Origin of the sequence: Bariatricus sp. HCP28S3_F11 (assembly GCF_052065395.1) — a bacterium.
Classification (GTDB): domain Bacteria; phylum Bacillota; class Clostridia; order Lachnospirales; family Lachnospiraceae; genus Allocoprococcus.
The window spans coordinates 57,672-115,342 of the sequence record NZ_JBQHUC010000005.1; the positions used below are offsets into that span (position 1 = coordinate 57,672).

Annotated in this window: 47 protein-coding genes (2 of these 47 cut by a window edge); 4 read left to right on the forward strand and 43 right to left on the reverse strand. The window is 42.5% G+C overall.

Translation table 11 applies throughout. The annotated features are described in order from the left end of the window. From ACTNBR_RS03890 to ACTNBR_RS03910, 5 genes are all read right to left on the reverse strand, one after another. A protein-coding gene (locus tag ACTNBR_RS03890) for a COG2426 family protein (RefSeq protein ID WP_441016089.1) crosses the window boundary here: on the reverse strand, window positions 1-378 show its 5' portion. The gene continues 132 nt to the left of window position 1, outside the view; 378 of the gene's 510 nt are visible here — the first part of the coding sequence; the start codon lies at window positions 376-378; its stop codon lies off the left edge, out of view. 10 nt (window positions 379-388) lie between these two features. Then, window positions 389-1,453: a histidinol-phosphate transaminase gene (gene hisC / locus ACTNBR_RS03895; protein WP_441016186.1), complete on the reverse strand. Its 1,065-nt coding sequence runs from the start codon at window positions 1,451-1,453 to the stop codon at window positions 389-391. Then, on the reverse strand, window positions 1,453-2,382 hold the full coding sequence (locus tag ACTNBR_RS03900; RefSeq protein ID WP_427819713.1) for a DUF2156 domain-containing protein: 930 nt from the start codon (window positions 2,380-2,382) through the stop codon (window positions 1,453-1,455). Before ACTNBR_RS03900 ends, hisC begins: the two co-directional genes overlap by 1 nt. A 120-nt stretch (window positions 2,383-2,502) precedes the next feature. Next, window positions 2,503-3,069 (reverse strand): tRNA (mnm(5)s(2)U34)-methyltransferase, encoded by a 567-nt coding sequence (locus ACTNBR_RS03905; RefSeq protein WP_427805633.1) that lies wholly within the window; start codon window positions 3,067-3,069, stop codon window positions 2,503-2,505. A gap of 64 nt (window positions 3,070-3,133) precedes the next feature. Continuing rightward, the gene (locus ACTNBR_RS03910) at window positions 3,134-4,870 is read right to left on the reverse strand and encodes an ABC transporter ATP-binding protein (protein ID WP_427805632.1); all 1,737 of its coding nucleotides are present in this window, start codon (window positions 4,868-4,870) and stop codon (window positions 3,134-3,136) included. Between the two features lie 244 nt (window positions 4,871-5,114). On the opposite strand from ACTNBR_RS03910, the gene ACTNBR_RS03915 reads away from it, so the two are divergent. Genes ACTNBR_RS03915 through ACTNBR_RS03930 form a run of 4 tightly spaced genes read left to right on the forward strand, consistent with a single transcriptional unit; the run spans window position 5,115 to window position 6,729 of the window. Continuing rightward, entirely contained in the window at window positions 5,115-5,333 is a 219-nt protein-coding gene (locus tag ACTNBR_RS03915; protein ID WP_427805681.1) for a spore coat associated protein CotJA, read from the forward strand. Between the two features lie 5 nt (window positions 5,334-5,338). Then, window positions 5,339-5,611 (forward strand): spore coat protein CotJB, encoded by a 273-nt coding sequence (locus ACTNBR_RS03920; protein ID WP_427805680.1) that lies wholly within the window; start codon window positions 5,339-5,341, stop codon window positions 5,609-5,611. A gap of 3 nt (window positions 5,612-5,614) precedes the next feature. Beyond that, window positions 5,615-6,238, forward strand: a complete 624-nt coding sequence (locus tag ACTNBR_RS03925; protein WP_441016091.1) for a manganese catalase family protein — start codon at window positions 5,615-5,617, stop codon at window positions 6,236-6,238. After that, window positions 6,235-6,729, forward strand: coding sequence for a superoxide dismutase family protein (locus ACTNBR_RS03930; protein WP_441016094.1), 495 nt, complete (start codon window positions 6,235-6,237; stop codon window positions 6,727-6,729). The genes ACTNBR_RS03925 and ACTNBR_RS03930 overlap by 4 nt, the downstream gene beginning before the upstream one ends. A gap of 77 nt (window positions 6,730-6,806) precedes the next feature. On the opposite strand, the gene ACTNBR_RS03935 is transcribed toward ACTNBR_RS03930, so the two are convergent. The 38 genes from ACTNBR_RS03935 to uvrA all read right to left on the reverse strand — a co-directional run. Beyond that, entirely contained in the window at window positions 6,807-8,069 is a 1,263-nt protein-coding gene (locus ACTNBR_RS03935; protein WP_441016097.1) for a S1C family serine protease, read from the reverse strand. 147 nt (window positions 8,070-8,216) lie between these two features. Continuing rightward, window positions 8,217-9,752: an LTA synthase family protein gene (locus ACTNBR_RS03940; RefSeq protein WP_441016100.1), complete on the reverse strand. Its 1,536-nt coding sequence runs from the start codon at window positions 9,750-9,752 to the stop codon at window positions 8,217-8,219. A gap of 78 nt (window positions 9,753-9,830) precedes the next feature. Beyond that, complete coding sequence (gene glmS, locus ACTNBR_RS03945) at window positions 9,831-11,657, reverse strand: glutamine--fructose-6-phosphate transaminase (isomerizing) (RefSeq protein WP_441016103.1); 1,827 nt, start codon at window positions 11,655-11,657, stop codon at window positions 9,831-9,833. Window positions 11,658-11,783: 126 nt separating this feature from the next. Then, window positions 11,784-13,250 (reverse strand): hypothetical protein, encoded by a 1,467-nt coding sequence (locus tag ACTNBR_RS03950; protein ID WP_441016106.1) that lies wholly within the window; start codon window positions 13,248-13,250, stop codon window positions 11,784-11,786. Window positions 13,251-13,333: 83 nt separating this feature from the next. Continuing rightward, on the reverse strand, window positions 13,334-15,352 hold the full coding sequence (locus tag ACTNBR_RS03955; protein ID WP_441016109.1) for a C39 family peptidase: 2,019 nt from the start codon (window positions 15,350-15,352) through the stop codon (window positions 13,334-13,336). 21 nt (window positions 15,353-15,373) lie between these two features. Then, window positions 15,374-17,341, reverse strand: coding sequence for an NlpC/P60 family protein (locus ACTNBR_RS03960; RefSeq protein ID WP_441016112.1), 1,968 nt, complete (start codon window positions 17,339-17,341; stop codon window positions 15,374-15,376). A 12-nt stretch (window positions 17,342-17,353) separates the two neighbouring features. Beyond that, the gene (locus ACTNBR_RS03965; protein WP_441016115.1) at window positions 17,354-21,559 is read right to left on the reverse strand and encodes a glycoside hydrolase family 2 TIM barrel-domain containing protein; all 4,206 of its coding nucleotides are present in this window, start codon (window positions 21,557-21,559) and stop codon (window positions 17,354-17,356) included. 127 nt (window positions 21,560-21,686) lie between these two features. Further along, window positions 21,687-25,211, reverse strand: a complete 3,525-nt coding sequence (locus ACTNBR_RS03970) for a glucosaminidase domain-containing protein (RefSeq protein ID WP_441016122.1) — start codon at window positions 25,209-25,211, stop codon at window positions 21,687-21,689. Window positions 25,212-25,383: 172 nt separating this feature from the next. Then, complete coding sequence (locus tag ACTNBR_RS03975; protein WP_441016124.1) at window positions 25,384-26,415, reverse strand: acyltransferase; 1,032 nt, start codon at window positions 26,413-26,415, stop codon at window positions 25,384-25,386. A gap of 28 nt (window positions 26,416-26,443) precedes the next feature. Further along, window positions 26,444-26,602: a hypothetical protein gene (locus tag ACTNBR_RS03980; RefSeq protein WP_427805621.1), complete on the reverse strand. Its 159-nt coding sequence runs from the start codon at window positions 26,600-26,602 to the stop codon at window positions 26,444-26,446. Window positions 26,603-27,130: 528 nt separating this feature from the next. Further along, the gene (locus tag ACTNBR_RS03985; protein ID WP_441016127.1) at window positions 27,131-28,150 is read right to left on the reverse strand and encodes an NAD-dependent epimerase/dehydratase family protein; all 1,020 of its coding nucleotides are present in this window, start codon (window positions 28,148-28,150) and stop codon (window positions 27,131-27,133) included. Then, on the reverse strand, window positions 28,134-28,862 hold the full coding sequence (locus ACTNBR_RS03990) for an IspD/TarI family cytidylyltransferase (RefSeq protein WP_320856432.1): 729 nt from the start codon (window positions 28,860-28,862) through the stop codon (window positions 28,134-28,136). The genes ACTNBR_RS03985 and ACTNBR_RS03990 overlap by 17 nt, the downstream gene beginning before the upstream one ends. A 2-nt stretch (window positions 28,863-28,864) precedes the next feature. After that, window positions 28,865-29,410, reverse strand: a complete 546-nt coding sequence (locus ACTNBR_RS03995) for a helix-turn-helix domain-containing protein (protein ID WP_320856433.1) — start codon at window positions 29,408-29,410, stop codon at window positions 28,865-28,867. Between the two features lie 500 nt (window positions 29,411-29,910). After that, on the reverse strand, window positions 29,911-31,320 hold the full coding sequence (locus tag ACTNBR_RS04000; protein WP_441016130.1) for a lipopolysaccharide biosynthesis protein: 1,410 nt from the start codon (window positions 31,318-31,320) through the stop codon (window positions 29,911-29,913). A gap of 19 nt (window positions 31,321-31,339) precedes the next feature. After that, window positions 31,340-32,431, reverse strand: coding sequence for an EpsG family protein (locus ACTNBR_RS04005; RefSeq protein ID WP_441042671.1), 1,092 nt, complete (start codon window positions 32,429-32,431; stop codon window positions 31,340-31,342). 3 nt (window positions 32,432-32,434) lie between these two features. Continuing rightward, window positions 32,435-33,706: a hypothetical protein gene (locus tag ACTNBR_RS04010; RefSeq protein WP_427805616.1), complete on the reverse strand. Its 1,272-nt coding sequence runs from the start codon at window positions 33,704-33,706 to the stop codon at window positions 32,435-32,437. Between the two features lie 42 nt (window positions 33,707-33,748). After that, window positions 33,749-34,807 carry a glycosyltransferase family 2 protein gene (locus ACTNBR_RS04015; RefSeq protein WP_427805615.1) on the reverse strand — a complete coding sequence of 353 codons (1,059 nt, stop codon included), beginning with the start codon at window positions 34,805-34,807 and terminating at the stop codon, window positions 33,749-33,751. A gap of 30 nt (window positions 34,808-34,837) precedes the next feature. Further along, on the reverse strand, window positions 34,838-35,971 hold the full coding sequence (locus ACTNBR_RS04020; protein WP_441042672.1) for a CDP-glycerol glycerophosphotransferase family protein: 1,134 nt from the start codon (window positions 35,969-35,971) through the stop codon (window positions 34,838-34,840). A gap of 49 nt (window positions 35,972-36,020) precedes the next feature. Then, entirely contained in the window at window positions 36,021-37,094 is a 1,074-nt protein-coding gene (locus ACTNBR_RS04025) for a glycosyltransferase family 2 protein (RefSeq protein ID WP_441016139.1), read from the reverse strand. After that, complete coding sequence (locus tag ACTNBR_RS04030; protein ID WP_427805612.1) at window positions 37,094-38,158, reverse strand: glycosyltransferase family 2 protein; 1,065 nt, start codon at window positions 38,156-38,158, stop codon at window positions 37,094-37,096. The genes ACTNBR_RS04025 and ACTNBR_RS04030 overlap by 1 nt, the downstream gene beginning before the upstream one ends. 2 nt (window positions 38,159-38,160) lie before the next feature. Then, a complete protein-coding gene (locus ACTNBR_RS04035; protein ID WP_441016142.1) occupies window positions 38,161-39,564 on the reverse strand; it encodes a sugar transferase in 1,404 nt (467 codons plus the stop codon). A 119-nt stretch (window positions 39,565-39,683) separates the two neighbouring features. Continuing rightward, window positions 39,684-40,535: a dTDP-4-dehydrorhamnose reductase gene (gene rfbD, locus ACTNBR_RS04040; protein ID WP_441016145.1), complete on the reverse strand. Its 852-nt coding sequence runs from the start codon at window positions 40,533-40,535 to the stop codon at window positions 39,684-39,686. Between the two features lie 2 nt (window positions 40,536-40,537). Continuing rightward, window positions 40,538-41,101, reverse strand: coding sequence for a dTDP-4-dehydrorhamnose 3,5-epimerase (gene rfbC / locus ACTNBR_RS04045; protein WP_427819741.1), 564 nt, complete (start codon window positions 41,099-41,101; stop codon window positions 40,538-40,540). 14 nt (window positions 41,102-41,115) lie between these two features. Next, window positions 41,116-41,985 (reverse strand): glucose-1-phosphate thymidylyltransferase RfbA, encoded by an 870-nt coding sequence (gene rfbA / locus ACTNBR_RS04050; protein WP_427805608.1) that lies wholly within the window; start codon window positions 41,983-41,985, stop codon window positions 41,116-41,118. A gap of 63 nt (window positions 41,986-42,048) precedes the next feature. Continuing rightward, a complete protein-coding gene (rfbB, locus tag ACTNBR_RS04055; RefSeq protein ID WP_441016148.1) occupies window positions 42,049-43,125 on the reverse strand; it encodes a dTDP-glucose 4,6-dehydratase in 1,077 nt (358 codons plus the stop codon). Between the two features lie 21 nt (window positions 43,126-43,146). Further along, the gene (locus tag ACTNBR_RS04060; protein WP_441016151.1) at window positions 43,147-44,961 is read right to left on the reverse strand and encodes a L,D-transpeptidase family protein; all 1,815 of its coding nucleotides are present in this window, start codon (window positions 44,959-44,961) and stop codon (window positions 43,147-43,149) included. Next, on the reverse strand, window positions 44,962-45,864 hold the full coding sequence (locus ACTNBR_RS04065) for a nucleotidyltransferase family protein (RefSeq protein ID WP_427805605.1): 903 nt from the start codon (window positions 45,862-45,864) through the stop codon (window positions 44,962-44,964). A 147-nt stretch (window positions 45,865-46,011) separates the two neighbouring features. Then, window positions 46,012-47,124, reverse strand: coding sequence for a UDP-galactopyranose mutase (gene glf / locus ACTNBR_RS04070; protein WP_427805679.1), 1,113 nt, complete (start codon window positions 47,122-47,124; stop codon window positions 46,012-46,014). Window positions 47,125-47,437: 313 nt separating this feature from the next. Continuing rightward, the gene (locus ACTNBR_RS04075) at window positions 47,438-47,788 is read right to left on the reverse strand and encodes a sporulation initiation factor Spo0A C-terminal domain-containing protein (protein ID WP_427805604.1); all 351 of its coding nucleotides are present in this window, start codon (window positions 47,786-47,788) and stop codon (window positions 47,438-47,440) included. Then, window positions 47,788-48,051, reverse strand: coding sequence for an HPr family phosphocarrier protein (locus ACTNBR_RS04080; protein WP_427805678.1), 264 nt, complete (start codon window positions 48,049-48,051; stop codon window positions 47,788-47,790). Before ACTNBR_RS04080 ends, ACTNBR_RS04075 begins: the two co-directional genes overlap by 1 nt. Continuing rightward, complete coding sequence (locus tag ACTNBR_RS04085) at window positions 48,044-49,321, reverse strand: CdaR family protein (RefSeq protein WP_427819746.1); 1,278 nt, start codon at window positions 49,319-49,321, stop codon at window positions 48,044-48,046. The genes ACTNBR_RS04080 and ACTNBR_RS04085 overlap by 8 nt, the downstream gene beginning before the upstream one ends. After that, the gene (cdaA, locus tag ACTNBR_RS04090; protein ID WP_427805602.1) at window positions 49,302-50,189 is read right to left on the reverse strand and encodes a diadenylate cyclase CdaA; all 888 of its coding nucleotides are present in this window, start codon (window positions 50,187-50,189) and stop codon (window positions 49,302-49,304) included. The genes ACTNBR_RS04085 and cdaA overlap by 20 nt, the downstream gene beginning before the upstream one ends. 45 nt (window positions 50,190-50,234) lie before the next feature. After that, on the reverse strand, window positions 50,235-51,383 hold the full coding sequence (locus tag ACTNBR_RS04095) for a hypothetical protein (protein ID WP_441016153.1): 1,149 nt from the start codon (window positions 51,381-51,383) through the stop codon (window positions 50,235-50,237). Continuing rightward, the gene (locus tag ACTNBR_RS04100; RefSeq protein ID WP_427819749.1) at window positions 51,383-51,778 is read right to left on the reverse strand and encodes a hypothetical protein; all 396 of its coding nucleotides are present in this window, start codon (window positions 51,776-51,778) and stop codon (window positions 51,383-51,385) included. Before ACTNBR_RS04100 ends, ACTNBR_RS04095 begins: the two co-directional genes overlap by 1 nt. 57 nt (window positions 51,779-51,835) lie before the next feature. After that, complete coding sequence (locus ACTNBR_RS04105) at window positions 51,836-52,507, reverse strand: double zinc ribbon domain-containing protein (protein WP_441016155.1); 672 nt, start codon at window positions 52,505-52,507, stop codon at window positions 51,836-51,838. An 87-nt stretch (window positions 52,508-52,594) separates the two neighbouring features. After that, window positions 52,595-54,826 (reverse strand): SF1B family DNA helicase RecD2, encoded by a 2,232-nt coding sequence (gene recD2 / locus ACTNBR_RS04110; RefSeq protein WP_441016157.1) that lies wholly within the window; start codon window positions 54,824-54,826, stop codon window positions 52,595-52,597. A gap of 111 nt (window positions 54,827-54,937) precedes the next feature. Then, window positions 54,938-55,927: a rod shape-determining protein gene (locus ACTNBR_RS04115; protein WP_427805597.1), complete on the reverse strand. Its 990-nt coding sequence runs from the start codon at window positions 55,925-55,927 to the stop codon at window positions 54,938-54,940. 148 nt (window positions 55,928-56,075) lie between these two features. Beyond that, window positions 56,076-57,671, reverse strand: the 3' portion of a protein-coding gene (gene uvrA / locus ACTNBR_RS04120) for an excinuclease ABC subunit UvrA (protein ID WP_441016160.1). It continues 1,242 nt past the right edge of the window; only the last 1,596 of its 2,838 coding nucleotides appear in the window; the start codon falls outside the window, past its right edge; its stop codon occupies window positions 56,076-56,078.

A 57,671-nucleotide genomic window follows, 5' to 3' on the forward strand; every position in this document is an offset into this window, starting at 1 on the left:
CGTCCACGCTCCGGTTCCCGGAAGCGGAATTCCCACAAAGAGCACCAGTCCCCAGAATTCATACTTTTCGATCTGACTGCTTTTACTCATCGCTTTTGCTTCCAGCTTCTCGACCAACGGCCGAAACAGTTTTGTCCGGCGCAGCCACGCAAAGATTGGCCTGATGAGCAGCAGAATGAACGGTATCGGAATCAGGTTTCCGATAATACAGATTGGAATCGCCCTCCAGGTCGGGATATCCAGGAATGCCGGTCCCGCTGCCAGAAGACCACCCCTGAGTTCCAGAATCGGCACCATGGAAATAATAAATACAATCAGTTCCTTTGCCGCCTTGCCCCCCAGCTTCGTCACAAACCACTGTACTAAAGATTCTACCATATATTCTCTCCTAACACTTCTTCATATATTTTTTCAGGAAAGCGAATAATGCCTCCATCTCTTCCCTTGTTCCTATCGTTACACGCAGATACTGTTCAATCCTTTCGCTTCCCCAGTAACGCACATAAATATCATTTGCCTTGAGCGCCTCAAAAAGTTCCTTTGCATCATAATCCGGATGAGAAACAAAAATAAAGTTTGCAGCCGGCTCCGGGAACACGAATCCCAATTTACGAAACTCCTCTGCCGCCCATGTTCTTGTCGCCACGATTTTCTGTATCGTCTCCTCAAAATACACTTTGTCCCGGACTGCCTCCACACCATATACAAGCGATGTTTTATTCATCGTATAGGAATTGAAGGAGTACTTTGCATCGTTCAGATATTTGATCAAAAGCGGACTTCCGATGGCATATCCAATTCGCATCCCCGCCATGGAGCGCGCCTTGGAAAATGTCTGTACAATGAGCAGATTCTCATATTTGTCCAACAGCTTCAGCGCGGACTCCCCTGCAAAATCAATATATGCTTCATCCACGATCACAATGACATCCTGATTGTGTTTGAGGATATCTTCCACAAAATCCAGATTCTCGTAGAGCGAGGTCGGCGCATTCGGATTCGGGAAGATCACACCGCCGTTCTCTTCGTAATAATCTTCTTTCACAATCCGGAACTCTTCATCGAGCGGCTTGCATTCATAAGGAATGCGGTACAGATCCGCCCACACTTTATAGAAAGAATATGTAATATCCGGGAAAAAGATCGGTTTCTCCGAATTAAAAAATGTCAGAAAACACATGGCAAGTACATCATCCGATCCGACTCCCACAAAAACCTGATCTTTTCCCACATGATAATAATCAGCCAGTGCGCTTACCAAGAGATCCGCTGTCGGATCCGGGTAAAGGCGAAGCGTCTCCATATTCTGTTCCAGTTCCTTCATCGCCGCAAGCACTCCCGGTGCCGGCGGATACGGATTCTCATTGGTATTTAATTTAATCACCTTTCTCTGCGGCTGCTCACCGGGTACATAAGGTTCTACTTTTCTGATATTTTTTTCAAATGCTTTCATCATTCATGCCTTTCTGTATTTTGTTCGTTCGCAAGTGTCACATATCCTTTTTCTACCAGAAAGACCGGCTTATAAGAAAGCTTTGCCTTTCTGAGTCCCTCAAGACCGACATCATCTTCCCTGTTGACATATCGATATTTCCCCAACAGCTCGTGCTCCACAAACTGCTGATTGATCATCGTGTACGAACCTTCCACTTCTGCATATGCCTTCTCGATATGAACAACAAACGTATCATCATTCACTGCTTCTCCGATCGTAAAAGCAACGATCTCACCGTCCACTCTTAATACTCCGCCTGTCAGGCCAAGTTCTTCAAACAACCTGAGGGAGTTGAGCGTCACGCACATCTCTGCATTCTTCTCTTCATCTTCTTCACAGCCATTCTCATTTCGCCATCTGAGAGCCATCTGGAAACACTCCTCCAGATTTTTTCCGGACAGTGTCTCATAACTCCAGTTGCCCGCATGGACTTGACGGAATTTATTGATATGATTCCTCTTACTGTGAAGCTTCTTTCCGGAAAGAGTCGCCAGTTTTTCCGTCTCATAGACGTAATCCGCTTCGTCCCGGTTGTATTCACATACAAATTCTTTCGGGAACCACATTTCCAGCTTTTCCATATGTTCTTTTGTAATACCGTAAAGACAGAATCTTTCTCCATCCTCTTTTGCCTGGTTTACCAGCTCCGGTATCACATTTCTCACATCTTCATCCTCGCCTGCCGGAAAAGCGAATCCATACCCCGCACTGTTGTCCCTGAACAAAAGGGTGCGCTTATACTCTGCAAACTCCACATTATAATGTTTTGCCCACAAAAACACATTTGCAAACGTCCGGTCACAACTTCTGCTCGGATACTGACGAAAATACCAGGAAATCAACTCCTGATCCCTTAATTCCGGTCTTCTGAATTCTGCTTCTATCATAAAATCACTTCAAATACTCCTTTTTTTTCAATAACTCCGTACCAGTATAACACAAAATCTGTCTTTTTTTGACATGAAATTGCAATTTAAAATAAATAAAACCGTTACTGTATCGTTTATCTATTTTAGCCGGATCACAAATACCGGCAGAGGCGGATCATTTTTCCGGTTATAATAACTGTTCACAAGTACGAGCCACTTTTTCGAATCCAGTTCTTTCAAATACGAAAGCAGCGCTTCCTTTTCCTCATACCCGGTGTCTCCCCCGCTGTAAATACAGAGGCTCATCACACCGCCTTTTTTCAAAAGCCCAAGTCCCTGCTCCACTGCGATCAGACTGGTCTCCGGTCTCGTTGCCACCTTGTGATCTCCTCCTGGAAGATACCCGAAATTAAACACCACCGCAGAGGCCTCTTCCTGAACATACTTCGCCATGTTCTCGTGACCATCCAGTATCAGACTCGCACGCGCGGTCAATCCGGCGTTCTCAAGACGCAGCCGGGTCTGGCGGATAGCCTCTTCCTGCACGTCGAATGCATAGACCTTTCCGCCTTCCCCGACCATCCGGCATAAAAACTCGGTATCATTCCCATTTCCCGCTGTCGCATCGATACAACAGTCATTTTCCCTCACATATTCTTCCAGAAAATGATGGCAATATTCTGTAATCTGAAATCTGCCCGGCATCGTTTCACCTTCTCTTATCCTGTCAGCCTTGTTCTGACATATTTTCTGTCATAGTTTTCCCATGTTAACTCTGAAAATGCATATGATACAAGGATTCATATACACCCTTCTTTGCCAGAAGTTCCTCATGCGTTCCCTGTTCTGCGATTCCGTTCTCCGTAAGCACCAGAATCCTCTGGGCATTGCGGATCGTCGTAAGTCTGTGCGCGATCACAAACGTGGTCCGGTTCTTCGCAAGCTCTTCGAGGGATTGCTGAACCACTTTCTCACTCTCATTATCCAGTGCCGATGTCGCCTCATCGAAGATCAGAATCGGCGGGTTCTTTAAGAAAACTCTGGCGATGGATAATCTCTGCTTCTGCCCTCCGGAAAGCTTCACTCCCCGCTGTCCGATATCCGTATCATATCCGTCCGGGAATGCCATGATAAATTCATGCGCATTTGCACGCTTCGCCGCAAGTATGACCTCTGCGTCCGTCGCCCCCGGTTTTCCATAACGGATATTGTCCATGATCGTACCCGCAAACAGGTAGACATCCTGCTGAACAATACCGATATTATTTCTCAGATTGGCAAGCTTCATATCTCGAACGTCCATACCATCAATCTGAATAGCTCCCTCCGACACTTCATAGAATCGTGGAATCAGACTGCAAAGTGTTGTCTTACCCACACCGGAAGGGCCGACAAGCGCCATATACTCTCCGGCATGCACCTTCAGATTAATATGGTTCAGCACCTTCTCCTTATTATCCTCATAATGGAACGAAACATTCTTGAATTCGATGTCGCCCTGCAAATTCCCCACCTCGACTGCGTCCGGCTTATCTGTAATATCCGGCGCGATTGAAAGGATCTCCAGAAAACGCTCAAACCCGGTATATCCATTCTGGAACTGTTCCGCTGAATTCACCAGCTTCTTCACCGGCTCCGTAAAATTACTGATATAGAGAAGAAACGTAATCAGATCCGTCACCTCTACCGTACCGGTCGTCAGGAAGCTTCCTCCTGCCACCAGAACACCGACCGTCACCAGTGTCGTCATCGCATTCAGACCGGAATGGTAAATCCCCATATACTTGTAGCTTGTCCGCTTTGATTCCACAAATCGGTCATTTCCCACATTGAATTTTTTCAACTCTTCGCCTTCATTTGCGAACGATTTTACCACACGGATTCCCGACAGACTGTCCTCGATCTGACTGTTGATATCCGCAATCCTCGCCCTGTTCTGAGAAAATGCCCGCTTCATTTTCTTATTATAATGTACAGCAAACACCACCATAAACGGAAGAAACGCAAACGCAACCAGTGTCAGCTTCGCATTGATTTGCAGCAGGATTACAAAAGAACCTACGATCTTGATCACCGAAATCAGCACATCCTCAGGCCCATGATGCAAAAGCTCACTGATATCAAACAGATCACTCGTAATTCTCGAAAGCAGATGTCCCACTTTCTGATTATCATAAAACGCAAATGTCAGCTTCTGATAATGACCAAAAATATCACTTCTCATATCTGCTTCCATCCGGGCCCCCATCATATGTCCCAGGAATGCTATATAATAATTGCAGCCATACTCGATCAGCACCAGAATCACCAGGAAAATCCCCAGCCGCAGAATCGCACTATTTGCTTCATTCGGGCTGAAATATACAACCTCACTTGTAATGTATCGCACGATGAGCGGAATTGCGAGCGTTACCATGGCCCCTACTACCGCAAAAAACAAATCACTGAACAGCAAAAATTTGTACGGTCCATAGTAGGCTAATAACTTTTTTATTTTTTCCCACATAGTTCAAAACCCCCATTTCACAGACTCTTTCCAAATTATACTACACCTTCGGAAGGCTTTCAATCGTTTATGATCATGTTTGTTTTTATTAATCCTGATGGGGAACCCTTTTCCCCCGGCTTCCATACTATAATATTGTAAATACTATGGAAGGAGCTTACTACTCATGCAGAATTATCGGAATGATACAAACGATTATATGAGGCGTGGGAACTGCGGTCACGGCTATCGAATGAACAATGGCATGGCTCCGGGATCTGCACCTTCTCCGTATTCCGGAAACAGAAATATGAATTCCTGCTGCGACCGGGATGACGCACTGGAAGGAATGCCACTCGCGATGGCTTATGTTCCGTGGCAGAACTGGAGAAAAATCTATGAACCTGAGAAAGCATTCTGCCGTGGTACGATTTTCGAAGAACTGGATAAACCATTTCATGGAACAGGAGGATGCCAGTCATGAATGAAATGAATCAGGGAAAACCTTGCCGCCGGGAACTGCTTTGCACGATCAACCAGGCGAGCTTTATGGTGGATGATGTCAAATTATATCTGGACACCCACCCATGTGACAACGCCGCACTGCAGTTATTTCACGAATACAGTAAAATGCGGAATCAGGCATTGAAAGAATACGCGAAATATTATGGTCCGCTTACCATCGATACAACGGTTGCTTCGTGCACCGACAGATGGAACTGGATCCATGAGCCATGGCCATGGCAGGAAGGATGGTGTTAGAGTATGTGGAATTATGAAAAACGTTTACAGTATCCGGTCAAAATCAGCCAGACCAATCCGAAAATAGCTCAGGTTATCATTAGTCAATTTGGCGGCCCGGACGGGGAGCTTGCTGCTTCAATGCGATATCTCTCCCAACGATATACCATGCCTTACAAAGAAGTGACCGGTATATTGACAGATATCGGTACAGAGGAACTGGCTCATATGGAGATCGTCAGCGCAATCGTCTACCAGCTCACCAGAGACCTTTCCCTTGATGAAATAAAGGCCTCCGGCTTCGACAAATATTTTGTAGACCACACCCTCGCTCTCTGGCCCCAGTCAGCCGGAGGTACACCATGGACTGCAACATATTTTCAATCGAAAGGGGATCCGATCACAGATCTTCATGAAGATATGGCAGCAGAGCAAAAAGCCCGCACAACATACGACAACATTCTCCGCCTTGTGAAAGATCCGGAAGTATGCGATCCGATCCGTTTTCTCCGGAAAAGAGAAATTGTTCATTACCAAAGATTCGGCGAAAGTCTGCGAATCGTTCAGGAGAATCTGGATAGCCGAAACTTCTATGCCATCAACCCGGAATTCGACAAGAAAGAAATGTGCGGGTGCAAGCAGAAATGAACCAGGTCCTGAATGATACAATCCGGATCCTTCTGTCCCAGAAACCGGATGCACAGGCAGAAGTTCGCGGCAGCAAAGAATTCTCCGATATTATGGGCGAAGTGATGTTTTATCCTCTCTGGCGCGGAACCCTTGTCGTTGCAAGTATCTCCGGTCTTCCCCAAAGTGCTGAGCATTGCAGGGGCGGCTTTTATGGATTCCACATTCATTCCGGAAACCGCTGTACAGGAAATCAGGAAGATCCTTTTGCTGATACAGGCATGCACTGGAACACAACGCATTGTGATCATCCGGGGCATTCGGGTGATTTTCCTGTGCTGATGGGGAATGACGGTTATGCAATGGAAGCCTTCTATACCGATCGCTTCTATCCGGAAGAAGTCATTGGGAAAACGGTGATCATTCATGAAATGCCGGATGATTACAGGGCACAGCCATCCGGGAACAGTGGACGCAAAATCGCATGTGGGCAGATTATAAGCGGAAAATGAAGAAGAATGAGTATGAAAAAAGCGGACTACAATAATCCGCTTTTTTCATGTACAATTCTAAATCAATATAGGAGGTCTTACGATGCTTTACCCAGTTTTACAGTAACTTCCTGCTCCGTGTATTCACCATTTTTTTCCGGAACCTGAACCTTCACTGAAACTTTCTCACCTACTTTATAATATTCCAACAAGCCTTTCAGAGTTTCCATATCGTCAACAGAACTTCCGTCAAACTCTGTGATGATCATGCCTTTTGTCAGACCTGCGTCTTTTGCACCGCCGCCATCAATGACTTCCGCAATGAAAACGCCGGTCGGCATATTATACATCTGTGCGCCTTCTTCTGTTACATCATATCCCTTAATACCCAGATATCCACGTTCTGCTTCGCTGACTTTGCTTCTCGTTTCTTTATTCATCAAATTCTCGATAATATCGGTTGTATCGGAAATCGGAATCGCAAATCCCATTCCTTCGACTTCAGATGCATTGATCTTTGCAGAGTTAATACCAATCACTTCTCCATTGATGTTCAGCAGTGCTCCGCCGCTGTTTCCGGGGTTGATTGCTGCATCTGTCTGAATATAGGTTCCGTCATAACCGGAAATCGTACGTTCCGTTGCACTGACAATTCCCATTGTAACAGACTGTCCATAGCCAAGTGCATTTCCGATTGCAATGGCAGGTTCTCCGACCTTGATGCCATCCGAATCACAAAGCGTTGCAAGCTTGATCGCATCCATCGTCTCATCCGGAATCTTCTCCAGTGGAACTGCAACAACTGCCAAATCTCTTGCAGAATCTGTTCCTTTGATCAGCGCCTCCACACTCGTCTCATCAACAAATGTAACTGTAAGTGTCTCGCTTCCCTCTACTACATGATTGTTCGTCACGATCAGCAGCTCTGTATCATTCTGACTGATGATGATGCCGGAACCCGCGCTCTTGCTTTCCTGTTGCCGGATGCCTCCGAAGAAATCCTGTACCTGCTGAACACTCATATTGGTAATCGAAACGATCGATGGGAGCGTTGCATCCACAATATCGGATACATCGGAAGAAACCGCGGTCTTCGAGGTCGTAAGCTGGGTATTGGCAACCGTCTTCGTACTTTTTGTCTCTTCTTTCGTGCTCGTCGTTCCCAAAAGTTTACCCGTTATATAGTTCGTTCCCTGGAAGGTCAGTCCCCCGATCACGCCAAACATAACCGCAAATCCCGCAGCCGCTATTGCCTTTTTCGGAAATTTCTTCTTCGGCTTCGGTGCCTTTCTGCTTTCCTGAAATGATCTGTCTGTATTATTATCGTCATCTGGTCTATAATAATTGTACTGGTTTTCCATAACCAAAATCCCCTTTCCTTATCTTTATGACTTAGAGTTTAATCGATAATTGTGATAAAAGTGTGATAAAACAATAAAAAAATGTTGAAAAGGCGGGAAGAATCCCGCCCTTTTCCCGAAGCATCACAAACCTGTATTCTGCAGGTTCTATTCTGCCGGTTGTTCATAATCAATGTCGTTGATCAGCATATCATAAAAATAAGATTTTTGACGAAGATAATCGTTCACTTCATCATATCCATATTTTTCTTCCAAAGTTTCCTCTGAAGAGAATAAATTCGTACCAAGTGCCAGTCTGTCGCCTTCTATCTGCGCTCCCAGAGCTGCCAGCGTAGTCGGGAACATGTCCAAAGTACAGCTTTTTCTCAAATGCGTCTGCTCATAAGAAGTATTTAGTCCTTCCGGAAGGTTAATAAATGCATTATAAACAGTCCTTTGATAATCCTCATCCAGACCTTCGCAGAAATTCTTATCCATCGTTGGATGATCCCCACAAAGTATGATCGTCGTATTCTCATAGAAATCCTGCTGCTGTATCCATTCAATAAATGCTGCAATCTGTCTACTTGAGCATGCCATAACATTCGCGTACTGGTCATCTCCGAATTCATCCTGACACAAATCACAGACATATCCGTCTTCAAAATGTGTGTCTACTGTAAGAAGTGTAAGATTGAATGGTTCTGATCCTGAACTCAGCTCTGTCAGTTTTTCCCTGGCATATGTAAAGAGCTTCTCGTCCTCATATCCCCACCATCTGTAATAATCTTCCGGAATTCTTCCTTCTTCGACAGCGGTATAATAGTCCCAGATCTCACAATTTCCATGGCTGTTAAAATAAGCTTTTCGTCCGCCGAATGTCACATCCGATCCGATCATAAAACACTGCCTGTATCCTTGTTCTGCAAGAATATCCTCCAAATTACACACTCTTGACGAAAAAAACATCTGCTCTCCCAATGTCTGGTTCATGTCATCCGTTCCGACACTGTTCTTGATCGGCAGTCCGGATGTCTGTCCGAAGAGTCCTCCCATTGTCCATCCGGTCCCCGGGACTGCAACTGGTCCTCCCAGTTTATCTGTATTGGAAAATGAAACATAATTCGTTGCAATCTCTGTCAATTCGGGGATACAGTTAAAATCAAGCCCTCCCCCGACATCCTTGGAAGCATAAGTAGCTTCCATCGATTCAAGGAAAATATAGACCAGATTTCTTTTCTCTTCCGGGAACGTGATCTCCACATTTCTGGGGTCAACATAATGTTCCTCAATGAATTTGTCATCTTCTTTCTGACTGAGAAGATAATTTCCCACCTCAAGCTCTGAATACAGATTGTACGCAGCCTTAACACCGCTTCCGGCAGAGAGACAGGTAATACACAAAAATCCGAGCCCCAGTTTCCATTTACTGTGCTTCATACCGGCCGCATATACGATCATAAAGAGCACGACCAGTATAACAAGCGGAAGACAGGTATTGATTCCATCCCAGACAATATCCGTATTTGTTCCTTCAATCGGTACCGTCAGATGAAATATAATCTCATCGATCGTTAACAGCCCCCAGGTATCCAGAACCCATCCCGCAAGATTATATACTGTCACACATGTTGCAGAAATCACAATCATACCCAAACAGCATAACGCAAAAAATGCATTGCCAATCTTTTTACTCGCTTTCATACTTTTTCCTTCATTTCTTAATTTTTCTTTAATATTGAAGCATGAATTGTCGAAAAAAGCAAGTAATTTATATTTATTTTATTCAACTGTAACTGATTTTGCCAGATTTCTCGGTTTATCCACATCGCATCCTCTTCCGATTGAAACATAATATCCAAATAACTGGAGCGGGATGATCGCCAACGAATTGGTAAAATACTTATTTGTCTTCGGAATATAGATCACATAATCAGCAGCTTTTTCCACTTCCGTATTACCGGTATTGGTCACTGCCATGACAAATGCGCCCCTTGTCTTTACTTCAACCATATTGCTGATCATTTTCTTATACAGTTCCGGCTGAGTCAGGACTGCAGATACCAGTGTTCCCTCTTCGATCAGTGAAATGGTTCCGTGTTTCAATTCACCGGCAGCATACGCCTCCGAATGAATGTAGGAAATCTCTTTCAATTTCAATGAACCTTCTAATGAGATTGCATAATCGATTCCTCGTCCGATAAAGAAAATATCCCTTGCAGCGAGGTATCTGTTTGCAAATTTCTGTATCTTCTGCTTATTATTCAGAAGCATCTCGACCTGTTCCGGAAGTCTCCGCAGATCTTCCAGCATTGCAGCCAGTTCTGTATCTCCAAGTTTCCCGCGGACATGGGCAAATTTCATTGCAAGCAAATACTGTGCAATCAGCTGTGCTGAATATGCCTTCGTCGTCGCAACCGCAATTTCCGGTCCTGCCCATGTGTACATGACATTGTCCGCTTCTCTGGCGATGGAACTTCCCACAACATTAACAATACCAAGTACGCGCGCTCCTCTTTTCTTTGCCTCACGAAGTGCCGCAAGGGAATCTGCCGTTTCTCCGGACTGACTGATAACAATGACCATGGTACCTTCTTCAATAATCGGATCCCGGTAACGGAATTCTGAAGCGAGATCCACTTCAACCGGAATTCTTGCAAGTCCCTCAAAAATATATTTACTGGTGACACCAGTGTGGTACGCCGATCCACATGCCACGATCATGATCTTTTTGATTCCACGAATCTCTTCATCTGTCATTCCAAGCTCGTCGATCACGATTTTTCCTTCTTTTACTCTCGGCGAAAATGTATCAGTAATGGCTTTTGGCTGCTCATACATTTCTTTCAGCATAAAATGTTCATAACCGCCTTTTTCTGCGGCGTTGACATCCCAGTCAATATGTGTGGATTCCTTCTCGAGAGGTTCCTCATCCACGGTAAAAAACTCCATAGAATCTTTCGTCATCCGCACGATTTCTTCATTTTCAATAAAGAATACGTCTCTGGTGTATTTCAAGACTGCCGGGACATCCGAAGCAATGATATTTCCGTCTTCCGTGTGTCCGACGATCAGCGGACTGTCTTTTCTTACCGCGTATAATTCATCCGGATGATCTCTGAAAATGATACCCAGTGCATAAGATCCTTCCATTCGATGCATGATCTTTGTAACGGCCTGAAGCGGATTACCTGTATAATAATAATCCAGCAGATGAGCGATCACTTCCGTATCTGTATCCGAGATAAACTGATATCCTTTTGCCTCCAGCTTCTTTTTCAGCTTCAGATAGTTCTCAATGATGCCATTATGAACCACTACAATACTCTCATCTTTATTAAAATGCGGATGTGCATTGATGTCAGACGGTTCCCCGTGTGTAGCCCACCGAGTATGTCCGATTCCAAGTGTTCCCGGCATCATACTTCCATCATGAGTCATCTCACTTAAAACCTTAAGTCGCCCCTTGGACTTCACCACTTCAATTTCTGTTCCATTATATACAGCAATACCGGCCGAGTCATATCCTCTGTACTCCAGTTTTGACAATCCATCAAGCAAAATAGGTGCCGCCTGGCTCTCTCCGATATATCCCACTATTCCACACATAATTAAGTCCTCCCTTTTCTTTGCACAAAAGTGTATTTTTTTTGCACTTTTCCATGTATTGTAACAAACTTGTAACATTTTGTAAATAGAAAAAGGGATATTGTTTCCAATATCCCTTTTCCCAAGTTATTCTAAATCAATAAAATCCATCTCAAATGTGTCATCTCTTGTTGACTTGGCGGAAGTGGCCTCATACGAATCTTCATCATAATCATCGTAATCATAATCATCGTCCGCGTAATCATCATCATAATAATATTCGTCCAGATTACTGTTTGGCTGCGGAGCCGCTGACATGAAGTCTTCTCTCAGCTCTGCAAGATCGTCGTCTGCCTCTTCATCATCGTAATAATAGGCATCATCGTCTTCATCGTAAAAGTCATCGAAATCATCTTCGTCTTCTTCTGCCGGCTTTTTGAACTGATTCTTCTTTGGCTGAACTTTCGGATTATCCTCTTCCACATCGATACCATACTCATCGTACAGTTCATCAAGTTCCACATTTCTGTTGCGAAGCTTTACAGCCGTTACAATCAAAAGGATGAACATAATAAAGATCAGGCATCCGACACCAACCAGCACCCAGATCAAATAATCCGATATCACACCAAGTACCTTATCCAGTTTGCTTTCTTCCTTCGGCGCAACCGTTGTACCGGTCTTCGGGGTTTCCATTCTCTGATAGGTGTGTTCTAAAGTATCATAAAGATAAAGTGACTTATCCCCGTCGTTATTAACTGCATAAAGAATCAGAAATCCATCTCTGTCAGGTTCCACCCATGCAGGGAAGCTGACACCGTTGATATCGAGTGAAGCCTCCACATATTTCTCAGGCATTTTCACTTCATTCGTTCCGTCCAGGATCACGATAGAATATGTATCTGAAATCATGATTTCTTCGAACGGATAGAAGGAACTGTCTTCTGTATTATACAGCCAGAATTTACCGGACTGATCACTGTCGATCAGGTAAGCTGCCGTCAGACCACTGTTTGCCTGAACAGCTCCTTTAAATGTCTCACCTTCGTAATCGAATTCACCTGCAGCAAATCCTGTAGGAATCTCGCTTTCATTAAACGCTTCTGACAGCGTATATTCTGCGCCATTGACTGTAACGCTTTTCGTGTTTCCGACCGGAAGGATCTTACCTGGATCCCCTTCACCGATTACTACGTCTGCAAATCCGGTCTCGCAATCCACCGTTTCACCATTCTGGTTCGTTACGGAAGTACTTCCCTGCTCCACTCTCGTATTTCCTTCCAGAAGTGCCTGAAACTGCATATTATATTCCAGACGGTCACTGCTGCCGTCTCCCGATCCGCTGAAAACCAGTTTTCCACTTTCGCTCTCACTGACCCCATCTCCTTCTATAAAACGAAGGTAAGTCGTGTCATACGTCATCTCCACTCTTGCATCACCGATCGTATCATTCCTTGCTACCACGGTACCTGTAATGGTAAGCGTATCCCCTACCTTCGTTTCCAGATCCGTGAAAAATACAATTCCGTCTGCCGCCATCGATATTGTTGCAAAACATGGCACCAGCAGACTTACTGTTAATAACATTGTCGCAATTCGCTTTAGTATCTTCATGTGCATTCCTCTTTCTAATTTTCTGTTTGCATACTTACTAAATATTATACATTTTTTACTGTTCAATGTCTAGATGATTATTTCTATTCTATAATAACTGCATTTTTGCCCATGTTTTTATATGCTTTTTCAAAATCTGACATAGAGTATTCCACGGTTCCCCGTATTGGATCATTGACTTTAACAGTTCCCCGGTTCAGATCATATCCGGTCAACACCATGCAATGTGCTCTTCTCGGCCAGTACACTGCTTTTCCGTTAACAGTCCCGGCCTGAAACCATTCTCCGGTACTCCCCATATCCAGCGTAACCCATACGATCACCGGCTTTCCTAATGCAACATATTTGTAAATCTCCGTAGGCGTGCTGTCGCTAATATTTTTTGCACATTTTGGTGAAATTCCCTTGCTTTTAAAATATTTATCCGCCGTTTTTACAATCACAGTCGCCCAGCATCCGTAACCCGCATTTTCTCCGGCCGGATTTCCCATATATGCTTCATACGGATCCGTCGAATGTATAGGCCCTCTTGGCAGATAAATGTTACACATTTCAGAATTGGGAATCTCATATCCCAGATAACGCATAACCATATTCAGCGATATTGCCTCACATCCGTTCGGAAAATCAGGATACTGTTTGAGCAACGGTACGCCACTGATATTCTTATTTCTCGGATAAACGACATAATATCCCGAATTCTCTCCGGGAGCTGCATTTTCTTTAACAACCAGCATAATCTGTAATGCTTCTATCCTGAGACTGCTCTCTGTCGTCCCTGCAATCTGGCCGTTTTTCGCCCATCCAAGCCATCCCAGAGATTGAACATGGGTCCGATAGTAAATATCGTAATACTTTGAAGCATCCCCTTTAATCCGAATCTTAACGGCTTCCATCCTTTTTGATTCTCCGGTCGTTCCGGCCAACTGGCCATTTTCTTTCCACGGCTGCCATCCGATATTCTGAACATGAGCCTGATATTCCACAACACCTTCCAATCCATTCGACGTATCCAATGTGATGGATAATGCTTCCAGTCTTTTGGAACTGCCTACCGTTCCCAGCGTCTCACCACTTGTGGCTGCTTTTGTGGTTCCGATTCCCTGAACGTGCCCGGAGTATTTCATATCGCTAGATGAATATCCTTTGACGAATCCCCTTTCGGATATGTCCTGCTCGTTTTCAATTTTCTCCAGTCCAATCGAAATTGCTTCAATTCGTTTCGACATTCGCTCTGTACCAGAATAATCCCCACCTTTTACCAGACCAAACCATCCAAAAGTTGCACTATGGGATTTATAATACACTTCGTATTCAGATGCGATATCTCCGGTAAGACGTATCTGAATTGCTTCAATCTGGAGTTTCTCTCCGGTCGTACCAGCCAGTTCTCCATCCCTCTTCCAATCCTGCCAGCCTATGTTTCTTACATGTACCCGATATTCAACATGTGACTCTTCTTTCACTTCGGTCTCCGGATTCTCTGTCAATGTGTCCTCTTCCTCAGGCAATTCATCTTCTGTCTGTTCCGGCCCTTCTTCTTCGACCAGTTTTATTCTAACTGCTTCTACTCTTAAGGACTCTCCCGTAGTGCCTGCCACTTCATAATCCGATACCCAGTCCATCCAGCCTTTCTTCTGGATATGAACCTGATACATGATCTGCGGCATCTTCTCTGGAAGTTCAGTCTCTCCTTCTGGATTGTTTTCCGCCTCCAGATCATTTTCCTCCTCCGGGCTGTTTCCTTCCTCAGGCGTTTCCGCTTCTAACGGGCTATCTGTCTGTTCATTTTCAGAGGCATCTTCTTCATCCTGTTCTCCCGATTCATTTTCAACGTTTTCTATATCTTCTGCTTGATCCGCACCCTCATTTTCCGCTCCACTCCAGTCTTCCGGATCTTCGGCTGACTCAGTCTCGTCAACATTTCCGGGAACTTCTTCCAGTTCGTCTTCTTCCATCTCATGGTCCATATCATCCTGCATGGATGTCAGAGTGTAAGCTTCATCTGAGGATGCAGCAGATGCCACAATCGGGGCTTCTATATTTCCCAGCAACATACATGCACATATGACACCTGCTATCATTCTGTTTCTTTTTTTCATTACTTAGATCCGATATTGCTTTTACACAAACGGACGCGCAACCCCCTTTATGATAGAACGATGAGAATTCTTGATTGGCCAAACAACGACTTTATCAGGCCATGACTCAATCACCTGATCGTTTCCAAGATAAATTGCTACATGTATGATCGTCCCTGATGAATTTGCATAAAAGATCAGATCTCCGCGCTTCCTTTCACTATAGGAGACATGCTTCATAGGAAGATTCCATAAATTTCTTGATTCATATTCGTAACCTGGCTGTGAATGTCTGATTGGGCTCACAGGATCCGGATCGATGCCGGCTGAATATAATGCCTGCATAACCAATCCGCTGCAGTCAGCTCCCGTTCCCGGTTTTCCGGATGCACCGATAATATACTCCGTATCCAAATAAGAATATGCCGTATCGATCATCGCTTCAATACAGTCTGAACGTGTACTGGACGGGTTTGTTTTCAGAGGACTGGTGTAAGCGCCCAGATTGTACCAGTCATCTTCTGACAGTCCCATTTTCCTCCAGGTAGTCAGGTCTACAACTCCATTTGCGGTAAGTCCGTTGTTCTTCTGGAACGTCTTTACTGCAGAAATCGTAGTTGAATCCATAATCGCCCGACGGACACCCAGTCCCAGCTTTCTCTGTACATAAGCAACCTTAAGTCCCATATAATTCTCAGACAGATTGTATCCTCCGCCAGTCAATACCTTCTGCTTATGCTTAATCTGCAGATACTGTGACGGATTCTGATATACATATGTATTTCGGAAAGCAGCCTTAGAGCTCTGGTATGCACTCTGATCTTTACATTTCGGAACAAGAACGATCTGGAATGCTTCCATTCGCTGGGAAATAGATTCACTTCCCGCTTTTTCTCCGTTTTTAGCCCATCCCATCCATCCAAAATTCTGGATATGAGCCCGATAATATACATTATAGAATTTTGCCGCTTCACCGGTAAGCTTTATCTGGATCGCTTCGATTCGCAGCGACTCGCCTTCCGTCCCTGCAAATTCTCCGTTTTTCTTCCACTCCTGCCAGCCCACGTTCTGGACATGGGCACTGTACATGATATCACCTTTCAGTGCATTCAGTGCGGTGGTATCCAGATTCACACAAAATCCTTCAACGCGCAGGCTTTGTCCTGTCGTACCCTGCGTTTGGCCGCTTGTCACTGCTTCCAGATTACCCAGTCTCTGGACATGGGCTGCATAGGTCAGATCTTCGGGAGAAAATTCTTTTACAAATCCTCTGCCCGATGCATCCGGCGCATCTTCCGAATTCTTCTCCACTAACCGGATCACCATAGCTTCCATTCTTGCGCCCAATCCTTGTGAACCGGCACTTGCTCCGTTTGCGACATAATCCAGATCGCCAATATTGGAAACATGTGTAGAGTAGATAATATCATACTTTTCAGCGAGTTCTCCCGTCAGTCTGATTTCCATCGCCTCTGCACGAAGGGATTCTCCGATCGTACCTGCAACTTCTCCACCGTTGACCCAGTCCTGCCAGCCAATACTCTGTACATGCGCACGATACTGAATCTGACTGTTCCATTCTTCTGTTCCGAGATCGATTTTAAATGCTTCCAGCCGCAGGGATTCTCCCGTAGTTCCTGCCTGTTCTCCTGAATTCTTCCAGTCCTGCCAGCCAATCTTCTGCACATGTGCCTGATAAAGGAGCTCAACTTTTTCGTCCGGCTCTTCACCCGGTTCTTCTTCGTCCGGTGTTTCAGACGATTCCTCTTCATCTGATGTGTCAGAAGGCTCCTCGGATGGTTCTTCTTCCGTCTGCTCTTCAGATGGACCCTCTTCTGCATCTTCTTCTGTCATCTCTTCAGACGGATCCTCAATCGGTTCCTCTGCCGTATCTTCCAGATCAGCAGCTCCTGTTTCAGCAATATACGGTTCATTCTCCTGAGCAACTGCCGTTAAAGGAGCACAAGATAAACAGATTGCCAATGATACCGCTAAAATCCTTTTATACATAATTTTCCCCCTCTACTTCTCTTCAAATGGATGTTCCGTAGCTCCGGGCGCCTCCTGTCCTTTTTCTACCAGCATGATCCGGATTCCTTCCAAACGATATCCGAATCCGGCACTTCCTGCTTCTTCACCATTCTTAGCCCAGTCAAGCCAGCCCAGATGCTGTACATGTACCTGATAATAAATATCATATTTCTCTTCTGCTTCTCTGGATAACTTGATTCTCACAGCCTCCAGCCGTTTCTGCTCTCCGCTTGTTCCGGCCAGTTCTCCGTCTTTCTTCCATCCCTGCCAGCCATAAGTCTGAACATGAGCCTGATATTCCACGCTGCTGTCTTCTGACATATTGGTGAGCAATACGCGAAGTCCTTCCAGACGCTTACTCTGTCCGCTCGTTCCGGCCATGTCACCGTCAAACTTGTAAGCCTGGTCACCGATCCCCTGAATATGTACCTGATATTTGATAAGACTTTCATGGAATGGCTCTTCTGTACTTCCCGGGAAGTCTGTTCCTTTTTCAACTATTTTGATTTCAATCGCTTCCAGCCGGTAAGAATATCCTGCTGTTCCGGCGCTTTCACCATTCTTCGCCCAGTCGAGCCATCCAAAGTTCTGTGCATGTACTCGGTAATAGATATCATAATTTTCTTCCATCTTTCCTGTGAGTTTGATTTCGATTGCTTCCAGACGCCTGCTCTGTCCACTTGTCCCGGAAGTCTCACCATCACTCACCCAATCCTGCCAGCCGATTCCCTGAATATGTGTCCGGTATTCAATGGATCCTCTATACTCGGCATTATTCAGTTGAATCTTGATTGCTTCCAGTCGTTTACTCTGTCCACTTGTTCCCGAGGTCTCTCCCTGATATTTCAGTTCCTGCCAGCCGATTCCCTGTACATGTGTCTGATAAGAGACAAGCTTCAATTCAGATGGTCTCTCGGTAGTTCCGGGAGCTTCGCCATCTTTTTTCACCAGTACGACTTCCAGTGCTTCCAGATTATAGCCAAATCCGGTTGTACCGGCAATCTGTCCATTCTTCGCCCATCCGAGCCATCCAAACTTTGCAGAATGAACCCGATAATATACATCATATTCCTGAGCCAGATTTCCCTTCAGTCGGATCCGAACTGCCTGGAGTGCTTTTCCACTGGTGGTTCCCGCCGTTTCACCATTTTTGAATTCGTTGATCCATCCGGTTCCCGCCTGATGTACATCATATTCTACTGATCCGTCTTCCGAATCAATACTCAGCCCGATCAGAGGTGTGCCTTGTCCGATACTTCCCACCATCTGTCCATTTGTCATATTTTTCTGCCATTCTCCGTTTACCGCACCGGAGAGCAGGAGTGTTGCTCCATCGGAAGTCTCCGGATGGCCGGTCGTTCCCGGAGCCTCCTCGTTCTTGCTTTGAATGCAGACTTTCCATGCGCCAAGTCCGGTCTGATCCATGAAGTTACCGGAGGTCTCGCCATTTTCTGCCCAGTCATTCCACTCTTCTCCATTTACTTTGGTAGCATAGTAGAGGTCGAACTGTTCGGTATCAGAACCGGTAAGCTTCATCTGTATCGCCTTGATCTTCTTCTCTCCGCTGGTATCGCCGCTTGCTTCCTTCGGATTCTTCCAGTCCGTCCATCCCTGATCTTCTACATAAGTGCGGTACTGAAGTTTACAGTTTCCGACGTTATTAAACTGATCCACACGGACTGCGCTGATATCACCGTCCACAACATTTTCTGCCCCGTCTGTGGTCATCTCAGTCCATCCGGTGTCAGCAGTATATACCGAATAGCTGACCTTTTTATTGCTTACTTTTACACCGGTCACTTCATCAGTGTAGGTACCGGTTGAATCATTTGCTACTACCTTGATATCACTGTTATTAACAAGTACCACATCTTCCCAGACAAAAACTCCATCCTGCTGTTTTTTGCCTGCTCCAATGAGTTTACCGTTTACATAAAGATCAACCGAATCACAATTGGAATATGCCTTAATATTCTGCGTTGTCTTATTTCTCTCAGTGAATCTCTTACTGGTCAGATATACGAATTTATCCTCTTTGTTCCAGTTCGCTTTGTAGAAATAGAACGCGTCCTTCTTTGTCTCATGATCGTAGCAAACCAGACCTTTTGTATTTCTTCTGACAAGTCCGCCTTCATTTCTGTAACATGAGAAATCAAACATATTCCATACAAAACTCAGTGGAATATCATCGCGGTTCTGCAGCATTTCATAATACGCTTCCAGGACAAAGGACTGATACTCTTCGTAATGATACTCTCCGGAAGCATCACTGCCATTCCATGAGAAATCCTCGTCCACTTCCATATGCTGATTGATGTTGGCTCCTGCACCGTATTCTGTAAGCATAAGTTCAGATGCATCATAGATTTCTTTGTAATTATCCAGTTTATTATTCAGGGATTCTATCAGCTTTTTCCGTCCGGTATCCCCCGCACTGCTGACCGAAGACTTAAAGCCCACATACAGATTAAGCCCTGTATAATCAACTCTTCCATCTTTCGTCCATTCAGCGCTGTCCACCGCGTTGGTCGTGTTATCGATCGTCGCCTGAACAATATATCTGGTCTTATCCTCTTCCTGCGCCAATTCAGCCACTTTCTTATTAAATGCAATCAGAGTTTCGGAATCCACATCAAAATCTTCGCCGAACTGAGCAAATTCTTTCGATGCTTTCACTTCGTTGTTCATGCCCCACATAACGATGGACGGATGATTATATCCCTGTCGGATCATTTCTTTCAACTGCTCGGTTACCGAACTCTGATATGACTCTGCTTTCGAAAGCAACAGATAATACGGTATTTCATTATACACCAGCAGTCCGTTCTCATCCATGAGCTCATAAACATACTGGTCATGCGGATAATGAGCTGTTCTCACGGCATTCACACCCATTTCCAGCATCAGTTTGACATCATCTTCTTTCTGGGCTTTTCCGGCTGCATTTCCGTACCCTTCTCTATCCTGATGATAACCCACTCCATGAATTTCATATTCTTCTCCGTTCAGATAAGACTTCCCGTCTTTGATCTCAAATACCCGAACTCCGAATTGTTGATCCTCACTGTCAAGGACCTGTCCGTCAGCATTCAGAATGGATACATTCATAGTGTATAAATACGGATCACTCACGCCCTGCCAGAGATGAACCCCTGGAATCACAGTTGAGACCGAATACTCACCTGCCACCGTTCCGGCTGGTGCAGTTATTTCCTGCTGTACATTTGCAACACGGTTGCCAGATTCATCCTTCACTTCGGCACTCAATGTCAAATTTGCTTCCTGTTCTGCTTTATTGGATACCTTAGCCCGAAGAGAGACTTCCGCATCATTTCCATTGATTGTCGAATCAATGTATAATCCACTGCTTCCGTAATCTTCCAGTGCAATATACTGTTCTTCTGTCGAAATCAGTTCCACGTCACGATAAATACCTGCCCATTGTGTATAATCCACATTGATTGGTATGCTGTCTGTATCGATATTGGTCACATCCACCCGGATTGCTACACTTTGCTTTCCCTGAACATAATCTGTAATATCAAAAACAAATGCCGAATATCCACCCACATGTGTACCTACGAATTTCTCATCAATATACAGATCTGTATTTTTGCTGGACCCGTTGAATTTAAGGAACAAATTTCTTCCCTGATACTCAGACACATCCAGTTCTTTTGTATACGTTACCGTCTTCTTATTCATCGCCGGAATATAGGATTTTTCAGGATGGGTATACTCCCAGCTATGCGGAAGATCAATGGAACCGCTTTCTCCACCCAATGGAAAATCCCATCCATCGGACGTGCTATCATTTTTGTCAAACTGCCATCCTTTATTAATATTAACGACCGTTCTTCCGGAAACCTCACTGCGTTCTTCTACGCTTTCATCCAGAGTGTCTGCTTCTTCGGGCAGTTTCTCCGTCGTCCCCTCTTCTTCCGTATACGATTCTGCCTGTTCGGTTTCCTCCTCGTCTATTTCCGATTCCTGAATCATTTCCTCTTCAGAATCAGCCTCTTCACCCATGTCTTCATCTGTTTGGATTTCTTCTTGTGTCTCTTCCTGTGCCGGAACGTTATCTTCTGCCACCACAGCAATTTCTTCATCCTGGGCCTTTACTGCCAGAGAACATTCCCCGATCATCATAGAACCGACCAGAATCAACGCCAGAAATCTTGAGATCTTTTTTTTCATTTTCCCCATTTCCTTTCATAAAATGATTGTAAATGTTCAGAGCCAGCTTCGAAAACACTGCCAGACTCTAAACAGTTTCAAATTATTATAAATGTTCAGAGCCATAATGACTCTGAACATTTACTTACTACTTTTTATAGAATGCAGTACCTGCAGTAGATGGAGCTTCTTCTCCTTTAGTCACGATCTTAATCTGAATCGCTTCCATCTGCTTGCTGTACCCTTCTGTTCCGGCGGATTCTCCGTTCTTGGTCCATGCCAGCCAGCCATATCCCGGAACATTGACACGGTAATAGACATCACAGTAATCGGCAATATCTCCCGTCAACTGGATCTTGATTGCTTCTACTCGCTTCTGCTTACCAACCGTTCCGCTGATCTCTCCGTCTGAAACATAAGACTGCCAGCCGATTCCCTGTACATGCGCACTGTACTTGATGCCGCCGTCACAATTCAAATTCGCCAGCTGAATCTTAAGTGCTTCCATTCGAAGTCCCTGATCTACAGTACCTGCCTGTGCTCCGTCACTTACAAAGGACTGCCAGCCCACTCTCTGCACATGTGCAGAATACTTAACAGACGCATATCTCTTCTTAAACGTATTATCTGTGCTTCCCGGTGCCGCATCGCCTTTTGTGACAAGCCGGATCTCAATTGCTTCGACCCGATAACTATATCCTTCTGTTCCGGCTGCCTGACCATTCTTCGCCCAACCAAGCCATCCGAACTGCTGACAATGAACACGGTAATAGATGTCATAATTCTCTGCCATCTCATCCGTTAGCTGAATCTTAACCGCCTCAAACCGCTTTGTCCCGTCCGCAGTACCGCTGACTGCCCCGTTCTGTCTCCATACATCCCAGCCTTTATTCTGAATATGACCGGAATACTGAACACTTCCGTCAAAAACCTTATTCTCCAATACAACTTTCAGTCCTCCCAGCGCCTTGGACTGCCCCGTCGTTCCGGCTGATTCTCCATTCCGGACTGCATCCTGCCATCCATCTCCGTTCACATACGCTGTATAAACAATATCCGTAGGTTTTAGTTTAAAAGCACCTTCTGTACTTCCCGGCGCTTCACTTCCCGCTTTCACCACAACGATCTGTAATGCTTCAATACGGTAGGAATAGCCCTGGCTTCCGGCCTTCTCATCGTTTTTCGCCCAGCCGAGCCAACCAAACTTCTGGCAATGTACACGATAATAAACATCATAATCATCTGCATTTTTACCGGTTAATCTTACGCGAATTGCCTCAATACGTTTCGGTGAATCGGTCACCTTGGATTCTTCCCCATCAGCCACATAATCCTGCCAGCCTACATTTGGGATATGTGTGCTGTATTCTACGCCTACCCCTTCAATTCCACTTTCAATTTTAATACTCTCAATCGGCAATGACATACCGATCACGCCAGCCTGTTCTCCATTCCGGGATGCCGCACCACCCCAGCCAAATGTACTTGTATAAGCACTGTAAGAAATAAGATCCTTGCTGTCGACGCTGATATCCTTCTCCTTTTCCACAATCACGATCTGCAGCGCTTGCAGATCTTTGCTCTCTCCCGTCGTACCGGCAATCTCATCTGAGGAAACATAATCCTGCCATCCATATGTCTGAACATGTGCGCGATAGAAAATATCGTATTCATCGCTTTTACTTCCTGTCAAACGGATCTTGATCGCCTGCATGGCAGTATCCTGTCCTGTAGAACCTGCAGTTTCTCCGTCGGCCACATAATCCTGCCAGCCTGTTCCGGCCAGATGCGCAGAGTACTCGATTCCTAGACCTGCTATTCCGTTAATCTTCATCTTAATAGCTTCCATCTGATGACTGATACCGGTCGTTCCGGCCTGCTCTCCGTTCTTCACATCAGAAAGCCATCCGTATTCTTCTACATATGGAGTTACCGTCAAAGCATCTGCAACATTGGACGGAACACTGACAGGTGTTACTGTATCCCATGTAGGATCCCATGTAGGAGTATCATCCGGATCATTTGATTCAGATCCGTTTCCGTTATGTACGATCGTAACATAATCACTGTGTGCATATGCGTACATTGTACTGAAATTATAGTTTCCGGTCGATGTGTCTATCTCTGTTCTCTCACTGTTCAGAACCGGATCACTCTGTACTTTATAAAAACCGTTTTCCAGCGTTCCGTTATTTAAAATCAGAAATGCATACTGAGACTGTGAAACGGTCTTATATAATACAGTGGATGAGGAATCTGTAGAACTAATATTGCGGACATTCAATGTCGTATGTTCATTGCTGAGAAGGTCTTTGATTCCGATCGTATATTTCTCATAATCCTTCTGTCCGTTGTTATTATCCAGGTTCCATGCAACATTTGCCGCTTTCTCTCCCCAGTACGGGTCGGATGCATAATGCACATTGATACCGCTCGCCTTATTTCCAAGGAAAGCTCCTTTATAGTATGTATATCCGGATCTCAGATATCGCTTGGACATATAAGTTTCTGCGAAATCTTTGATACACGTTGCCACATCAGAATAGTAATTCGCAGATTCACCGGGGCTCGAATCAACTGCATTCAGACCAAATAAATTATTCTTCGACTGAGCTATATTGCTGCTTCCCCATGCGCTTTCGTTTGCCGCAACACCGGTCATAATCAAAGCATTGACTCCATAAGTATTCTGATCTGTCACAAGATCATTCCCGATATTTCTCATCTTAGAATCACTGTCTGTTTTCGCATTGATCATATCATTCATCTCTGAAGCACTGTAATTCGTCTTACTTCTCAATGGCAGATATTGATAATAATTGAAATATGGACTATTCGGATTTACAGAGTTCGTCCGGGCTCCGTTATTATAATCCGAAATCATGGAATCAAAATTGCTGTATGTATAAAAATAATGTCCGTCGTAACTGTAGTACTTTGTGCCTTCTTTCAGATATGAAGGAGCCGGACCATTGTCCAGTTTCGAGCCATAGGAATCCTTTGATACATTCGTCGTAATATAATGCATCAGTCTTCCGGATGACACGGTGTAATAACTGATGGAGCTTGCATCTGAAATCCCAACGATCTGAACTTCCGATTCGTCCACTTCGCCGATCACACCGGAAAGCATGAACTTCACTTTTCCTGAGCTCGTCCCCAGATAAGCTGCATCCGCACCGTATGTACCGCAGGTGTAGCCGGATGCTCCGGTCTCCACTTCCTTATAATCCGTTGTACTGGAGCCCTTTGTATTGAAGTTCACAATCTGAGCCTCGGCAGCTCTGGCATCATACCTGCTGGTCTTTATGATACCGGCTTCATCACTTATCTCATAAACATTGCCGTCCGCGTCCATTCCGGTGACATGTTCCAGCCTCTCACCATTTTCCGGGAAAGGTTCCACACTTTCCTCCTGTACAGGCGTTTCTGTCACTTCGCTTGAAGAATTCTCCTGACTTTCCGTCTCTTCGGCGGGTACATCTTCTCCCGTCTGATCTTCTTCTATGATTTCATTGTCTTCATTTTGAGCTGCTTCTTCATTTTGGACAAGTATCTCTTCTCCGGTTTCTGTGCTGTCTTCAGCCTTACTGGTATAACCACCCAGACTCGACGCGACTAACACACTGACAAGTATAGCCGATAAAAATCTTGATGCCTTTTTCCGAAACATAAGTAGTCCTCCTCCTATCGTATAAATCTGTTTCCATTGTATAACAGTTGGCATGGCTTGTCAAACCAACTTAAAAAGGATTATCCCCGATTATGTAATCAGTGATAACCCTATATGTGATCAATATAAATAGCATACAATTCTGCATTTTAGCTTCATAACAACTCTACTTTTATGGAACAACCCTTTGTATCACCGGTATGCGCTTCAATATTTTTACTATGATCAATGAAAGCCCATAAACCAGAATCACTCCTAATGTTCTCCATTTACCACCGGAAACATTGACATTGCATACACTGCACACAATATTGATTACAAAAATATGAGTCAGATAAACACCAAAACTACACCCCGCCATCTCGATTACACCAGCTCTTAATATGGAATTTTTCTCAATCCAGTTCCAGTCATGATATCGGAACCAGACAAAAACAGCCACTGCCAACAACAACGCGGGCCAGTTTAAATAGCCCCAGAACAGTTTGTTCAGCTCTCCATTTTTAATCGAAAGGAAATAGGTACCGCAATATCTGGCAAATGCTCCACCAATCCCCAACAAATATATCAGGATTCTTTCGTTTTTTGACAAATCGGCTTTGGACAGCCAGAATCCTAAAAGAACATACAATACATAACCGCCGGTCAACGGGAAAGACATAAATGTATTAAACGGTATTTCTAACACATTACACAAAAACGGTGCTATGGATATTGTCGCAATTCCGACAACAATCATATATTCCACCCACCGATAAGAGTCTTGAATCAGGCAGGCCAATACCGGTATACACAAATATACTGCGAACAACGGTATAAAAAACCAATAGATATTCTCAATTTTACAATTAATAAACATCGATAACAATTCCCTGACAGAAAGACTTTTTATCGCTATCGCTCCAGTTAAACTTTTAAATATCAAGGCAAGAATACTCCAGGCAATAAAAGGGATCAGTGTTTTTTCTGCCCTTTTCTTCAAAAACACTTCTGTAGTATACTTTGAACGATATTCCATCAGCGTTGCACCAGATAGCATGAAAAAAACCGGTACCGCCCAATATGCTGCCACCTCTACAATCAAACTCTGCTTCCATGGTATTGTATTGCTAAAGGAATGTACGATTCCGTTACAATGCATGGCAACAACCCCAAAACTGGCAGTAATATTAAGTAGATCGAAATATATGACTCTTTTTTTCATTATATCATTCCTTTTCTGTGCAGTTTAATTATCCTTTCATACTCTCAATCAATCTTCTATACGCTTCCTCAAGCCCGATCTCCGGCTTCCACCCAAGAGACTGAAGTTTGTCGGAATTCAGCTTCATCTTCGTGTCCGCCGCATATCCGTACGTATTCGATTCCGGTATGTCGAAAACCTCTTTCATCTTACCTAAATATACTCTAATCTTTTTAAATATTTCACCTTGTGTGATAGTTTCACCTCTATTTCTATTGCTGCCACATTATTCTAAAACATTTTATCTACATAGCCGACTGTAGTTTTCCACATTTTTCTAATGTGACTTCCATTTACTTCTTTTCATAGAGACTCCGCAAACTTAAAGATACTTCACCCGGCCAAACAATGCCGGGTGTTATTCGTATTATAATCGATGATCCAACAGTACCTTCAATCATGTATGCGGAACAAAACGATAGTATTTTTGACAACTTCTATTCAGCAGATTACTACTGATACGGAACCAATCAATAAGATATTCTCACAAGAATGTACGTTCTGTATATGGTGTGCCGTCATTCTTTACAAGACACCGGCGTTTCGAAGCAGATGAAATTGGATATAATTTATACTTTTGCCGAATCGTTTTGACATGTTAGTTTCCTAGTTGACTCATAAATTGCTGGATCGTCCAGATTTGTATCATAAATTAATCCTACTAATGCTATTTTTTTCATGACAATCCTTTCATATAATCTATTAGCTTTTTAATAGAATCTTCTAATCCAACAACGGGTTCCCACCCTAGATTTCTTAACTTTGATGTGTCGAGATCCATATAAAGCGTATTGGCATAACCACTTTTTGAAATATCCTGTTCTTTGATTTCAACATCAATTCCATTCATCTCGGCCACAAGCTTAGCCATTTCATATATTGAACAATAAGTTTCTTCATTTGCTGCGGTATATATTTCACCAATCTTTCCATTCAATAAAACGGTAAGGATTGCTGAGACTGCATCAGAAATATCAAGATAGCACCTCTCGGTTTCACCCTTAGTTTTCAACACAATATTTCTTTTCTCAATTGCACATCTTGCAAACTCAGCAAAAACACGCCCATCATTATATTCTACTCCCGAGCCAAATGTCTGAGTTAGTCTTAGAACTTTTGAGTTAATCCCATATTCAGAAGCATAGGCAGCACATAAACTTTCACACGTCTGTTTACTTAGTGGATAGCAGTTTCTTACAACAGATGAGTCAAATGATCCACCTTCACATTCCTTCACCTTATGCCCCTTCTTTGGCGATCCATAAACTTCCATTGTGGATAAAAACACAAAGCTTTGTACTTCTTTTTCTTTGGCAAATTCAAGAATATTTATTGTACCATTAACTGCAATTTTAATTGTTTCTACAGGATTATCAACAAAGTACTTACTTGAAGTTGGATTCGCACAATGAATTATATAATCAACTTTTCCGTCATATACTGGTCTTGTTGTTAAATCACAAACAACATATTCAACTCTCTCGTTAAACATTAGCCTGGCTTTTGATTCATTCCTTGTCTGAACCACAATCTTACAGCCGCTATTAGAAAGTAATGTCTTGACCAGATTTGAGCCTATTAATCCGGTCGCTCCAGTTATATATATAGTTTTCCCTAAGAATTGATTAATTAACTCGTTATTCTCTTTGTATTGGTTATTTACTTCAGATTTCAACATATCACTCATCCATTCCATAAATCTGTGCATTTTCCTTTGCTTCAAGAATTGCTCTCATAGTATAGAAATCGTCTGGCGTTGTAATTTTAATATTCTCATACGGACCATCAGTCATATGAAGGTGATAGCCATAATGCTGCATCATTGTACAAGAATCTATAAAACTTGTTATTCCTTCTTCTAACGCCTTAGCATGAGCGGAAAGAATATCCTCTAGGTAAAAACACTGTGGCGCTTTAGCTACTCTTGAATGAGCACGGTCAGGAACAAGTTTAATACCATGATTATCATCTATTTCAACAATAGTTTCTTTAACAATACCGCTTGTGATGGAATTTCCATACTTCTTTACGGCTTCAATATTGTCTGTAATAAGCTTCTCGTTAATAAGCGGGCGCACACCATCGTGTATTAATGCAATGGCTTTTTCATTCCCCGCTATTTCTTTAGCGGCTTTCAATCCATTGTAAATTGATAATTGGCCAGTCTCTCCACCGGGAACTACTTTCTTAACTTTCTCAATCCTGAATTTATACAAAAGCTCATTGAGATAAGGAATCCAGCTTTCAATACACACAACAGCAATTGCATTAATCATTGGATGATTCTCAAAATGTTCTAGTGTATGTATGATGACAGGCTTGTTATACATTTCCAAGAACTGCTTTGGCTTATCTTTGGAATGCATTCGGGATCCGACACCACCCGCAAATATTACTGCTATATTCATAATCAATTCCTCCTATTCATTCTAAAGTGAACCCATTTGTCAAGACACTTTTTTAAAAAATTAAGTTGGATTTCGGAAGGGATAATCCCATCCTTTATCTTCTTCCAAAGTTGATCTCTGATTTCCTGATGGTCCATTAACCATTCAATCAGCTTTCGATTCACCAGAGATTTCCTGTATCTCTCATCTCCGAACTTCAGCCATTCAAATCCAACATCAAATGTATCTGCTATATCATGTAGTGTTTTGTCGGTCGCATGATTCAGGCGCGTTTCTATTTTAAAGATAGCTGACGGCGAATAACCAGCCTTCTCTCCAAAGTCTTTTTGCATCAGTTTTTTCTCTTTTCGCAGTTCCCGCACCCTTTCACCTATCGAGCGGTAATCTATTACTTTGGGAACATAATTGCAATATGCTTCTATATGATCCGGATCATCAAACACTCTTTTGTCCACACTACACGACTCACACATGCTCTGGATGATCTCATCTGTAATCTCCCGTTCCCCCGTCTCACACCGTCTGATTTTCGCGGTGGAACATCCCATCTTATCCCCATTGCTTTCTGGGATAAGCCTAAATATACTCTAATCTTTTTAAATATTTCACCTTGTGTGATAGTTTCACCTCTATCTCTATTGCTGCCACATTATTCTAAAATATTTTATCCACATAGCCAACTGTAATTTTCCACATTTTTCTAATGTGACTTCCATTTACTTCTTTTCATAGAGACTACGGAAACTTAAAGATACTTCACCCGGCCAAACAATGCCGGGTGTTATTCGTATTATAATCGATGATCCAACAGTACCTTCAATCATGTATGCGGAATAAAACGATAGTATTATCTACTGATACGGAACCAATCAATAAGATATTCGCACAAGAATATACGTTCTGTATATGGTGTGCCGTCATTCTTTACAAAATACCGGCGTTTTGAATCAGATGAAATTAGATAAAATTTATACTTTTGCCGAATCGTTTTGACATGTTAGTTTCCGGATTACACCGACACCGCCGGCAAAAATAACAGCTATATTCATTACTTTTTCACCTTCTTCAAAAATATATCAGCAAAACTGCTCCATCTGCCCTTCACATAAATAAGATAACAACAGAGGTATACCAGTGTACTGATCATCGATTCCACATTCCAGCTTACCAGAATGAATACAACGACAAGCCCGATCTCCACCAGAACATCTTTCCAGATATTTACTTTCAGCTCCTTGGCAAGGATCGCTTCCCCGACATAGCAGCGTACGCCCAGGATTACCGGAATACATGCTATACTCAAATTCAAGTCATGGAGAATATATACAAACACCGCGGAACATACCAGTGAAACCCCAACCGCAAACCAGCTTGCCCGCATCAGGAATTTTTCTTTTCTCAATGCTTTCAGATATGTATTCACGATCATACTGTTCTTGCTTTCGAATACACAGATTGGGAACAACAGTGCCATGTACCGCAGACTTTCAGCATATTGCGGAAGCCACCAGGACAAGATCACTTTTGCAGGATAATAAACAACCAGCATTCCAAGAACCGGAACCATCAGGCCCACTTTCATCTTGTCGTACATTTCTACATAGCGGTCTTCCGGAATATTTTTCAACATCGGATACAAAACCACACTGACCGCATTGATCAATACCATCAAAAGATTGGATGCAGTCACAGAAAGTGAAACTCTTCCAAACGTCTCAACGCCCCAGTAGTTTTCGATTGCAAATCTTACAATTCCCACAAGCAGAAGACTCGCGATATTCGCAAACAAAAGCTTGCTTCCAATACTGATATTATCCCAGGCATCTTTGATCCCCTGACCGATGCGTGAAATCTTCTTAAAAACAATATCCCTGCACTGGTACACCAGAAGTAAAAGTGTCACCATTCTGGCAAACAGATCCGATCCGATCAGATAATTGTAGTCTCTGACTCCGACAATAAGAAATACGGCAACCAGAATCGCATACACGATTTTTTCCAGGAAATAATTCTTGGCATAATCTGCGATTCTGTTGGTTGCCTGAAGAATATACTGCAAAAAGGTTCTAGGAATCTGCAGTACGCAGCACAAACCGGTCATGACCAGGATGAAGCTCTTATCCGCATCCCTGCACAGTATCATCGTACCAATACCCAGCAGGATGGCGACAAGGATTTCCATAAAAGTCAAAAGCCAGAACTGCGTATTAAAATAGTTCTTATCGATCTCCTCATACTTTTTTCCGCCGAATTTCAGGTAAATTCCGTCCGCCCATCCAAAATGGAAGAAACCTACATAGGAAGTATAGAACAGATAAAGCTGCCAGTAAGAATATTCTTTTACTCCGATCATTTTCGGCACAATCAGTACCAGAATCATGGAAATCAAAGTATTCGTCGCGTTAGCCAAAAAAGAATATGAAAAATTCTTTATGACTCCATTCGTCTTTATATTCATCTATTCACCCTTTCTCTGTCTAAAAAAGCACACTTCTGTACGGAAGCACATCCCAATGAGGTATATAGCGCACCAGATAGAACAAACATAATAAAAACTGCAATATATTTAATGCGATCCTGACCGGTTTTCTCTGCTCATTCTGCAGGATATTTGGAATCAGGAACATTCCCGGGAACAGAAAGTACACGGCAAATCTCTTATAGATCGGGAGCCATGTGCAGAATAACACAATAAACGCTCCTACAAAAACAGAATTTACAAATATAGGATTGTATTTTGCCTTTCCAGTCTGCCCCTCCTGATAAATCTTATTGAAGTAAAGAACGATCAGCAGAATCGTAATCAGGCACACACCTACATACGGTACATCGACTTCAAAAGATTTGGCAATATAGTTCGTATTCAAATACGATGGTTTAAACATTTTGAACAGCCATGTCAGCACTTCCGTAAATACAAAATTGATTGGAACCGCGATCACCGTCGCCAAAGCAATTAAAGATAATTTCAGTTTTTTATTAAAAATAAAATAAAACGGCAGCATGATGATCGCAGTAAAATGAAAAGATGTTGCGATCAGTACACAAATCAGGTATTTGATAAATTTCTTTTCTTCAATATAGGAGATCCCATACCATACGATCATCATAGCCACAAACTGCCTGATCAAATTCATTCCCAGGAGGAAAAAATACGTGAACATAAAATACCAGAAATAGCTCTGCCAGTATTTTTCCGAGTATTTTTTCACACACAACAATAACAGTACGTATCCGATCAGACATATGACAAAATAAACCGTCTGAAAATCCATGTTAAAGCTTTTCAGGATCTTACATATCGTCTCAAATGCAACATCCATATGCCAGGTGGATTCAGGGCTTAACTGTGTATAATAGCGATAGTACTCTTTGTAATCTGTTCCGACATATGTCATCGTTGCATTGATCAGATACATCGGAAGAAATGCCAAAAACGCAAATCCATATGACAAGATTTTTCGGCCGATGCTTTCACAGTTTGACTCTTTTATATCTGCCTGCTGCCACAGATATGCAAACAGTAATGTGAAAGCAAGCATTATAATATATGTTTTTATACTACTCACCTCTTACTGTTCATTGAGAGCAATTCCGATAATCTGAACTCCCAGTTCCTCGAATCTCTTTACCTCACTTGATACATCCTGTTTATTAGAAGCACCGATCTTCTCGATCAGGATAACCTGTTTGATTTGTTTACATCTTTCAATCGTTTCTTCATGAGTCAGTATAGACTCAGATGGTATGAATGCAAGATCCGTACTCTTTTCTTTCCCGATCGCTTCACATGCCCTTTCGACAATTTTATAGTCACATGTTCCGCTGACCAGCACTTCTCCTTCAATACCTTTTGCATCTGTCAGGGAAGCCACAACTTTTGCCAGACCATCCTCATCAAAAATCCTGCTGTCGCCCTCAATTCCATAAACCAGGCGATAAAGAATTCCTCGTTTTTTCTTATTCGTATAGAGTCCCAGATATTCTACTCCAATTTTTTTCAGATCCGAACGTTTCTGCAGCTTAGTTCCAACGTAATACCATGCCACAAGAACAATTGCAGAAGCCATAATTCCAAGCAGGATTCCCCAGATCACACCTTTGATTTCCTGTTTAATGATATCTTTCAGGGTAATCCCTTTATTTGTACTTACAGCCAGTGCTGTTCCACGTACCGGAGACGCTCCCGCTGAAGTCTTCGGAAGGGAATATACGACTTGACGGTCTACCTGTTCACAGGTAAATTCCCCCTTCTGGGCAATCACTTTATTCGTAAGCAATCCTACATATTCTTCCGCAATGCTTAAGGCAAGTTCTTCATTTGTGGACTTGAATCCTACACTCACATAATTTCCGGACTGTACATTCTGATATACGGAATTCACAAGCATCTGACTATAAAAATCATAGAGGGAATACTGGTACTGTCTTTCCTTATCCAGGATATATCCAAATGAATAGAATTCCTCTTTTCTGCTGTCATTTTCTTTTTCTTCCAGACTGTAGAAATCTTCAACCAGTTTATTTACCACTTCAGAATTATATTTATTCGCATTAAATGCTGAGATGATATCCTGTTTTCTGTTTGCGGCTTCTTCAGCATCCGCCGCATCCGGAACTTCTATTTTCAGAAGATAGGTCGCCTCACTCCACATCGGTTCCTCGGAAACAGCAACACTTTGCGTCTGCTCTTCCTCCTGGCTCTGGCTGAGATACTGCGGCACCATATCAACCAGTCTCATTCCGCAAAATCCGAGAATAGCTACCAGAATAATTGCGACTGCCACTTTTATTTTTCTCAGACAAAATGCCAGCAATTCATTTAAATCATAAAATTCACTCATAATGTTTTTCCTTTCTGTTTGTCCTTGACGAAGTATTTATTGTTACACTCTCTTTTCTTCCTGATTAACGACTTTTTTATGATAAGCTTTACTCAATGCCAAAAGCATCCGGAATTTTTGCGTTTCGAACAGATACGCAACAAGACATTTTTTCTTATCTTTCTTCCATAAAAGCTTCCAATCCGCTTTACTAAGATTCCATGAAAAACACTCTTTATTTTTCATTTTCTTTAAATAACTGATTTTTTCTTTCACACTCCAGTTACAATCCTTATGGTCTAACTGAAACAGAATGGAGAGCAACTGATTTTGAACACAGGAAAGAATCCACTCTTTTTGATCCACAACACGCCGAAATGTCGATAAGGTTTCTTTTTCCTTTGTACAGCTATATACAAATTTATCTAACGACAATTCATGGAATTTAGATGATTGACTCTGCTTCAATCTTACAAAATGTTTAAAATAGACACCGGGAGACGTTGCAAACCGCTGTAAGTATTCAATACACTTGAGACAAAATACAGTATCCTCTTCTCCGTAATTTTTTAAATTCTCATCAAAACGAATTTTATTTTTTTCAAGAAATTCTCTTTGATATAGGCCATCCCAGACAGGCGAAAACACCTGCGTTCTTCTCAATCTGAAATAATTCTCTTCCAGACTCTCCCTATCGTAAAAACATTCCTTCAAATTTCTGACATCTTTCCCATGGATTTTTCCATATTCGTCTATTTTTAAAGATTCTCTTCCAAACTTTACTAGTTCAGCCCGGTATTTTTCAGCAATCTTATAATTATCTTCCAACAATCCCGATAAATACAAATCATCGTGATCCGCAAACGCAATATACTCCCCTCTGGCAATATCAAGGGCATGATTTCTTGCATTACAAATTCCACCATTTTTCTGATGGATCACAACAACTCTGTCATCTTTCTCTGCGTATTCATCACATAACCGGCTGCTGCCATCTGAAGAGCCATCGTCAACCAGAATCAGTTCAAACTCTTTCAACGATTGATTCAGGATACTTTCAATGCTTTCCGGCAAATATTGAATCGCATTATATACCGGCATAATAACACTTATCTTGATCATTGGATGTCATTTCCTTTCACAAAAACTTATCTATTCACTGCATTTCTTCACAATATAATCTGCTATGATACTTGTTGCCTTTCCGGTCTCTTTATTAACCAGATACTTATGATGAGCTTCAATTTTCTCTCTGCTTTTCTCTGAATCATAATTCAGGATTTCCTGCTCAAGCTCTTCATTTGACTTAGCAAGTGGAAACGCCCATGTCTCTGGATCTGTATAAAAACTTCTGTCTCTGGTGTATTCTTCCAAATCCGGAACAAATAAAAATCCCGGCTTATCCATCAATGAATAATCCCATATTGTCGAAGAATAATCTGTCATAAATACATCTACCGCATATAATAATTCCTGCATATCCGGATACGTACTTGCATCAAGACACCCCTGATTATTCATCTCTTTCACAAAATGATGCTTTCTCATTAGGAAAACCCATTCTCCGCCAAATCTTTTTTGTAAAGCTTCCAGACAACTCTTTACATTGATTTCCATGTCACAGTTTGCCTTTCCCTCAACCCCGCGATATGTTGGTGCAAATAATACTATTTTTTTATCTTTTGGAATTCCGAAATAGGCTTTCACTTTGCCATTGACATCTTCATCTGTTCCGTTAATTAAAAAGTCATTTCTTGGCATACCACATTCCATGAAATGACTGTGTGAAATCTTTTTTGCTTCAGACATCACTTCCGTAAATTTTCGGGAACTGGAAATGAAAATATCAGTTTGACTTCCACATAATTTATTAATTTTTACTTCTGCACTTTTAGGGTCCGCTATGGTATCTCCCCCTACTTTCTTATATGCGCCGCCACCATGCCATGTATTAATAAAACATTGATTCTTTCTTTTAGGAATATAGCTTCCTAATCCATCATTGCTAATAATTACTTTTGATGTCAGCATAAAATAATTTGCCTTCAGCGTATGCGGTCGCACTATTGTAACATCCGAAACGCCCTCATACGCATCTTTATCATACTCCCAGATGTACTCATATTTTCCAGGAAACTGATTTTTCATATATTGAAATATATATTTCGGATTACACGAAATCGCTGTTCCCCTGTCTGCCGAAAAATATATTCTGTTCTTTTTCACAGGAAATATATAAAACCCTTTCATTGCCAACCGAATCAAACATATTAACCAATATTTCATTTTCATCCATCCTATATAGGCCAATCGCGCCATAATACCTTTCTATCTGTTAGTTACCGCCTTGCTTCGTCATACTCACATATAGATTTTTAAAATATACCTTAACCAGATTTGTTCCTATTCCCATGAGCCGGCACAACCCATATTTTTTTCCGTTCATGAATTTTTGTAATATTCCAAGTATTTTCGAATGCGTCTTGCAATTTTTAGCCGTCCGGATATACAGCTTATCATTACAAATTTTTTTAATCCATTGAATCTTGTCTTTGCTGCTCATTCCAGATCGTTTATCTTCATTTCGCATCAATCCCGAAAGAATATATCTCAGATATATATTTCCAAGAACATTGCTTGCTTCACCGCCGATTTCCCTCTTTTTGCAGAAATAATACATGGAATTTACACGTCTTCTGCTGAGTTCAAAATACTCCAATACATATTTATTAGTAATACTTCCTTCAAATCTTTTATTATAGTAATATCCTGCAGATTCTATGACTGCCATAGAGTTCACATGATTCAACACACTAAGCGAAAAGAAAAAATCCTCATACAAAACAGATTTTTCAAATCTTATATGTTCATTCTCAACAATCTCACGTTTGTATAATTTATTCCATTGATATCCCAATAACGTCTTTTGTTCAAGTTCTAATGCCATTCTGGCAATTTGAGAGTCTTCGTTCAAAACGCAAGGAGTTCCTTGAATCGCATTTTTTGAACTCAAACACCCGTTTTTGCCATAATAACATTCCGTTGCTCCCCATACAATCAAATCCAGACTTCCATCGCAAGATGCGTCAACTGCTTTTTGATAAAGATCCAGTTCAATTGTATCATCCGCATCTATAAACGCAAGATATACTCCTCTTGCAGTCTCAACCCCTGCATTCCGGGTATTACCAGCACCCACATTTTTTGTCAATTCAATATATTTTACTCTTGCATCCCGGCATAAATAATCCTTACAGATCGCACTGCTTCCATCTGTCGAACAATCATTGACCAGAATCAATTCCAGATCATGAAAACTTTGGTTTAAAACACTCTCAATGCTGGATACCAGATACTTTTCTGCATTATATACCGGCATTACCACACTAATAAAAGGTCTGTTCTCCATTATCTTCCCACTTTCAGTTTTGTAAACAGCTTTGTATTCTTTGTCTTCACATATGTAATGACCTTTGCCTCCCAGTATGTAAGCAAGGTGCTGTTCCATTTAATCGGAAGAAGCATGATCTTCATATACAAAGAACGCGGTTTCGCTGTTCTTGCCATTTTTCCTACCCTCGGGTTGGCAAGCATGTTCTTAATCTCCTGTTTTTTCTCTTTCGCCGACATATCGCACTTCGGATTTGTAATGTTTTCCACACATCCGATAAATCGTTCGATATATCTTCTTGCGATCATTTCCGTACTGGCCGCATCTCCCACGTGCCACTCTTTGTAGAGATTCATCATCCAGCCGTGCTCTTCCTCACGTTTTTCATACATGCCCGGACGGTACGCAGCCGTCTCAGACTCTGTTCTTGCGCGCAGGAAATGATAGTACTGTTTCGATGTAACAGTAACTCTTTCTACATTTTTCACCACACTGATATTAAACGGGAAATCATCCCAGAAGGTTGTCGGAAAACGAAGATTGTTTTCCATTATATATTTCGATTCAAATAATTTATTCCATGGCGTATATAACAGATTCTTGTCAAACAGCTTATATGCATTCATACGGAATTCTTCCTTATTCGGATAAACTGCATCTTCAACCACATAATCATCCGTCATATACTGGTCTTTATCATAATAGGTATCAATGAAAAATCCCGCAACAACAAGCTGTGCATTGTCGCGCTTGGCGAGATTATACATGTCTTCCAACATCGTCGGCTCTGCCCAGTCATCTGAATCCATAAAATACATGTACTCTCCTTTTGCAATGTCAATCGCAACGTTACGTGCACTCGGCGCACCGCCGTTTTCCTTGTGAATTACATGAATTCTCTCGTCTTTTGCAGCATATTCATCACAGATCTCACCACTTCTGTCCGGGGTTCCGTCATCAACGATCAGGAATTCCCACTCCTTCATAGTCTGAGCCTGGATGCTCTCGATTGCTTTCCCAACATATTCTTCTACCTTGTATACAGGCATGATAATACTGACTTTAATATTGTTATTCTCCATTACTACTCTCCTGATTTCTCTGTTTCTTCTGTTTCCTTTGCCGGAACAAAGATATATTTTTCTTCTTCTTTTCCGGTTTTAAACGCCTCGGTACTGTCAGATTTCAGCAGTACAATGAGTGTCTGGAACATGAGCTGAATATCTCTCACAATACTGAACTGTTCGATATACATCATATCCATGATCAGTTTGTCCTTCGGGCTGGTATTATATTTTCCCGCAATCTGGGCATAGCCGGTAAGACCAGCTTTGACGCGAAGACGGTAGCGGAATTCCGGAAGCTCTTCCTCATACGCTTCCACATTTTCCAGCATCTCCGGTCTTGGACCCACGAAACTCATATCCCCTTTCAGAATATTGATAAGCTGCGGCAGTTCATCCATACGAGTTTTTCTGAGAATTTTGCCCGGCTTTGTAATCCGGTCATCATCATCTGTGACAGAACGGTTTTCCACATTCTCACGCATTGTTCTGAATTTGTATACTTCAAACACTCTTCCATGAATGGTAGCTCGTTTCTGTTTAAAGAAAATACTGCCACCATCGTAAGCTTTGATTGCAATTGCGCTCACAAGCCAGATCGGAGAAGTGAGGATCCCCAGAAGGATAGCCAGTCCCATATCCATCAGTTTTTTCATAACGCGCTGTTCCATCGTCCACGCTTTCACATTCGCATTGATCACAGAAACATCGTCCAGAAGATAGTACTGTGCATTGATCTCAACAATATCCTCCATTTCTGGATTCATATAGATATTTTTCTTTTCTTTATAGCAGAAGCGGATGATCTCGCTCCTCTGAAGAGACGGAACATCGTACAAAAAGACAGTCTGTGCCTTCTTGATTGTCTTCAGTGCGTCCTTGTCTCTGTAATCTACGATATAGTCGATCCGGTACTGCTTCTTATATTTCATGATTGCTCTTGCAATACAGTCCAGACTTTCCTGAGAGGAAGTAACAACACAGCAGCTCTCCGGTTCATGAATCATAAAGAAAAGACCGTTTCCGCCATAAGCCGCCGCAACGATAATGATGAACTGGACAGCATACGCAAGCACAAGCGATTCGATACTGTCGAACCGGAACGCATAAACACTGGGCGTAATGGTATTCATAATCATCAACTGGAGATACGTTACAATGTCCGTAAAAAATACAGCAAGCGACAAAGAATAAATGATCGGTTTACTCTTCCTTCTTCCCACGTCATACTTTCCGTAAATTGAGAGGAACAGAAGTCCGCAGACACAATACGTACTAAGCGTGATTCCCATCGTTCTTGACAGACGAATCAATGTCGGATTCTCTTTTGCCATGATCAATATAAACGCAGCCATTAATAAACAATATAATATAACTTTAATCAGCAGCCACAATGTGCTTTCAAATCTTCTTATTTTTTTCATATCTTCACCCTACTTTACAGCATATCTTGTACTATTATATACAACCACACACCATTCCGCAAGTTTTCCATCCAAAATTATTGAAATTTAGTTAAAAATATTACAATTCAATTACATTTTCAGTTCTTTTCGCATATAACAGACAAATAGCGCTCTAATGCGTCCTGCCATACCGGCAGTCTCTCAAATCCCGCTTCGGTCAGCTTCTCTTTACTGATTCTGCTGTTATGGGGTCTTTTGGCTTTGGACGGAAATTCATCACTGGTCACCGGCCTTACCTCCACATCCATTCCTGCCTGGCGGAAGATTTCTTTCGCAAATTCATACCAGGTACAGAGTCCCTCATTTGTTGCATGATATCTTCCATATTTATCTGTTTCGATCATATCAACAAGAAGTCTAGCAAGATCATAAGTATAGGTAGGTGATCCCACCTGATCATTAACCACCTTGATTGTCTTATTGTTCTCGCCAAGTCTCAGCATCGTTTTAATAAAGTTTTTTCCATTCACTCCAAATACCCATGCGATCCTTACGATGAAAAACTTCTCCACATGTTTTTCTACTTCCAGTTCTCCCTCGTATTTGGTCTGGCCGTATACATTGAGCGGTTCTCTGGCATCATCCGGTTCCCAGAAATTCTCCCCTTCTCCGTTGAACACATAATCGGTACTGATATACATCATCTTAATATCCAGCTTTTCACAAACGACTGCAATGTTCCTAGTTCCTTCTGCGTTGATCTTTCTGCAAAGTTCCACATTGTCCTCTGCAGCATCAACTGCTGTATAGGCTGCACAGTGGATCACCGCATCCGGCCTTACTTCATTCAAGGTTTTATCAACCAACTCCGGATTTGTAATATCCATATCATCAACATCGGTTCCGACTGCAATGTGTCCACGTTTTTCAAGTTCATTTACAACATCATATCCCAACTGTCCTTTGACACCGGTCACCAACACTTTCATGATTATAATCCTTTCTGTCTCATAAATTCCTTAAGTCCGCCCCATTTCTGGTCTTTTTCGGATATCGTAAGTTCAACACCTTCCTGAAGCGGCCATTTCACACCGATCTCACTGTCATTCCATGCAAGCCCGCCTTCATCATTCGGATGATAGAAGTCGGTACATTTATAGGCAAATTCTGCCGAATCGGAAAGCACAAGAAATCCATGTGCAAAATTCTTCGGAATGAAAAACTGTTTCTTATTCTCTGCTGAAAGGATCACGCCGTGCCATTTTCCAAATGTAGGTGAACCTTCTCTCAAGTCCACCGCAACATCAAACACTTCCCCGCTAACCACCCGGACCAGCTTATCCTGAGGATAGTTGATCTGGAAATGCAGACCGCGCAGAACGCCTCTTTTGGAACTTGACTGATTATCCTGCACGAATTCCATGTCAATTCCTGCCGCCTTGTAATCATTATAATTATACGTCTCCATAAAATATCCGCGCTCATCGCCGAATACGGTCGGTGTGATCACCTTTAATCCTTCAATCTCACATGTTTCTACTGTTATTTTTCCCATTATAATCCCCTATTCTATAATCCGTTTGCCACTTCTACCAGATATTTACCATACGCGGTCTTGAGAAGTGGCTGTGCCAGTTTCAAAAGCTGTTCTTTATCAATAAAGCCACGTTTGTATGCAATTTCTTCGATGCAGGAAATATATAGTCCCTGGCGTTTCTGGAATGTCGCCACAAAATCTGCCGCATCAAGAAGCGCATCATGATTGCCGGTATCCAGCCATGCAAATCCTCGTCCCAGTGTCTCGACATGCAGATCTCCGCGTTCCAGATATACATTATTTACACTTGTAATCTCAATCTCACCACGGGCTGACGGTTTCACATTCTTTGCGATTTCAACAACATCATTGTCGTAGAAATACAATCCCGGAACTGCATAATTTGACTTCGGATGTTCCGGCTTTTCTTCTATAGAAATGGCGGTTCCGTTCTCATCAAACTCCACCACTCCGTATTCTCTCGGATCTCTTACATAGTATCCGAAGATCGTTGCTCCCTTTTCCATAGACGCCACTCTCTGCAGGAGCTTTGAAAAACTCTGTCCATAGAAAATATTATCTCCAAGAATCAGCGCCACATTATCGTCACCGATAAATTCTTCTCCGATGATAAATGCATCAGCCAGTCCTCTCGGGCTCTCCTGAACCGCATAAGACATCTTAAGTCCAAGTTCCTCTCCGGTTCCAAATAATTCTCTGAAAACGGGAAGATCACGCGGAGTGGAAATGATCAAAATCTCCCGGATGCCCGCCAGCATCAGTATTGACAACGGATAATATATCATCGGTTTATCATAAACCGGCATGATCTGCTTTGAAACAGCCTTGGTCAGTGGATATAATCTTGTCCCCGAACCGCCTGCTAAAATAATACCTTTCATCTGTTTTCCTCCATTCTTCCAAACGCAAACCAGCAGTATCCATAATAGATACTGCCCGTCCGCCTATTTGTACATTTCTTCATAATATTTCTGATAATCGCCGCTGGTCACATTCTTCATCCATTCTTCATTTTCGAAGAACCACCGAATGGTACGCCGGATCCCTTCCTCAAACATGGTATCCGGTACCCAGCCAACCTCTTCTTTGATCTTATCCGGAGCGATCGCATATCTTCTGTCATGCCCCTTGCGATCCGTAACATAAGTGATCAGATTCTCACTGACAAGCGCTTTTCTCGGATCGCCGTCAGGCAGCATTTCCTGAAGCGTATCAAGTATAATATGAATAATCTCTATATTCTGTTTTTCGTTATGTCCACCTATATTGTAAGTCTCAAACAGACGCCCCTTTTCCTGAACCATATCGATTCCCTTCGCATGATCCTCCACATAGAGCCAGTCCCGGACATTCTTCCCGTCCCCGTATACCGGAAGCTTTTTCCCCTGAAGCGCATTGTTGATAATGAGCGGGATCAGCTTCTCCGGAAATTGATACGGTCCGTAATTATTACTGCAGTTGGTGATATTCGCCGGAAATCTGTAGGTATCCATGTAGGATTTCACGAGCATATCGGAAGATGCTTTACTTGCAGAATACGGACTGTGTGGGTCATACGGTGTAGTCTCATAGAAATATCCGCCGTCATCGTCCAGCGATCCATATACTTCATCCGTGGAAACATGGAGAAACTTCTTATCTTCTTTATAAACATTATCTCCGATCTCCCATGCCGCCTTTGCTGCATTTAGCATGACGAGCGTTCCAAGAACGTTTGTCTTTACAAAGACATCCGGATTTTTAATACTTCTGTCCACATGACTTTCCGCCGCGAAATGTACGACGCGGTCGATATCATTTTCTTCGAATATCTTATTGATCGCGTCCGCATCACAGATATCTGCCCTGATAAAAGTATAATTATCTCTGTTCTCCACATCTTTCAGATTTTCCAGATTGCCAGCGTAGGTCAGCTTATCTACGTTAATGATCCGGATTTCATTATCATATTTTTTAAACATGTAATGAATATAGTTTGAACCGATAAATCCGGCTCCTCCTGTAACCAAATAAGTTCTCATGATGTCCTCCCATAGTTTGCTTTATACTGTCGGGTCTGTCGGATCCCAGTTCTGCGATAATGGAATTTTCGCATAAACCGGTTTTCCGAGAGGTCCCGGATTGCTGTTATTGTAAATAATGACTTTCGTACTTGATTTGCAATTATCATAAATCCATTTTGCATCTCCACTGCGGAGTCTTACGCATCCCTGCGATGCCCATGTTCCGATTTTGTTGTATTCTTTTGCCCACAAGGTATGATTATCAAACTTTGTATACGGAGGTGAATGGAAAAGCACATGTCCGGTTATTCTGGTACACCACTGTCCCATAGCCCCATAAAGTTCATGCCATCTGTATTTATCAGATGTATAGAACGTTCCTGTCGGAGTCGCTTCTCCAGGCGAACAAGCAAATGCTATGACCGGAATAATGTATCCGCGTGTTCCATCTTTCGCATATACCGTCACACAGCTTTTCTGTCTATTAATACGGATCTCATAGCTGGGCTGTTTACCGACAATACTTCTGACATCCGTCTTCAGCTTGCCGTTCACATAGTAAAGCTTATAACCACCTTCATAAAACCATCCGTTCTTTCCTTCTTTGAAACTCTCTTCTGTACTTCCCGGTGCTGCAAATCCTTTTGGAACAATTTTGATTTGGAACGCTTCCATACGCCAGCTCAGCTTCGTCGTCCCGGCCGCCGCACCATTGGATGCCCATCCCATCCATCCAAGATTCTGTACATGACATCTGTAGTAAATATCAAAGTAATCCGCTGCTTCACCGGTCAATTTAATCTTAATGGCCTCGATACGTTTGCTTTCTCCCTTCGTACCTGCGTACTCACCTTCCTGTCTCCAATCCTGCCAGCCAATCCCCTGCACATGAGCACAATACTCAACCGAACCCTCCAGTACATCTTTGCTGCTGTCGTCCAAAGAGACCTCAAAACCTTCTACTCTAAGAGACTCACCCGTCGTTCCGAGCGTTTTCCCTCCTGTCACTTCCTCCGTATCACCTATACTCTGCACATGTCCTTTGTATGTAAGCTCACTGTCATAATAGCTTCGGATGAATCCGCATTCCGACTTCTCCGGCATCTCTTCACTCGGAAGAATCTGCACTTTAAAGCATTCCATTCTTTTTGCAAGACCTTGTGTTCCAGAAAATTCATCCCCCTTCACTTCACCAAGCCAGCCAAATGTAGCAACATGTGTCTGATACAACAAACCATAATGCTCAGCCAATTCCCCAGTCAGACGAATCTGCACCGCTTCGATACGCAAAGATTCTCCGACTGTTCCGGCGATCTCGCCATTCTTTACCCAATCCATCCAGCCTTTGCTCTGAACATGTACACGATATTCTACATTCCCCTCATACATAGGATCTTCCATCTGGATCCTGATTGCTTCCATGCGCAAAGATTCTCCGACCGTGCCGGCTTCTTCTCCTGCATTCTTCCATTCCTGCCATCCAATCCGCTGTATATGAGCCTGATATGTAAGTACTGGTTTTCCTGTCGCTTCTTCGTCTTTTCCAGGTTCTTCCGGATTCTCCGGTTCTTCGGTTTCTGTTCCCGGATTTTCCGACTCACCAGGTTCTGTTTCCGGTGTCTCCGGCTCTTCGGTTTCCCCCGGCTCTTCTCCTTGATTTTCTTCCTCTTCTTCCTTTTCTGCCTCTTCGATCTCCGTCTCATCCGTATTTTCCACAGCATTTAAAACTTCATCCGATTCCGCATCCTCAGACATAAGCGCCGGCTGATCGGATGCAGTAACCGATAAACCGCTCGATAAACCAAGGCTGCAACATAATAACAACGCACAGATTACTCTCATTTTCTTTTTCATTTAATATTCTCCTTTATCAATCAGATCTCGAATCGCTGCAACTACTCCTTCTTTGTCTTCTTTATAAGTCACTCCGAACCATTTATCCTTCGATTCTAAAACTTTAACCTGTACCTTTCCCTGTTTTAAAAGTGCTCCGATAATCGTCGGGAGCAAATATTCCGATTTTAGATCTTCCTCATTAAGCTGACTAAGGAACTCACTAAATCCTTTTTCGAGGATTTCAAAAAATCCCGGCTGTAGTCCCCACATATTCATAGAAACCGGAGATTCAATATCGATTTCTTCTTCTTTTTCGTCCAACTTCACTGCTGCACCTTTATCTGTCTTTATGATATTATGTGTCTCAACAATTTCTCTAAGCATCCGCTTTTCATCCACTTTGCAAACACCTCGAGTAACTCCCCCGTTTTCGCTGAGCGTATTCTTAAGAATAAAGCCCACCATGCTGATGTTCATGACATCACTGTCTTCTTTATCGCTTGTAAGTTCCTTATAAGCTTCACGGTATGCTTCTTTTCCATAATAATCATCCGCATTAATAACCAGAAACGGTTCATGAACCACATCCCTACAACACAAAATTGCCTGTCCGGTTCCCCAAGGTTTTTTTCTTTCTCTAAAAACCTCCCGGTATTGTTCCGGAATATCGTCCAATTCCTGAAACGCATATTCCACCTGAACCTTTTCTTCGATCCGATTTCCTATTACCTCTTTAAAATCCTTTTCCAGATCCTTCCTTATTACAAATACGACTTTATCAAATCCTGCGTCCATTGCATCGGCTATCGAATAATCCATTATAATCTCGCCATTTGGTCCAACCGGCTCTAACTGCTTGATTCCACCACCAAATCTGCTGCCAATCCCAGCTGCCATAATAACCAATGTCGCTTTATTCATCCTATTTCCTCCTGCACAGTATCTCCTTTTTTCAAAACAACAACTGTTTCCGCTGTTTTTTAACCATTTACAGCACCTTCCAATTAAGCAAATTATACCATAATCTACTACTCTTTACAACATATTGTGTCTTATGTCAGGAGAACACTAAAGCTCGTTTCTCACGCACTGAAGTGCTTCAGCAACCACATTATGCATATCAAAATACTTATACATACCTAATCTTCCTCCGAAAATAACATTCTTTTCTTTGGAAGCAAGTTCTTTATATTTAGAATAAAGCATATTATTCTTTTCGTCATTCATCGGATAATAAGGCTCATCACCCTTTTCCCATGTAGCCGGATACTCACGTGTGATGATCGTTTTCGGATTATGTGTTCCATTCTGGCATCCAAATTCAAAATGCTTGTGTTCGATAATTCTTGTAAATGGAATTTCATATTCTGTATAATTAACGACAGCATTTCCCTGATAATTCTCTACATCCAGTTCTTCTGTTTCAAAGCGAAGGCTGCGATATTCGAGCTCACCATAGCAATAGTCAAAGTATTCATCAATCATTCCGGTAAAAACAATCTTATCAGCCTGCTTCTGCAGTTCTTCTTTATTTGCAAAAAAATCTGTTTCCAGCCTTACTTCAATACCGTCAAGCATCTTTTCGACAATCTGTGTATATCCGCCAATCGGAATTCCCTGATATTTATCATTGAAATAATTATTGTCATATACAAATCTTACCGGAAGACGTTTGATAATAAATGCAGGAAGCTCTGTTGCGCGTCTCCCCCACTGTTTTTCTGTGTAACCTTTTACCAGCTTCTCATAAATATCTCGTCCTACAAGTGAGATTGCCTGTTCTTCCAGATTGTGTGGTTCCGTTATTCCTGCTTCTTTGATCTGTTCTTCTATTTTCTGCTTAGCTTCTTGTGGTGTAGTAACGCCCCACATCTTACTGAAGGTATTCATATTAAACGGCATGTTGTACAATTCATCTTTGTACTTTGCAATCGGAGAATTTGTGTAGCGATTGAATTCCGCAAACTGCTGGATGTAATCCCATACTTCTTTATTACTGGTATGGAAAATATGAGCACCGTATTCATGCACCTGAATTCCATCTACTTCTTTTGTATAAATATTCCCTGCCACATGTTCCCTCTTATCAATAACAAGGACCTTTTTACCTGCCTTCTTTGCCTCATGTGCAAATACTGCGCCAAATAAACCTGCACCAACAACTAAATAATCATACATGATTTTGACCTCTCTTTCGTAATCAGAACTGATTCTTATTTAAGTCTATTATACCAAATTTCACATTGTTTTTATATGCTTAAAAATGCACATATATTTTTATTATAATCTTTATTATTTTACATTACAAGACAAATATCTACTGTTTACTATTAATTTTTTCTTATCCTCTGTCAATCAGACCTAGTACAGGTGAACGAATCGACGCACTTGCTGAATATTGCAAAAAAATCTTTCATAAATCTGTTCTTGTAGCATCATCACTAAAAGAATCCCGGGAGAAAGCTTTCATTGTACTTTCTTCCGGGATTCTCATTTATTCTTCTGAAACGTTTTCCTTATTCTCTCTCAGATATAGGACTATTCCTTCAATCAGTTGTGTATTTGTAGGACGATTTTTCTCCTTCATTTGGGGGAAATACGTAGAAAGCCACTCCGGATTTACATTCTTCCAGCACCGTTCTATCATGCTTCGAATATCAGACTCTACCATCCACACAGACACCTGATGCTGCCCGGCTATCACCGGATAAACATCTTTTGTAATATGTTCCAGATTCCCCTCTTTTTCTACCCCCATGAGAACAGCCTCTACCAGGTATTTGTATCCGGTATATTTCGGAAGCATACCGAGATTATGAAGTACTTTGCATACTGCAAGCTCCATTATTCTCCCAACCCACTTTCCACAATCTCTATCATCGTCTTAAGCGCATCTTTCTCGTCTTCTCCGTCACATAAGATTTCAATCTCATCGCCTTTTTTAATGCATGCTCCGAGAACACTCAGTACACTTTTCGCATTACCTTCTGAATTATTATGGCGAAACGTAATCTTACACGCAAATTCCAGGGCGGTCTGACAAAACAGTCCTGCCGGCCGCAAATGCAAACCTGTGGGATTTGTAATAACCACTTTTTTGCTAACCATCATTTCCTCCGTCATTCTTTTCTAATGTAATCTGAACCACAACATCCTGAACCAGTTCTATTCCTTCCGGAAGTGTCACCTGAACCGGTACCGTATATGTTCCTGCTTCCTTTATATCTACCAGATTGATAGACACACTTCCCTGTTCTAAAGTAAAGTCATCAAGGCTCTCTGAATCTTCAGCCGTGATCACAATTTCGATGCTTCCTTCTGATTCATATTTCACCGAATAATTTTTCGGCGCATTCAGAAGTGAAATTGATCCAACCGGATATTCCAACGTTCGCGTGCCTATTTGTGTAACAGATATTTTCACAAGAACAGATATTCCCGCACTCTCATCCTTCGCTTTCGCCCATTCAGGAAGATAATCCGTAATATCAACCGTCTTCTCTACAGACTTAGTCAGGCCATCCACCGCCAGCACCTCTGCCGGAATTTCAATCTCCGTCAAGGTTTTCAGTTGCTGCTCTGTTCCAACAATATCAACATTCTCCGGCTGGACAGAAACACCTTCTAATACATATCCAACTGCCGGAGCAATGCCAGATTCATCGAATTTAACCGGAACCGTCTTTGTATGAAGCACCTTTACTTTTACACTCAGTCCTTCCTCTCCAAGGTTTGTCTCTACCAAAGTTGAATCTATTACAATACCTGCCGCATTATAGAGAACCAGATCCGCTTCCTTTACCTCATCTCTCGAAATACCCGATGTATTCACCTGAGCAATGACTTTAGCAATCGAATTCACAACTGATTCCGGTCCACTGATCTTCACTTGCTGCGGATCTGCCTCAAGACTGCCGATTTGGTATCCGTCTCTCGGATCTCCGGATGATTTCGGTATAATCGGGAATGTTTTGGAAGTTGCAAGTTCGATTGAAATCACCAGATTCGGCTCACTTGTCGAAGCTTCCACAAACTGTCCCTGATAGGCAGGGATCATAACCTCATACGGTATCAATGCTCGTGTCTCTGTATTCAGCTTTTTAACATCTGCTGTAACTTTAATATCACTTGCTTTGATTTCTTTCAGAACATCCTTTCTTGCGCGAACAGTAACATTTACCTTCTTATACTCCTCTGCTACCTGATAAGTATTCCCCTGATTAGTAATAAGTTCCGTATGAAGCAACGTTACCGGAACTCCTACATACGTCTTTGATGTAATAGGTCTCTCATTATTCATAACGATAACCCAGAGCAGAATGGAGAAGGCAACCGCCAGCACTTTAAGTCCCAGATTTTTAGTCAGCGTCTTTTTCATGCTTTCTCCATCCTTTCCATATTTTCTTTACTTTCCCCGTCTCCGTATGTTTGCTTCGAATGACTTCCAGTCTTTCTTTCAAATATTCCGGTGTTACATTGCGAACCAATTGTCCCCCCAAAGCAACCGAAACATAACCCGTCTCTTCCGAAACAGAAATTACAAGCGCATCGCTTACTTCACTCATACCGATTGCCGCTCTGTGACGAGTACCGAGATCTTTGCTAATCCCCATATTGTCCGAAAGCGGAAGATAGCAGGTTGCTGATACAATTCTGTCTCCACGCACAATCACTGCTCCATCATGAAGCGGCGTATTGTGTTCAAAAATATTGATCAGAACCTGACGAGATATCAAACAGTCCAATTCAATCCCTGTCCTCTCGTATTCTGTCAGTTTTGTAGCCTGTTCCACAACGATCAATGCCCCCGTCTTCACTGCACCCATATCAAAAGATGCCTTTACGATCTCATCGATCGTCCGTTCACTAAAACGTACGCTTTCACGTCCCTTCTTATCGAACGGAACCATAGACGCCAGAAACTGCTTCTCACCCAGCCGTTCCAGGGCACGTCTGAGTTCCGGCTGGAAAATAATAACGACCGCCGTTGCCATCACCGGAAGAAGTGTGTCTGCAATCCATAAAATCACATACATCCGGAAAATTGCAGCCACAAGAATGAAACCGACAAGTACCATGATACCTTTCAGCAGCATCCACGCTTTCGTATTTTTAATCCAGAGAATAATCTGATAAATCAAAAACGCTATAATAATAATTTCAATAATATCTACAAACCGTATCTCCGGAAAATAGAAACCTTCCGGAAGATTACTTCCAAAGAAACGTGCAACAGCCTCTCTCACTCCTGTACCTCCTTTCCCATATAGTATGCCAACTTATTATCCAAATTAATGCTCTTCTAATTCTCTCTTCACAATATCCTGAATATCCAATTCATCCTGCAGACTTTTTGCCAGCAACAGTTCATCTGTATTCGCCGGAACACGGGTATTTCTAGGAGTTCCGGAATTTTTCTTTGTCTCTTTTTCCGTCTGACGCTTTTTCATATTTTTTCTTTCATCTGTGCGTTTTGGTGCCCTGCGTCTGATTTCTTCAGATTCCTTTTCATCCGGATTGCGGCGTTCATTAATACGTTTTACCATTTTTTCCGGAGCTGCAACCGACATCTTCGGAACTGCTTTTACATAATAATAATATTCATCATCTTCATACTGTATATGCTCAGTCCTTGAATAATCCACAGAAAACAGAAAAAATTCCAACACAAGACCGATAAGAATCGCCAAAATATTGCCACCGATCAGAACACCATAAGAAGTATGTATGTCAAACGCAATATCTCCAATAACAATAACCAGAATACTGGCGACCGCGCCAGCCGCAACAGCCGCTTTCCAGGCATGATCAATGGAAAGTCTGCGAACAACATATACAGTAAAAATACAGATTGTAAAGGCAATCACTGTAATCCAAAGTTCTTTATTCTGAAATACTGTCCTGACAAAAAATGAGATTTGACCGGTGATCCCTTCCGTTGCGGAAATCGCTGCCGCAGAATTCTTCACACAGAGAATCATATAATAGATAATTGTTCCAAAAGCAATCGGAACTGCCGTAACCGGCGTCATCGCAAGTCCACATACCACTGGAACCACATACGGAATATGCAGCATAAACGCAATCGGAGTAATCAAAAGCACCAATGCCTTTTTCGGAGTGAACCGACAGTAAAAAATAAACATCATTACAAAAATCATGGCGCTCACTGCCATAACACCCAGAGATAGTTTAAACAAATGCGCAAGAATCAGCGCAGCTGCCACCAATGCTACTGTAACAGGCGGAAGAAACGTACAGATCACCGCCAAGGCAACCGTAACAACCGGAGTTGTAAGTGTCTTCATCACACCAATATTCTGATTAATCAGATAAAAGGAAACGAAGCTCAGAATGAACTGAGCTGCCTTATCCACATAAATGGAATAACTGGTATATATTTTCTGTATTCTTTCTCTTAAAACCAACAACTCGCTCATTACTTCTTCTCCCTTTCATACATTCTGTTCAGTCTGGTCAGATCATGGTTAAATTTTTTCACTCTCTGACGGGCATCATTATGCTTCTTCTGATAAAACTGTGATGCCACAATGCCATAAAGCACAACCAGAACAATATATCCGGTCAATATACAGAGCCCTATCATTATAATAAAAGCAAAATTAAGGTTCTCCAGAATTACATCCATAAATGCAACCGCGCCGACTCCCACTGCGATCATGTATCCAATCGTAACCAAGATGATCGTAACAATGGTATGAAAGCTCGAATAATCTTTTCTGTAATATGAGCTGATCTTGAAATCTTCCGCACCTTCCTTGCTTTCGTACATTGCCATTCTTGTCATCAGCTTCACTTTGTCTTCATTTAACATATAGTCACCTCGATACGTTTTCTCCTCGTATTTGCGCTATTTTTAGTATAACAAATATCAGTATCCTTGTCCAATACTAATAGTCAAAAAATAGACTTTTTCTGCCCCTGCTTTCAGCAGTACCCGCGCCGCCTCATCCAGTGTGCTTCCGGTTGTATAGATATCATCAATCAGAACTATCGTTTTCGCCCAGACACTTTTTCTCACAGAAAATGCACCTCTGATACTCCTTCTTCGTTCTTTATCATTTAACTGCTTCAAAGGTTTTGTATTTTTCACCCTGACAAGAATATCTTCATCGACCGAAATGCCAGTGATTTCTCCAAGAACTTCTGCGAGAAGCGCCGCCTGGTTATAGCCTCTGATGCGCATCTTCTTTCGATGCAGCGGAACCGGAACAATCAGTTCCACCTTTTTTTCTCTCAGATAATAACCATACTGGTCTGCCATTTCTTCTCCAAATGCTTTTGCATAAATTCTTCTGTTTTGATATTTCAACGCATAAACTGCCCGGCTTACAGGCTCTTTATGAATCCAGATACTTCTTCCTTCCTCGAATACATGCCTGATCATAGTGCAATCATAACAATATTCCTTTTCCGCCTCCCGGATAGGCTTTCCACATTTTTTACATCGTGGTTCCTCCACCGGCAGGATTTTTTTACGGCACTCCTTGCAGATCCGCTGTTTTTCTATTTTTCCGCAAAACGGACATTTCTGTGGATACAAAATATCGAGGCACCTCTCCTCTATCCATTTTCTATTCCATAGGATTTTTGCCTTTTCTCTCAATATTATGAACGGATTCGGTTTCTTTTAGCTCTCTTCACTCAAACCATATATTTCCCTGATGCGTTCATCAAGGCTGGTATTTCTGTTCTGTTCATCTGTATTCTGTATCATTTCCTGAAACGTTACATCACTGCCCACGATTGTTACACATTTTTTTGCTCGTGTAATCGCAGTATATAAAAGATTTCTGTGAAACAGCTGACGCGGTCCTGTCAATAAAGGAATCAAGACAGCCGGATATTCACTTCCCTGTGATTTATGGATCGTTATCGCATATGCCAGTTCCAATTCCTCAAGGAGCTCAAACGGATACTTTACCTTTCTTTTTTCATCATACTCCACTTCCAGAGTTTCTGTATAGTTATTGATCTCTGTTATCACACCCATATCTCCGTTAAAAATACCGGTTCCTTTATCAACAACAAGTCCATATTTTGTCGTAATTTCCCATTCCAACTGATAATTATTCTTAATCTGCATCACTTTATCGCCGACACGGAATTTTTTATCACCGTACTCTTTCTCTTCTTTATTTTTTGCCGGCGGATTCAAATATTGCTGGAGAATATTATTCAGCCGTTCCACCCCGAGCAGACCTTTACGCATCGGAGTCAGTACTTGAATATCATATGGTTTCGCATCCACATATTTCGGAAGTTTCTTCTGGATCAGAGTCAAAAGCACACTGATGATCACATTTGCATCATTTCTCTTCAGGAAAAAGAAATCCCGGCTCTTATTATCCAGCTTAACCATTTCTCCACGGTTGATCTTATGTGCATTTACAACAATATCACTTTCTTGAGCCTGACGAAAAATCTTGGTAAGCATCACGACCTGAAATTGTTCTGACGCAATCAGATCTTTTAAAACACTTCCGGGCCCCACCGACGGAAGCTGATTGCAGTCTCCTACCAGGACAAGTCTCGTTCCAGGCGTAACAGCAGCAAGCAGCGCATGCATCAGCGAGAGATCTACCATAGACATCTCATCAATGATGATCACATCTGCTTCCAGTGGGTTCTCTTCATTTCGTGCAAATCCGTTTCTGACATTCTCTTCTTCCGGATTTCCGGTTACTTCCAGCAAACGGTGAATCGTCTGTGCCTCATATCCGGTTGCCTCAGTCATCCGCTTCGCAGCCCTGCCCGTCGGTGCTGCCAGGCGCAATTCCAGTTCTTCATTCCGGAAATAATGTATCATCGCTTTAATCGTAGTCGTTTTTCCTGTTCCGGGGCCTCCCGTCAGAATCGTGATACCATGCCGCACTGCCGCAATTACTGCCATCTGCTGCTTTTCATCCAGCTCCATTCCGGTTTCTTTTTCAATTTGATGCAGCCTCTTTGTAACTACAACGTCAGTTTCATCGTATTCCACATTCAGATCATGCAGCATTTTCGCCGCATTAAGCTCCAGATAATAAAAATGAGCCGGATATACTCTGAGACCGTCCTCACCTTCTTTCAGAATCACCTTTCTCTCCATAGCCAGATCCATCAGATGCTTTTCCATATTCTGAATTTCTACTTCCAGAAGCGCAGAGGCTCTTTGCATCAACACTTCACGAATCAGATAGACATGGCCATCCGCTACACTTTGTTGCAGCGTATAGAAAATTCCGCTTCTTATTCTGTAATCAGAATCCGTATGAATCCCAATGTGCATCGCAATCTCATCCGCCGTCTTAAACCCGATCCCCTGTATATGATCTGCCATTTGATAAGGATTCTCTTCCAATACACGAAATGTATTCTGACCATAATATTTATATATTTTCGCCGCAAGGGTCGTAGAGACTCCGTATTTCTGCAGATAAATCATTGCTTTCCGCATATCTTTTTTTTCTTCTACCTGAAGTGCAATGTCACGAGCCATTCGCTCACTGATTCCTCGCACTTCCGCCAGTCTTTCCGGCTCTTCTTCCATGATTCGGAATGTATCTTCCCTGAACTTTTTCACAATTCGTCCCGCAAGAGATGCTCCTACCCCTTTGATTGCACCGGAACCGAGATAACGTTCAATAGAAATAAGATCTTCCGGCGCTTTTATTTCATACTCGCTTACTTTGAGCTGTGTTCCGTACATACTGTGTACAGTATACTCACCCTTGACCTCTACAAGTTCTCCCTCAGCTATATAGTTAAAATTTCCGACACAAGTCAAATCTCCATCATCATTGTTTAAGTGAAACACCGTATACCCATTATCTTCATTCCGGAATACGATATGTTCCACATAACCTTGAATTACTTCCATATCTTCTCCTTATAGAAATAATAAGTATACCCGAACTTTCGTATAGAGTAAAAAGGCTGTCTCATCACGAAACAGCCTGACTTTTATTATACACGCACAATTATCGATCCTTTATAAATCTTTTCTTCCATTCATAAATTCTACAAACTGTCCTGTACCGATCGCAACAACCTTCATCGGATCTTCCGCTGTCATGGTGTTGATTCCTGTCTTCTCTTCGATCAATTCCTCCAGTCCACGAAGCATCGCCCCACCTCCGGTCAATACGATTCCACGATCCAGGATGTCGGCTGAAAGTTCCGGTGGTGTGCGCTCCAGCACTGCAATGACCGCCTCAACAATCTGACTTGTCGTTTCACGAAGTGCTTCCTCTGTTTCAGAAGATGTAACAGTCACGATCTTTGGAAGTCCTGTGACAAGGTTCCTTCCGCGCACCTCCATCGTCTCTTCCTCAACCAACGGATAGGTTGTCCCTATTTTAATCTTAATATCCTCTGCGGTACGCTCTCCAATCAAAAGATTATGCTTCTTACGCATAAAACGCACAATTGCCTCATCAAAATCATCACCGGCAATCTTGAGTGATGTATTTACTACCGTTCCTCCAAGAGAAATAACAGCAATATCAGATGTACCTCCACCGATATCCACGATCATATTGCCACACGGCTTAGCAATATCAATTCCGGCCCCAATCGCCGCAGCTACAGGTTCCTCGATCAGATGCACTTCCCTGGCTCCGGCTGCAAATGCAGCTTCCTCAACCGCTTTCTTCTCAACTTCGGTAACACCGCTCGGAACACAAATACTGATATTCGGTTTCTTAAATGTACGCTTTCCAAGTGCTTTTTGCACAAAATACTTAATCATCTTTTCGGTTACTATATAATCGGAAATAACACCCTGCCGAAGCGGTCTTACTGCTACAATATTGCCCGGAGTTCTCCCCAGCATCAGACGTGCTTCTTCTCCGATTGCTTTGATTACATTTGTATCTCTGTCAAAAGCCACCACAGATGGTTCCTTTAAAACAACCCCTTTTCCTTTTACATAAACGAGAATGCTCGCTGTTCCCAAATCAATTCCCAAATCTACTGACATGCTGATTCCCCTTTCATTCTTCTATCTATTTCCACTATCTTTCGTTATATCATTACAAACTTGTATGAGACACATACATATTCTATTATAATAAAAATTCTAATAAATGGAAAGAGTTTTTTCATTTTTTAGATTTTCTTAAGGTTTATCATTTTTTCAGCATCATGTCAATATACTTGCCGGTATATGAATTCGGATTTGCAGCAATTTCTTCCGGCGTGCCGTGAGCTACGATCGTTCCTCCCTTATCACCGCCTTCCGGACCGATATCAATGATGTAGTCCGCCGTCTTGATCACATCCAGATTATGCTCGATTACAATCACCGTATTTCCATCTTCTGTCAGTCTTTTCAGAATTTCTGTCAACTTGTGTACATCTGCAAAATGAAGTCCTGTGGTCGGTTCATCCAGAATATATACCGTCTTCCCGGTACTACGCCGGCTAAGTTCCGTTGCCAGCTTGATTCGCTGTGCTTCTCCTCCCGAAAGCGTCGTGGATGGCTGTCCCAGTCGGATGTAAGACAATCCCACATCGTACAATGTCTCCATTTTTCTACGGATGCTCGGCACATTTTCAAAGAAATGCAGAGCCTCTTCCACTGTCATATCCAGCACATCGTAAATACTCTTCCCTTTATATTTCACCTCAAGAGTCTCCCGGTTATACCGCTTCCCGCCGCAGGCTTCGCAAGGGACATAGACATCCGGAAGAAAATGCATTTCAATTTTGATAATCCCGTCACCGCTGCAAGCCTCACATCGTCCGCCTTTTACATTGAAACTAAATCTCCCCTTTTTATAGCCTTTTGCCTTCGCATCCGATGTAGACGCAAAAAGATCACGAATCAGATCAAAGACTCCCGTATAAGTAGCCGGATTCGACCGGGGGGTCCTGCCGATCGGGGACTGGTCAATCGCAATCACTTTATCCAGTTGTTCCAATCCCTCAATCCTGGTATGTTTGCCGGGTATCACTCTTGCATGGTTCAGTTTCCGCGCCATACTCTTATAAAGGATTTCATTTACCAGAGAGCTTTTGCCTGATCCGGATACCCCCGTCACACAGGTCATCACTCCCAGTGGGAATTCCACGTCAATATTTTTCAGATTATTCTCGGCGGCACCGACCACTTTGATCCATCCGTTTGGTTCTGCACGTTTTTCCGGGACAGGTATCTTCACTCTTCCGCTCAGATAAGCCCCTGTAATCGATTCCTCCACCTTCATGATCTCCTCCGCCGTTCCCTGAGCCACCAGCTTCCCGCCGTGCTCACCGGCTCCCGGCCCGATATCAATGATATGATCCGCCGCAAACATAGTATCTTCATCATGCTCCACCACAATCAACGTATTTCCCAGATCGCGGAGGTGCTTCAACGTAGCAAGAAGTTTGTCATTATCCCTCTGATGAAGTCCGATACTCGGTTCATCCAGTATATACGCCACTCCAACGAGCCCGGACCCGATCTGTGTTGCAAGTCGGATACGCTGTGCTTCTCCACCTGAAAGGCTTGCCGTTGCTCTCGATAAGGTCAGATATTCCAATCCCACATCCATCAGAAACTGAATTCTTGCGCGGATCTCCTTCAGGATCTGTCCTCCGATCATCTGCTGGGTTTTTGTCAGTTCAAGCGCTTCTAAAAATTGCTGAAGGTTCTCAATAGACATAGCTGTCACTTCATGAATATTTCTACCACCAACCGTCACAGCAAGTGCCGATTTCTTCAACCGCTGTCCTTTACA

Excerpts from the sequence above, each read along its gene's own strand:
- hisC (WP_441016186.1), bottom strand. The coding sequence starts at position 1,453 with ATGAAAGCATTTGAAAAAAATATCAGAAAAGTAGAACCTTATGTACCC.
- ACTNBR_RS03900 (WP_427819713.1), bottom strand. The coding sequence starts at position 2,382 with ATGATAGAAGCAGAATTCAGAAGACCGGAATTAAGGGATCAGGAGTTG.
- ACTNBR_RS03905 (WP_427805633.1), bottom strand. The coding sequence starts at position 3,069 with ATGCCGGGCAGATTTCAGATTACAGAATATTGCCATCATTTTCTGGAA.
- ACTNBR_RS03910 (WP_427805632.1), bottom strand. The coding sequence starts at position 4,870 with ATGTGGGAAAAAATAAAAAAGTTATTAGCCTACTATGGACCGTACAAA.
- ACTNBR_RS03915 (WP_427805681.1), top strand. The coding sequence starts at position 5,115 with ATGGCTCCGGGATCTGCACCTTCTCCGTATTCCGGAAACAGAAATATG.
- ACTNBR_RS03920 (WP_427805680.1), top strand. The coding sequence starts at position 5,339 with ATGAATCAGGGAAAACCTTGCCGCCGGGAACTGCTTTGCACGATCAAC.
- ACTNBR_RS03925 (WP_441016091.1), top strand. The coding sequence starts at position 5,615 with ATGTGGAATTATGAAAAACGTTTACAGTATCCGGTCAAAATCAGCCAG.
- ACTNBR_RS03930 (WP_441016094.1), top strand. The coding sequence starts at position 6,235 with ATGAACCAGGTCCTGAATGATACAATCCGGATCCTTCTGTCCCAGAAA.
- ACTNBR_RS03935 (WP_441016097.1), bottom strand. The coding sequence starts at position 8,069 with ATGGAAAACCAGTACAATTATTATAGACCAGATGACGATAATAATACA.
- ACTNBR_RS03940 (WP_441016100.1), bottom strand. The coding sequence starts at position 9,752 with ATGAAAGCGAGTAAAAAGATTGGCAATGCATTTTTTGCGTTATGCTGT.
- glmS (WP_441016103.1), bottom strand. The coding sequence starts at position 11,657 with ATGTGTGGAATAGTGGGATATATCGGAGAGAGCCAGGCGGCACCTATT.
- ACTNBR_RS03950 (WP_441016106.1), bottom strand. The coding sequence starts at position 13,250 with ATGAAGATACTAAAGCGAATTGCGACAATGTTATTAACAGTAAGTCTG.
- ACTNBR_RS03955 (WP_441016109.1), bottom strand. The coding sequence starts at position 15,352 with ATGAAAAAAAGAAACAGAATGATAGCAGGTGTCATATGTGCATGTATG.
- ACTNBR_RS03960 (WP_441016112.1), bottom strand. The coding sequence starts at position 17,341 with ATGTATAAAAGGATTTTAGCGGTATCATTGGCAATCTGTTTATCTTGT.
- ACTNBR_RS03965 (WP_441016115.1), bottom strand. The coding sequence starts at position 21,559 with ATGAAAAAAAAGATCTCAAGATTTCTGGCGTTGATTCTGGTCGGTTCT.
- ACTNBR_RS03970 (WP_441016122.1), bottom strand. The coding sequence starts at position 25,211 with ATGTTTCGGAAAAAGGCATCAAGATTTTTATCGGCTATACTTGTCAGT.
- ACTNBR_RS03975 (WP_441016124.1), bottom strand. The coding sequence starts at position 26,415 with ATGAAAAAAAGAGTCATATATTTCGATCTACTTAATATTACTGCCAGT.
- ACTNBR_RS03980 (WP_427805621.1), bottom strand. The coding sequence starts at position 26,602 with ATGAAAGAGGTTTTCGACATACCGGAATCGAATACGTACGGATATGCG.
- ACTNBR_RS03985 (WP_441016127.1), bottom strand. The coding sequence starts at position 28,150 with ATGGAATGGATGAGTGATATGTTGAAATCTGAAGTAAATAACCAATAC.
- ACTNBR_RS03990 (WP_320856432.1), bottom strand. The coding sequence starts at position 28,862 with ATGAATATAGCAGTAATATTTGCGGGTGGTGTCGGATCCCGAATGCAT.
- ACTNBR_RS03995 (WP_320856433.1), bottom strand. The coding sequence starts at position 29,410 with ATGGGATGTTCCACCGCGAAAATCAGACGGTGTGAGACGGGGGAACGG.
- ACTNBR_RS04000 (WP_441016130.1), bottom strand. The coding sequence starts at position 31,320 with ATGAATATAAAGACGAATGGAGTCATAAAGAATTTTTCATATTCTTTT.
- ACTNBR_RS04010 (WP_427805616.1), bottom strand. The coding sequence starts at position 33,706 with ATGAGTGAATTTTATGATTTAAATGAATTGCTGGCATTTTGTCTGAGA.
- ACTNBR_RS04015 (WP_427805615.1), bottom strand. The coding sequence starts at position 34,807 with ATGATCAAGATAAGTGTTATTATGCCGGTATATAATGCGATTCAATAT.
- ACTNBR_RS04020 (WP_441042672.1), bottom strand. The coding sequence starts at position 35,971 with ATGAAATATTGGTTAATATGTTTGATTCGGTTGGCAATGAAAGGGTTT.
- ACTNBR_RS04025 (WP_441016139.1), bottom strand. The coding sequence starts at position 37,094 with ATGGAGAACAGACCTTTTATTAGTGTGGTAATGCCGGTATATAATGCA.
- ACTNBR_RS04030 (WP_427805612.1), bottom strand. The coding sequence starts at position 38,158 with ATGGAGAATAACAATATTAAAGTCAGTATTATCATGCCTGTATACAAG.
- ACTNBR_RS04035 (WP_441016142.1), bottom strand. The coding sequence starts at position 39,564 with ATGAAAAAAATAAGAAGATTTGAAAGCACATTGTGGCTGCTGATTAAA.
- rfbD (WP_441016145.1), bottom strand. The coding sequence starts at position 40,535 with ATGAAAGTGTTGGTGACCGGTGTCAAAGGACAGTTGGGATATGATGTT.
- rfbC (WP_427819741.1), bottom strand. The coding sequence starts at position 41,101 with ATGGGAAAAATAACAGTAGAAACATGTGAGATTGAAGGATTAAAGGTG.
- rfbA (WP_427805608.1), bottom strand. The coding sequence starts at position 41,985 with ATGAAAGGTATTATTTTAGCAGGCGGTTCGGGGACAAGATTATATCCA.
- rfbB (WP_441016148.1), bottom strand. The coding sequence starts at position 43,125 with ATGAGAACTTATTTGGTTACAGGAGGAGCCGGATTTATCGGTTCAAAC.
- ACTNBR_RS04060 (WP_441016151.1), bottom strand. The coding sequence starts at position 44,961 with ATGAAAAAGAAAATGAGAGTAATCTGTGCGTTGTTATTATGTTGCAGC.
- ACTNBR_RS04065 (WP_427805605.1), bottom strand. The coding sequence starts at position 45,864 with ATGAATAAAGCGACATTGGTTATTATGGCAGCTGGGATTGGCAGCAGA.
- ACTNBR_RS04075 (WP_427805604.1), bottom strand. The coding sequence starts at position 47,788 with ATGGAGCTTGCAGTATGCAAAGTACTTCATAATCTCGGTATGCTTCCG.
- ACTNBR_RS04080 (WP_427805678.1), bottom strand. The coding sequence starts at position 48,051 with ATGGTTAGCAAAAAAGTGGTTATTACAAATCCCACAGGTTTGCATTTG.
- ACTNBR_RS04085 (WP_427819746.1), bottom strand. The coding sequence starts at position 49,321 with ATGAAAAAGACGCTGACTAAAAATCTGGGACTTAAAGTGCTGGCGGTT.
- ACTNBR_RS04095 (WP_441016153.1), bottom strand. The coding sequence starts at position 51,383 with ATGAGCGAGTTGTTGGTTTTAAGAGAAAGAATACAGAAAATATATACC.
- ACTNBR_RS04100 (WP_427819749.1), bottom strand. The coding sequence starts at position 51,778 with ATGTTAAATGAAGACAAAGTGAAGCTGATGACAAGAATGGCAATGTAC.
- recD2 (WP_441016157.1), bottom strand. The coding sequence starts at position 54,826 with ATGGAAGTAATTCAAGGTTATGTGGAACATATCGTATTCCGGAATGAA.
- ACTNBR_RS04115 (WP_427805597.1), bottom strand. The coding sequence starts at position 55,927 with ATGTCAGTAGATTTGGGAATTGATTTGGGAACAGCGAGCATTCTCGTT.